Origin of the sequence: Gilliamella sp. B2785 (genome assembly GCF_026537005.1) — a bacterium.
GTDB classification, from domain to species: domain Bacteria; phylum Pseudomonadota; class Gammaproteobacteria; order Enterobacterales; family Orbaceae; genus Gilliamella; species Gilliamella apicola_E.
On record NZ_JAFNNC010000010.1, the window covers coordinates 1 to 57,671 of the forward strand.

49 protein-coding genes, 1 tRNA gene and 1 other RNA gene are annotated in these 57,671 nt (G+C 36.8%); 23 read left to right on the top strand and 28 right to left on the bottom strand.

Annotated elements, in window-relative coordinates; genetic code table 11:
* Nucleotides 1-301 precede the first annotated feature (301 nt).
* The 3 genes from rnr to J3U24_RS10675 are packed head-to-tail and all read left to right on the top strand — an operon-like array spanning nt 302 to nt 4,082.
* Nucleotides 302-2,704: a ribonuclease R gene (gene rnr / locus J3U24_RS10665; protein WP_065733737.1), complete on the top strand. Its 2,403-nt coding sequence runs from the start codon at nt 302-304 to the stop codon at nt 2,702-2,704.
* Complete coding sequence (rlmB, locus tag J3U24_RS10670; RefSeq protein WP_065733738.1) at nt 2,705-3,451, top strand: 23S rRNA (guanosine(2251)-2'-O)-methyltransferase RlmB; 747 nt, start codon at nt 2,705-2,707, stop codon at nt 3,449-3,451.
* Nucleotides 3,452-3,464: 13 nt separating this feature from the next.
* Entirely contained in the window at nt 3,465-4,082 is a 618-nt protein-coding gene (locus J3U24_RS10675; RefSeq protein ID WP_267337719.1) for a hypothetical protein, read from the top strand.
* 327 nt (nt 4,083-4,409) lie between these two features.
* Here the strand turns inward: J3U24_RS10675 and J3U24_RS10680 are convergent, their stop codons facing one another.
* The 14 genes from J3U24_RS10680 to J3U24_RS10745 all read right to left on the bottom strand — a co-directional run bounded on the left by J3U24_RS10680 (nt 4,410) and on the right by J3U24_RS10745 (nt 19,814).
* Nucleotides 4,410-5,870, bottom strand: a complete 1,461-nt coding sequence (locus tag J3U24_RS10680; protein ID WP_065733740.1) for a catalase — start codon at nt 5,868-5,870, stop codon at nt 4,410-4,412.
* Between the two features lie 227 nt (nt 5,871-6,097).
* Nucleotides 6,098-6,637 carry a 5-formyltetrahydrofolate cyclo-ligase gene (locus tag J3U24_RS10685; protein ID WP_220225751.1) on the bottom strand — a complete coding sequence of 180 codons (540 nt, stop codon included), beginning with the start codon at nt 6,635-6,637 and terminating at the stop codon, nt 6,098-6,100.
* A 28-nt stretch (nt 6,638-6,665) separates the two neighbouring features.
* A non-coding RNA gene (ssrS, locus tag J3U24_RS10690) (6S RNA) lies at nt 6,666-6,848 on the bottom strand.
* Between the two features lie 65 nt (nt 6,849-6,913).
* The gene (zapA, locus tag J3U24_RS10695) at nt 6,914-7,198 is read right to left on the bottom strand and encodes a cell division protein ZapA (protein ID WP_065563351.1); all 285 of its coding nucleotides are present in this window, start codon (nt 7,196-7,198) and stop codon (nt 6,914-6,916) included.
* A gap of 7 nt (nt 7,199-7,205) precedes the next feature.
* A complete protein-coding gene (gene dxs / locus J3U24_RS10700; protein WP_370632601.1) occupies nt 7,206-9,068 on the bottom strand; it encodes a 1-deoxy-D-xylulose-5-phosphate synthase in 1,863 nt (620 codons plus the stop codon).
* A gap of 15 nt (nt 9,069-9,083) precedes the next feature.
* Nucleotides 9,084-9,956, bottom strand: a complete 873-nt coding sequence (gene ispA, locus J3U24_RS10705) for a (2E,6E)-farnesyl diphosphate synthase (protein ID WP_416380039.1) — start codon at nt 9,954-9,956, stop codon at nt 9,084-9,086.
* Nucleotides 9,946-10,185, bottom strand: a complete 240-nt coding sequence (gene xseB / locus J3U24_RS10710; protein ID WP_065563353.1) for an exodeoxyribonuclease VII small subunit — start codon at nt 10,183-10,185, stop codon at nt 9,946-9,948. The genes ispA and xseB overlap by 11 nt, the downstream gene beginning before the upstream one ends.
* A gap of 76 nt (nt 10,186-10,261) precedes the next feature.
* Nucleotides 10,262-11,620: a DNA recombination protein RmuC gene (gene rmuC / locus J3U24_RS10715; RefSeq protein ID WP_267337721.1), complete on the bottom strand. Its 1,359-nt coding sequence runs from the start codon at nt 11,618-11,620 to the stop codon at nt 10,262-10,264.
* Between the two features lie 2 nt (nt 11,621-11,622).
* On the bottom strand, nt 11,623-12,597 hold the full coding sequence (gene epmA, locus J3U24_RS10720; RefSeq protein WP_065563355.1) for an elongation factor P--(R)-beta-lysine ligase: 975 nt from the start codon (nt 12,595-12,597) through the stop codon (nt 11,623-11,625).
* A gap of 63 nt (nt 12,598-12,660) precedes the next feature.
* Nucleotides 12,661-15,015 (bottom strand): glucans biosynthesis glucosyltransferase MdoH, encoded by a 2,355-nt coding sequence (mdoH, locus tag J3U24_RS10725; RefSeq protein ID WP_267331040.1) that lies wholly within the window; start codon nt 15,013-15,015, stop codon nt 12,661-12,663.
* A 21-nt stretch (nt 15,016-15,036) separates the two neighbouring features.
* On the bottom strand, nt 15,037-16,596 hold the full coding sequence (locus J3U24_RS10730) for a glucan biosynthesis protein G (RefSeq protein ID WP_065563357.1): 1,560 nt from the start codon (nt 16,594-16,596) through the stop codon (nt 15,037-15,039).
* Between the two features lie 19 nt (nt 16,597-16,615).
* Complete coding sequence (locus J3U24_RS10735; protein WP_220225756.1) at nt 16,616-17,272, bottom strand: hypothetical protein; 657 nt, start codon at nt 17,270-17,272, stop codon at nt 16,616-16,618.
* A 166-nt stretch (nt 17,273-17,438) separates the two neighbouring features.
* On the bottom strand, nt 17,439-17,678 hold the full coding sequence (locus J3U24_RS10740) for a YecH family metal-binding protein (protein WP_065563359.1): 240 nt from the start codon (nt 17,676-17,678) through the stop codon (nt 17,439-17,441).
* Nucleotides 17,679-17,870: 192 nt separating this feature from the next.
* Nucleotides 17,871-19,814 (bottom strand): exoribonuclease II, encoded by a 1,944-nt coding sequence (locus J3U24_RS10745; protein ID WP_267337722.1) that lies wholly within the window; start codon nt 19,812-19,814, stop codon nt 17,871-17,873.
* Nucleotides 19,815-19,937: 123 nt separating this feature from the next.
* On the opposite strand from J3U24_RS10745, the gene J3U24_RS10750 reads away from it, so the two are divergent.
* Nucleotides 19,938-20,675 carry an alpha/beta fold hydrolase gene (locus J3U24_RS10750; protein WP_220225758.1) on the top strand — a complete coding sequence of 246 codons (738 nt, stop codon included), beginning with the start codon at nt 19,938-19,940 and terminating at the stop codon, nt 20,673-20,675.
* On the opposite strand, the gene J3U24_RS10755 is transcribed toward J3U24_RS10750, so the two are convergent.
* On the bottom strand, nt 20,672-21,373 hold the full coding sequence (locus J3U24_RS10755) for an HAD family hydrolase (RefSeq protein ID WP_267337723.1): 702 nt from the start codon (nt 21,371-21,373) through the stop codon (nt 20,672-20,674). The genes J3U24_RS10750 and J3U24_RS10755 overlap by 4 nt on opposite strands.
* A 203-nt stretch (nt 21,374-21,576) precedes the next feature.
* On the opposite strand from J3U24_RS10755, the gene J3U24_RS10760 reads away from it, so the two are divergent.
* On the top strand, nt 21,577-22,464 hold the full coding sequence (locus J3U24_RS10760; protein WP_267337724.1) for a LysR family transcriptional regulator: 888 nt from the start codon (nt 21,577-21,579) through the stop codon (nt 22,462-22,464).
* On the opposite strand, the gene J3U24_RS10765 is transcribed toward J3U24_RS10760, so the two are convergent.
* The 4 genes from J3U24_RS10765 to J3U24_RS10780 are packed head-to-tail and all read right to left on the bottom strand — an operon-like array spanning nt 22,436 to nt 24,224.
* Complete coding sequence (locus tag J3U24_RS10765) at nt 22,436-22,774, bottom strand: type IV pilus modification PilV family protein (RefSeq protein ID WP_267337725.1); 339 nt, start codon at nt 22,772-22,774, stop codon at nt 22,436-22,438. The genes J3U24_RS10760 and J3U24_RS10765 overlap by 29 nt on opposite strands.
* Nucleotides 22,767-23,207, bottom strand: coding sequence for a DUF2509 family protein (locus J3U24_RS10770; RefSeq protein WP_324123774.1), 441 nt, complete (start codon nt 23,205-23,207; stop codon nt 22,767-22,769). The genes J3U24_RS10765 and J3U24_RS10770 overlap by 8 nt, the downstream gene beginning before the upstream one ends.
* Entirely contained in the window at nt 23,191-23,754 is a 564-nt protein-coding gene (locus J3U24_RS10775) for a prepilin peptidase-dependent protein (RefSeq protein WP_267337726.1), read from the bottom strand. Before J3U24_RS10775 ends, J3U24_RS10770 begins: the two co-directional genes overlap by 17 nt.
* A complete protein-coding gene (locus J3U24_RS10780) occupies nt 23,748-24,224 on the bottom strand; it encodes a prepilin-type N-terminal cleavage/methylation domain-containing protein (protein ID WP_267337728.1) in 477 nt (158 codons plus the stop codon). The genes J3U24_RS10775 and J3U24_RS10780 overlap by 7 nt, the downstream gene beginning before the upstream one ends.
* A 218-nt stretch (nt 24,225-24,442) precedes the next feature.
* Between J3U24_RS10780 and dapD the strand changes: the two genes are divergently transcribed.
* The 3 genes from dapD (at nt 24,443) to bglX (ending at nt 28,380) form a co-directional block, all read left to right on the top strand.
* Nucleotides 24,443-25,267 (top strand): 2,3,4,5-tetrahydropyridine-2,6-dicarboxylate N-succinyltransferase, encoded by an 825-nt coding sequence (gene dapD / locus J3U24_RS10785; protein WP_065563367.1) that lies wholly within the window; start codon nt 24,443-24,445, stop codon nt 25,265-25,267.
* 93 nt (nt 25,268-25,360) lie between these two features.
* Complete coding sequence (locus tag J3U24_RS10790; RefSeq protein WP_065563368.1) at nt 25,361-25,852, top strand: YajQ family cyclic di-GMP-binding protein; 492 nt, start codon at nt 25,361-25,363, stop codon at nt 25,850-25,852.
* Between the two features lie 254 nt (nt 25,853-26,106).
* On the top strand, nt 26,107-28,380 hold the full coding sequence (gene bglX / locus J3U24_RS10795; RefSeq protein ID WP_267337729.1) for a beta-glucosidase BglX: 2,274 nt from the start codon (nt 26,107-26,109) through the stop codon (nt 28,378-28,380).
* A 165-nt stretch (nt 28,381-28,545) separates the two neighbouring features.
* On the opposite strand, the gene J3U24_RS10800 is transcribed toward bglX, so the two are convergent.
* Nucleotides 28,546-29,010 carry an NfeD family protein gene (locus J3U24_RS10800; protein ID WP_267337730.1) on the bottom strand — a complete coding sequence of 155 codons (465 nt, stop codon included), beginning with the start codon at nt 29,008-29,010 and terminating at the stop codon, nt 28,546-28,548.
* Nucleotides 29,011-29,083: 73 nt separating this feature from the next.
* The gene (locus J3U24_RS10805; protein WP_065563371.1) at nt 29,084-29,992 is read right to left on the bottom strand and encodes an SPFH domain-containing protein; all 909 of its coding nucleotides are present in this window, start codon (nt 29,990-29,992) and stop codon (nt 29,084-29,086) included.
* 566 nt (nt 29,993-30,558) lie between these two features.
* Here J3U24_RS10805 and J3U24_RS10810 point away from each other — a divergent pair.
* The 11 genes from J3U24_RS10810 (at nt 30,559) to truB (ending at nt 43,667) form a co-directional block, all read left to right on the top strand.
* A complete protein-coding gene (locus tag J3U24_RS10810) occupies nt 30,559-32,121 on the top strand; it encodes an anthranilate synthase component 1 (RefSeq protein WP_267337731.1) in 1,563 nt (520 codons plus the stop codon).
* The gene (gene trpD, locus J3U24_RS10815) at nt 32,121-33,752 is read left to right on the top strand and encodes a bifunctional anthranilate synthase glutamate amidotransferase component TrpG/anthranilate phosphoribosyltransferase TrpD (RefSeq protein WP_065563373.1); all 1,632 of its coding nucleotides are present in this window, start codon (nt 32,121-32,123) and stop codon (nt 33,750-33,752) included. Before J3U24_RS10810 ends, trpD begins: the two co-directional genes overlap by 1 nt.
* A 15-nt stretch (nt 33,753-33,767) precedes the next feature.
* Nucleotides 33,768-35,150 carry a bifunctional indole-3-glycerol-phosphate synthase TrpC/phosphoribosylanthranilate isomerase TrpF gene (trpCF, locus tag J3U24_RS10820; RefSeq protein WP_065563374.1) on the top strand — a complete coding sequence of 461 codons (1,383 nt, stop codon included), beginning with the start codon at nt 33,768-33,770 and terminating at the stop codon, nt 35,148-35,150.
* Nucleotides 35,151-35,173: 23 nt separating this feature from the next.
* Entirely contained in the window at nt 35,174-36,367 is a 1,194-nt protein-coding gene (gene trpB, locus J3U24_RS10825) for a tryptophan synthase subunit beta (protein WP_065563375.1), read from the top strand.
* On the top strand, nt 36,364-37,170 hold the full coding sequence (gene trpA, locus J3U24_RS10830; protein ID WP_267337732.1) for a tryptophan synthase subunit alpha: 807 nt from the start codon (nt 36,364-36,366) through the stop codon (nt 37,168-37,170). Before trpB ends, trpA begins: the two co-directional genes overlap by 4 nt.
* 218 nt (nt 37,171-37,388) lie before the next feature.
* Nucleotides 37,389-37,465 (top strand) — tRNA-Met (locus J3U24_RS10835).
* 185 nt (nt 37,466-37,650) lie between these two features.
* Nucleotides 37,651-38,112 carry a ribosome maturation factor RimP gene (gene rimP, locus J3U24_RS10840; RefSeq protein ID WP_065563377.1) on the top strand — a complete coding sequence of 154 codons (462 nt, stop codon included), beginning with the start codon at nt 37,651-37,653 and terminating at the stop codon, nt 38,110-38,112.
* Between the two features lie 16 nt (nt 38,113-38,128).
* On the top strand, nt 38,129-39,604 hold the full coding sequence (gene nusA, locus J3U24_RS10845) for a transcription termination factor NusA (protein ID WP_065563378.1): 1,476 nt from the start codon (nt 38,129-38,131) through the stop codon (nt 39,602-39,604).
* Between the two features lie 17 nt (nt 39,605-39,621).
* Nucleotides 39,622-42,270 (top strand): translation initiation factor IF-2, encoded by a 2,649-nt coding sequence (gene infB, locus J3U24_RS10850; protein ID WP_065563379.1) that lies wholly within the window; start codon nt 39,622-39,624, stop codon nt 42,268-42,270.
* 64 nt (nt 42,271-42,334) lie between these two features.
* Nucleotides 42,335-42,712: a 30S ribosome-binding factor RbfA gene (rbfA, locus tag J3U24_RS10855; protein WP_065733757.1), complete on the top strand. Its 378-nt coding sequence runs from the start codon at nt 42,335-42,337 to the stop codon at nt 42,710-42,712.
* Between the two features lie 64 nt (nt 42,713-42,776).
* Nucleotides 42,777-43,667: a tRNA pseudouridine(55) synthase TruB gene (truB, locus tag J3U24_RS10860; RefSeq protein WP_267337733.1), complete on the top strand. Its 891-nt coding sequence runs from the start codon at nt 42,777-42,779 to the stop codon at nt 43,665-43,667.
* Between the two features lie 25 nt (nt 43,668-43,692).
* On the opposite strand, the gene J3U24_RS10865 is transcribed toward truB, so the two are convergent.
* Nucleotides 43,693-44,739 (bottom strand): LacI family DNA-binding transcriptional regulator, encoded by a 1,047-nt coding sequence (locus J3U24_RS10865; RefSeq protein ID WP_081299551.1) that lies wholly within the window; start codon nt 44,737-44,739, stop codon nt 43,693-43,695.
* 174 nt (nt 44,740-44,913) lie between these two features.
* On the opposite strand from J3U24_RS10865, the gene J3U24_RS10870 reads away from it, so the two are divergent.
* The 3 genes from J3U24_RS10870 to dnaB are packed head-to-tail and all read left to right on the top strand — an operon-like array spanning nt 44,914 to nt 48,160.
* Nucleotides 44,914-45,921, top strand: coding sequence for an aspartate-semialdehyde dehydrogenase (locus tag J3U24_RS10870; protein WP_267337734.1), 1,008 nt, complete (start codon nt 44,914-44,916; stop codon nt 45,919-45,921).
* A complete protein-coding gene (gene truA / locus J3U24_RS10875; protein ID WP_267337735.1) occupies nt 45,908-46,699 on the top strand; it encodes a tRNA pseudouridine(38-40) synthase TruA in 792 nt (263 codons plus the stop codon). The genes J3U24_RS10870 and truA overlap by 14 nt, the downstream gene beginning before the upstream one ends.
* A gap of 33 nt (nt 46,700-46,732) precedes the next feature.
* Nucleotides 46,733-48,160 (top strand): replicative DNA helicase, encoded by a 1,428-nt coding sequence (gene dnaB, locus J3U24_RS10880; RefSeq protein ID WP_267362479.1) that lies wholly within the window; start codon nt 46,733-46,735, stop codon nt 48,158-48,160.
* Between the two features lie 35 nt (nt 48,161-48,195).
* On the opposite strand, the gene J3U24_RS10885 is transcribed toward dnaB, so the two are convergent.
* From J3U24_RS10885 to J3U24_RS10900, 4 genes are read right to left on the bottom strand one after another with little or no spacing between them, the layout of a single operon-like run.
* Nucleotides 48,196-49,026 carry a metal ABC transporter permease gene (locus J3U24_RS10885; protein ID WP_324123775.1) on the bottom strand — a complete coding sequence of 277 codons (831 nt, stop codon included), beginning with the start codon at nt 49,024-49,026 and terminating at the stop codon, nt 48,196-48,198.
* On the bottom strand, nt 49,023-49,877 hold the full coding sequence (locus J3U24_RS10890) for a metal ABC transporter permease (RefSeq protein WP_220225774.1): 855 nt from the start codon (nt 49,875-49,877) through the stop codon (nt 49,023-49,025). Before J3U24_RS10890 ends, J3U24_RS10885 begins: the two co-directional genes overlap by 4 nt.
* Nucleotides 49,878-50,774: a manganese/iron ABC transporter ATP-binding protein gene (locus tag J3U24_RS10895; RefSeq protein WP_081303320.1), complete on the bottom strand. Its 897-nt coding sequence runs from the start codon at nt 50,772-50,774 to the stop codon at nt 49,878-49,880.
* Entirely contained in the window at nt 50,774-51,694 is a 921-nt protein-coding gene (locus tag J3U24_RS10900; protein ID WP_065563387.1) for a metal ABC transporter substrate-binding protein, read from the bottom strand. Before J3U24_RS10900 ends, J3U24_RS10895 begins: the two co-directional genes overlap by 1 nt.
* Before the next feature lie 330 nt (nt 51,695-52,024).
* On the opposite strand from J3U24_RS10900, the gene J3U24_RS10905 reads away from it, so the two are divergent.
* Entirely contained in the window at nt 52,025-52,945 is a 921-nt protein-coding gene (locus J3U24_RS10905) for an L-lactate dehydrogenase (RefSeq protein WP_220225776.1), read from the top strand.
* A 247-nt stretch (nt 52,946-53,192) separates the two neighbouring features.
* On the opposite strand, the gene J3U24_RS10910 is transcribed toward J3U24_RS10905, so the two are convergent.
* Nucleotides 53,193-54,026, bottom strand: coding sequence for a hypothetical protein (locus tag J3U24_RS10910; RefSeq protein WP_267337736.1), 834 nt, complete (start codon nt 54,024-54,026; stop codon nt 53,193-53,195).
* Between the two features lie 398 nt (nt 54,027-54,424).
* Nucleotides 54,425-56,788 carry a membrane-bound PQQ-dependent dehydrogenase, glucose/quinate/shikimate family gene (locus J3U24_RS10915; RefSeq protein ID WP_267337737.1) on the bottom strand — a complete coding sequence of 788 codons (2,364 nt, stop codon included), beginning with the start codon at nt 56,786-56,788 and terminating at the stop codon, nt 54,425-54,427.
* Nucleotides 56,789-57,671 lie beyond the last annotated feature (883 nt).

The following is a 57,671-nucleotide window of genomic DNA, read 5'->3' on the forward strand; positions in this document are numbered from 1 at the left end:
GTATTAGGTGATTAAAAGTAAGCTGACTCAAGGAGTCAACGTCGTTTAGCCATAAAAAAAGCGATTTTGCGGCTAAGCGACGTTTAAATTACCCGCTTAGGCGGGTTTATTTTTGAGGTGTTTTATCGCAAAAAAAATTGAGGAGCGGGGTTTTTGTAACGATAAAAAGCCGAACAAGCCTCTTTTCATCCCCTAAAACATTAAGTAACCCTTTTTTTAAAGTTCCAAAAAGCAATCTCCATTTTAAGTTATACAACTCTATGTTATCCTTAACGCAACATTCGATCACAGGACGTTCTATATGATAAAAGATCCATTTTATGATCGTGAGGCGAAAAAGTATGAATCGCCGATCGCCAGTCGTGAACTGATTTTGGATTATCTTACCAAAGAAGCAAAACCAGCCAGTTTAGAAAAAATAGCTAAAGCCGTATCAATCAAATCTGACGAGCAAAAAGAGGCTTTACATCGCCGATTGCGAGCGATGGAACGTGATGGTCAGGTGGTTTACACGCGTCGTAAATGTTATGCCTTACCTGAAAAATTCGATATGGTTAAGGGCAGTGTTATTGCACATCGTGATGGTTATGGCTTTTTACGGGTTGAAGGTAAGCCGGAAGACTATTTTTTGTCACACGAGCAGATGAAAAAGGTTTTACAAGGCGATGTTATTTTGGCTCAGCCAATCGGTAGTCAATACCGTGGTAAGACTGAAGCGCGAGTGGTGCGGATTTTAGAGCCGCGTACTAATCTGATTGTTGGTCGTTATTTTATTGAGCAAGGCGTTGGTTTTGTGGTGCCGGATGATAGCCGTTTGAATTTTGATATTTTAATCGCTGGCAAGCCAAATCGAACGGTTAGAATGGGCTCAGTTGTTGTGGTTGAATTGCAGCAAAGACCTGAACGACGCCAAAAAGCGGTCGGTGTGATTAAGGAAGTGCTTGGCGAAATAATGGGCACGAATTTAGCCATCGATATTTCATTACGTAATCATGAGATCCCTTATGAATTTCCAAAAGCGGTTGAAAACGCGGCTAACAAGTTTAGTGAGCAAGTGCCTGAAAGCGCTAAGAAAGGCCGTAAGGATCTACGTGATTTGCCGTTAGTAACCATTGATGGTGAAGATGCACGAGATTTTGATGATGCGGTCTATTGTCAAAAGAATCGTGGTGGTGGTTATCGTTTGTGGGTGGCGATTGCTGATGTGAGCTATTATGTGCGAACCGGTAAGGCGCTTGATAAAGAAGCTTGTTTGCGTGGGACTTCAGTCTATTTTCCGTCGCGCGTGGTTCCGATGTTGCCGGAAGTTTTATCCAATGGCCTTTGTTCGCTCAACCCACAAGTTGATCGCTTGTGTTTAGTGTGCGAAATGACCGTGTCGAATAAAGGGCGTTTGACCGGTTATCAATTTTATGAAGCGGTGATGAATTCACACGCGCGTTTAACTTATACCAAGGTAGCTAAGATTTTGGAAGGTGATAAGGATTTGCGTGAGCATTATCGTGAGTTGGTTCCTCACCTTGAGAATCTTTATGGTCTTTATAAGGTGCTTAATAGTGCTCGAATTGCCCGTGGCGCAATCGGGTTTGAGTCGGAAGAGCCTAAATTTATCTTCAATGCTGATAAACGTATTGAGAGCATTGAGTTAGTTCAGCGAAATGAAGCGCATAAGATCATTGAGGAGTGTATGATTTTGGCCAATGTTGCCGCAGCAAAATTGGTGATTGATGCTGAGATTCCGTCGCTATTTCGTGTGCATGATAAACCGGATGAAGATCGCATAAATAATTTACGCAGTATTTTAAGTGAACTTGGTTTGTCTCTCGGCAAGGGTACCAGTCCAAAAGATATCGCTAAGTTGATGGTTGAGGTTGAAGCAAGACCTGATCATGAGATGTTGCAAACGGTCATTTTGCGCTCAATGAAGCAAGCAATTTACGATCCTGAAAATCGTGGGCACTTTGGGTTAGCACTTGAGGAGTATGCGCACTTTACATCGCCAATTCGTCGTTATCCTGATCTGTTATTGCATCGTGCGATTAAATGGGTTATAGCTGATCAGCAACATAGTAAACAACATGATAAAACCGGCGGGCACCGTTATACGACTAGCGAGATGCTCTATTTTGGTGAACACTGTTCAATGACTGAGCGCCGAGCGGACGAAGCGGTTCGTGATGTCGTTGATTGGTTGAAATGTGATTATATGCAAGATCATGTCGGCGAGGTATTCAATGGCACTATTTCGAGCGTTGTTAATTTCGGTTTTTTTGTGCGATTAGATGATCTATTTATTGATGGTTTAGTGCACGTTTCTTCACTCGAAAATGATTATTATATTTTTGATGCATCACGTAATCGTTTAATTGGTGAAAATACCCGTTTTATTTATCGTTTAGGTGACAAAGTTCAAGTATCAGTCGTTAATGTTAATCCTGACGAGCGTAAAATTGATTTTTCATTGGTTGGCAGTAATAATAAGCCACAACGCCAAGGTAAGACAGCCAAAGATAAGGCGAAGAAAGTCGATAGTGATGCTGAACTGCCAGTTAAGCGCAAAAATAAAAGCCAAGCTAATAGTAAAAAAACGAGTGCAAAGGTTGTCGCAAAGAGTAAAAAACGCAGTAAGCCAAAAACAGCTGCTAAAAAAACGTCTAAATCAGCATCGACCTCAAGCAATCAGAGAAAAAAGAGTAAAAAATAGATGAGTGAAACAGTTTACGGTATCCACGCGATTGAAGCTTTGTTAGCGCGTGCACCAGAAAGAATTATTGAAGTTTTTATCGTTAAAGGCCGAGAAGATAAGCGCCTTAATGCCCTTGTTCGTGAGTTGGAGCAGTTGGGTTTAGCAGTAAAAGTGACCAATAGGCAGTATTTAGATGAAAAAACGAAAAATGGCGTTCATCAAGGTATTTTGGCGATGGTTAAACCAAGCCGTGGTTATCAGGAAAATGATATTCCATTATTAATGGAGCAAAATTCCAATCCAATTATCTTAATTTTAGATGGTGTGACTGATCCACATAATTTAGGCGCTTGTATTCGTACTGCCGATGCCGCTGGTGTGAGCTTTATTGTTGTACCTAAAGATCGTTCTGCACCACTTAATTCAACCGCTCAGAAAGTTGCATGTGGCGCGGCTGAAAGCGTGCCAGTGGTTAGAGTCACCAATTTGGCGCGTACTATGCGTATGTTACAAGATGAATATCAAGTTTGGATAGTGGGTACTGCCGGTGAAGCAACCAGCACACTTTACCAAACAGACTTTTATAAAAATTCAACAGCATTGGCTTTAGTGATGGGGGCAGAAGGTGAGGGGATGCGTCGATTAACCAAAGAGCATTGTGATGAGTTAGTCAGTATACCGATGGCAGGTATTGTTTCTTCGCTTAATGTGTCTGTTGCTACCGGCGTTTGCTTATTTGAGATTGTTAGACAAAAAAATAAATAGTTAGAGATATAGTATGTTAGGATTTTTGAAAAAGCTTTTATCAGGGAATAAAGAAAAAAATGCTCCAGCGCTGTCTGAGCGAGATTTGAATGGTCGTAATCGTGTCGGATATCCGACAATGCAATTATCGCGTGAGATTGATAATTTAGTTAAATTGAAATACCGTCCTCTTAAACGTGTAATTAAGGTGTATAGAGACACGCTGTTTTTTAAATGGGGTCCTGCAGTTATCAATAATACTTTATCAGATGAGCAGTTGGCTAATTTGTCCGGACGGAATGTTCAGATGGTTTATTTATTGCTGTTTCGTGATATGTTAAGACATATTTCAGGTTTAGCTAAATTTAGGCATTTTGCCGAAGATTGGCCGGAACAATTTGCGAATGAGTTATTAGATAATTGCAAAATGCTAGGCGATAGTGATGATGTTGATGTCGCTAAAAAAGAAGCGTTATTTGCTAACACTGAGCTTTATAATGTTGATACTCCCATCGATCCTAAACACCCAGAAAATACGCAAATCCCTGATTGGACAGTACCATTAGCGGAATTAATTATGCTGCCACCGGATATGATTTATAAGTGTCATCGTCCTTTAATGGCTGCAATTGACCGTCGCAAAAAGCGCTAACTTTAACGATTGATTGAGTTGAAGCTGTAATATCGATTCACTCAATCAATCAATTTTGTTAACTTAATTTACTTCCTTCCTTAAATAGCACTATTTATTACCAACAATTTTGCAATTTATCTTTGCAAAAATACCCACAGCAAATTCCTCTCACTGCTTGAATTTTGCATTTATACAATTCAATTCTTTTTGTCATAACTAATCAGCCCGATAAGTTCGACAAAGTCTAACAATTATGTGAGGAGAGATAGTAAAGGTATTAACACTTATTTCTATTAAGATAAAGGTCAATGCCGACACAAGGTGTCGGCACGATTATTTTGCTTTTTAGCTTTTGATTAGATCAACTTCAACACCTAACCCTTTTGCTACACCTGAACCATAATCGGGATGGACTTTATAGAAGTGTTTAAGCTGTCTAATTTGAATATCACGATCGACGTTTTTCATCGAAGTGACAATATTATCAATCAGCAGTTGTTTTTGATCTGGACGCATTAAATTAAATAATGCACGTGGGTGCGAATAGTAATCACCATCAACACGATGATCGTGTTTATCCATTGTGCCGGCAGGGACATGCATCGGTGGCTCAGCATACTGCGGTTGTTGTTTAGGTGCACTATCAACACTATTTGGCTCATAGTTTGGTGCATTATCTGGCGTATAAAAGCGCATAGCTCCGTCACGTTGATAATTGTGTACCGGGCATTTAGGTGCATTGATTGGTAATTGTTGGTAGTTTGTACCGATACGATAACGGTGCGCATCAGCATATGCAAAAATTCGCCCTTGTAACATTTTATCCGGTGATAAACCAATACCAGGTACAATATTACTTGGTTCAAATGCAGATTGTTCTACTTCAGCAAAATAGTTTTCCGGATTACGGTTAAGCTCCATAACACCGACTTCAATAAGCGGAAACTGTTTTTGCGACCAAACTTTAGTGACATCAAACGGGTTTTCTGGATGGTTATTGGCTTGTTCTTCACTCATCACTTGTATATAAAGTCGCCATTTAGGGTAGTTACCTTGTTCAATGGCATTAAAGAGATCTTCTTGCGCTGAATCAGGGTTGCTTCCGTCGAGTTCTGCGGCTTTTTTAGGATGAATATTTTTAATGCCTTGTTCCGTTCTAAAATGCCATTTTACCCAAGTTCGTACATTATCTTTGTTGATTAAACTATAAGTATGGCTACCAAAACCATGCATATGTCGAAATCCGTCTGGAATGCCTCGGTCAGAAAATAGAATTGTTACTTGATGAAGTGATTCTGGCGATAAAGAGAAAAAGTCCCACATCATTTGCGGATCTTTTAAGTTGGTCTTAGGATCGCGTTTTTGGGTGTGGATAAAGTCCGGGAATTTGATTGCATCACGAATAAAAAATACTGGCGTGTTATTACCGACGATATCCCAGTTACCTTGATCTGTGTAAAATTTTACTGAAAATCCACGTGGATCACGTGCCGTGTCAGATGAACCACGTTCACCGCCAACAGTTGAAAATCGAGCAAAAACGGGAGTTTGTTTGCCAACTTCGGCAAAAATACTGGCATAGCTATATTGAGTAATGTCATTGGTGACGGTAAATGTTCCGTGTGCGCCAGAGCCTTTGGCATGGACTCGTCTTTCCGGGATATTTTCACGGTTAAACTGAGCGAGTTTTTCGATTAATTGATAGTCGTCAATCAATACCGGTCCACGAGGGCCAGCAGTGCGAGAGTTTTGATTGTCGGCAATAGGGGCACCATTATTGGTGGTGAGTTCTTTTTTTTCTGACATTGCAATACTCCTTATTAGATTGTAACTTTATAGTTAAAGAGTTGTGATTGATTTTATTGAAAAACTAATTTACTAAGGAATAAGATAAAGACGGTGATGCGTGTAAAAAAAGATATTGCTCGATTTATTATATAACTAAATTGGCTGTTAATTGTAGAAAAACAAATTAATTATTTTTTAATCTAGTAATGAGCGATAGTGAATATAAAAATGGGTCCTTAACCCGATTAAGCATAAATGATTTCCGGTAATTTAACATCCCAATGCTGATTATCAACATGATCAACTTTTTGGCAGGCAAATGCTAGCCCAATTGGATAAATTTGCTGTTGTTGGTAGTTTTCAAGCAAGCGATCATAATAGCCACCGCCCATACCGATACGAAATCCTCGGTCATCAAAAGCCACAAGTGGCGTAAAGATGATATCAAGTTGTTCAATATCTATGATTTTAGTTTTATCGATTACTGGTTCTAAGATACCAAAGCTATTTTTTACTAGTGGTGTATTTGGGGTGTAATTTAAGAAGATTAGTTTATGTTCAGCAACTGGGACAGGTAAATAGACCGATTTATTTTGTTGCCATAGATATTCAATAATCGGTTTAGTGTCGACTTCTCCATCAAATGATAAGAATATTGCAATATGTTGTGCTTGGCTGACGGCAGGATGGTTTTTTATTTGTTGGTAGATTATGGCCTGTGCGCTGTCGCGTTGTGCCTGAGATAATTCACGTCTTTTTTGACGTATAGTTTGCCGAATGTCCATAAGTTTTTATTTGAAAGAGAGAAGGAATAAAGACTCCAAGATGCCGTTAGGGGCGTAACCCTTGAACCCGAGGTTCAAGGTGAATAGCATGTTTTAATTTTTAGGTTTCCTAAGTTAATTAGGCATACACACCAATTAAAAATCACACCATTCTAAATTAAAGATTATCGGCTCAGGGGACTAACCCATATCGCGAACATCTCAGAGATGTTTACTATGATACAAAATTTAGAAAATCATACAATAGTCTTTGTGGTTTATTTACATTTCATCTAACTAATTGTTAGTATTTAATGCGGAATCAAGTAATTGCTGTAGCATTTTTAGTCGATTTGCAAATTCATCGCTTTTTTCTTTTTCTTTCGTTAGTTCGTAAGAGATATTTAATGCAGCAGTCATGATAAGTTGATCGCTTCCAACTTGGGGGGATTTTTCTCGTAAATTTGTTAATCGCGCATCTAAATCTTTAGCTGCATTTGTAAGTGCGTCAACTTCATCGACTGGACAATTAAATTTTAACGTTCGCCCAAAAATCTGAACGGTGACAGCTTGATTTTCCATATTTAACCTATAGTTTGATAAATTTATTAATTTTGTCGATTATATGTTTAGCGTTTAATCCTACTTCATCGCGCATTTCTTGCTGTGAGCCTTGCGGGATAAAAATATCAGGCAATCCGATATTTAAAATATCACATTTTATTTTTTTCGATAACAAAAATTCATTAACAGCGCTTCCTGCTCCACCTTTGATGCTGTTTTCTTCGATGGTGACCAGTATATTATGGCTTTGGCTAATGTGCAAAAGGACTTTTTCATCAAGTGGTTTTACAAAACGCATATCTATCACTGTAGCATTTATTTGTTCGGCTACTTGTAAAACTTCAGGTAATAGTGTGCCAAAATTGAGTAAAGCGATCTCTTCGCCCTGCCGGCAGCATTTTGATTGTCCTAATGGTATTGTTTTTAGTGGCTCTAAATGTGCGCCAGTGCCTTCGCCTCGAGGGTAGCGTACTAATGCTGGTCCATCATGTAAATAGCCTGTGTAGAGCATTTGTCGGCATTCGTTTTCGTCACTTGGGGTCATGATGACTAAGTTTGGAATACAGCGTAAAAAGCTTAGATCGAACGCACCTTGGTGAGTTTCACCATCAGCCCCCACAATGCCTGCTCGGTCTATCGCAAATAAAACCGGTAAGTTTTGGATGGCAATATCATGAATGACTTGATCGTAAGCTCGTTGCAAAAAGGTTGAGTAGATAGCAACCACTGGTTTTAATTCGCTAATAGCAAAGCCGGCAGCTAATGTAACTGCATGTTGTTCAGCAATGGCGACATCAAAGAATTGATCTGGAAATCGTTTAGCAAATTCAGTCATGCCAGAACCTTCGCTCATGGCTGGCGTGATTGCCATTAGGCGTTTGTCTTGCTCTGCTATTTCACATAGCCAGTCACCAAAGATTTTGGAATAAGTTGGGGTAATTTTATTTGTGCTTGGTAATATTCCTTCATTTGGATTAAATTTAGGAACGCCGTGCCATAAGGTTGGGTTTTGCTCGGCTGGAGCATAACCTTTTCCTTTCTGGGTGATAATATGCAGTAATTGTGGGCCTTTTAGTTGTCTGACTTTTTGTAAGGTGGCAACTAATGTTTCAATATCATGTCCATCAACAGGACCAATATAGTTAAAACCTAATTCCTCAAATAAAATAGCCGGAGTGACTAAGCCTTTTAGGTGCTCTTCCGTTTTTTTGAATAGCTCTTTTAATGGTGGAATATTGGAAAGCACTTTTTTGCCACTTTCACGAAGTGAGGTGTAGGCTTTGCTTGATAATATTTGTGCCAAGTGTTGATTAAGTGCACCTGTGTTTTCTGAAATGGACATATCATTGTCATTAACGATAACTAGCATATCTGGTTTTATGTGCCCAGCATGGTTCATCGCTTCAAATGCCATACCAGCGGTTAAGGCCCCATCACCAATAATAGCGGCGACTTTTTTACCTGACTGTTTTTTTTGCTCTGCGATCGCAATACCCAGCGCTGCACTTATTGAGGTTGATGAATGTCCTGTTGTTAATACATCATATTCACTTTCATTTCGGTGAGGAAACGGGTGTAATCCCCCTTTTTGGCGAATAGTTAGCATCTGATCGCGTCGACCCGTTAGAATTTTATGTGGATAAGCTTGATGACCTACGTCCCATATAATTTTGTCAAATGGTGTTTGATAGACGTAATGCAACGCGACTGTTAATTCGACCACACCAAGACCTGAAGCTAAATGACCACTAGATTGGCTGACACTGTCTAATAAAAATTGTCGTAGTTCCTGACTAATTGCTGGCAATTGTGCGAGCGGATATCGCCTAAGATCCGCAGGTGAATTGATTTGCTTTAATAGAGGGTATTTGTCTAAATTCATTTTTATCATCTAGTTATTTAGTTAACTATTTCGATTAATAATAAAACCAGCAAGGTCTTGTAATGGTTGGCTATTATAAGGTATTTGCGTCAGACTATCGATAGCTTGTTGATATAACTTGTGTGTCATTTCGATGGCATTTTGTAAACCCATCAATGCTGGATAAGTGCTTTTTTCCAGCTTAAGATCAGAGCCTTGTGGTTTACCCATCAGCTCTTGTTCACCAATGACGTCTAATATGTCATCTTGTATCTGGAATGCTAGTCCAATTGCTTTAGCATAGTTGTCTAACATTGGGTAATAGGGTTGAGCTACCTCATCGCATGAATAAGCACCGAGTCTTACTGCCGCTTGAATTAAGGCGCCAGTTTTATAGTTATGGATAGTTTGTAAGTGTTCCAACGTGACTGTTTGGTGTTCTGCTTGTAAATCCAGTGATTGACCTAAACACATTCCAGCAAGGCCACTTGCACTTGCTAGTTCAGTAATCATTTTTATTTTGCTTTGGTTGCTGATTTGTTGGTTTTCGGATAATAGGCTGAATGCTAGTGATTGTAGTGCATCACCAGCGAGAATGGCTTGTGCTTGGCCAAATTTTATGTGGCAGGTTGGTTTTCCTCGCCTTAGATTATCATCATCCATTGCGGGTAAGTCATCATGAATTAATGAGTAGGTATGCATCGATTCAATGGCTGCAGCAACTGAATCGAGTTTGGTTAGCGGACAATTAAACATTTGTCCGGTTAAATAGACCAGAATAGGGCGTATTCGCTTGCCACCAGCAAGCAGGCTGTAACTCATCGCTTGTTGCAAATTAGATGGTGCAAACTGCGAAATATATGTTGTTAGATAGTTATCAATACGTTCTTGTAATGGTTTTAGGCTATTCATTATTATCAATGGAAAATTCAGATAATTGTGCATCACTATTTTCAGATAATAAAATTTGGATGCGTTGCTCAGCTTCATTAAGTTGTTTTTGACCAGAACGAGCTAGTTTGATGCCTTTTTCGAATTCATTTAGTGCTTCATCTAATGGTAAATCACCATTTTCAAGTTGAGTGACAATTGCTTCAAGTTGCTTGATGGTTTCTTCGAAACTGACTTCATTATTGTTTGACATATCGTACTCCTTCTTATACCAAATGAGTATACACGTATTTTTTATGATGGTGAATTAAGATGTTTTAGTTAACAATTTAACTAAGCTGTTCTTTTTCATTTTCAAGTTCATCAACTGATAGTTGAGCTATATCCGGATTAATTGGTTTTTTTACTTCAATCCCTAATTCCCTAAATCGTTCTATTTGACCAATCACGTTACCACGTCCTTTCGAGAGTTTGTTCATTGAGTTTTGATAGGTTTGTTGGGCTTTATCCAAACAGTTGCCTAGATTTTCCATATCTTCGATAAATCCACGTACTTTGTCATATAGTTTGCTGGCTCTATCAGCAATAAGCTCGGCATTACGATTTTGGTATTCAAAACGCCATAAATTATGAATAGTTCGCAAGGCAACCAATAGGGTAGTTGGGCTAACAATCATGATGTTACTTTTTAATGCATCATTGATTAATGATGGATCTTGATCGATGGCGGATAAAAATGCCGGTTCGACAGGAATGAACATTAGAATGTAGTCTAATGATTGAATGCCATTTAGTTTATGGTAATCTTTTTGACTAAGTTGTTTTAAGTGATTACGCACAGCAATTAAATGATCAGCAATGGCTCTAGTTTTTGTCTCTTCGTCATCACTATTAAAATAACGTTCATAAGCAACTAAGGTGACTTTGGAATCGATGACTACATCACCGCCTTGGGGTAAGTGAACAATTACATCTGGTTGTAGACGTCGGTTATCTTCATTAGTTAGATTAACTTGAGTGTGATATTCGTAACCTTGACGCAATCCGGAATTATCCAATATTTGACTAAGAATAAATTCACCCCAATTACCTTGGGTTTTGTTATTGCCTTTTAACGCATTGGTTAAATTGGTGGCTTCTTTCGTCATGAGTTCGTTGAGCTGTTGCAAGTTGCGAATTTCGTGAGTTAGGGTATGGCGCTCTTTGGCTTCTTGACCAAAGCTATCTTGAACTTGCTTTTTAAAGCCTTCTAATTGTTGTTTAAGTGGTGAGAGTAAAAACTCTAAGCTTTGTTTATTTTGTTGCTCAATTTTTTTGCCACTGTGCTCAAAAATTCGATTGGCTAAGTTTTCAAATTGCGTGGTTAATCGTTGCTCGCTTTGTTCTAAAACTGTCTGTTTTTCATGTGCGGCATTGATAATTTCTTCTAAGCGCGTTTTTAATTCACTAATTTTGATATTTTGAGCAACATTTTGTTGTTGGTATTGGCTCAACTCTTGTTCTAATTGAGTGATATTTGCCATTAATGACTGATTTTCTTTATTTCTTTGATTAAGTTGTAAATCATATATGGCATGTAGGTTATTCGCTTTAAATTGCGCTTTTAGCATGGCAATTAGTAAGGCGATAATGGCAATAATTACAATAATGACTACTGCCCATTCACTTAAGCCTAAACTTCCTAACATGATTAAGCCCTTTCAAACGTGAATGAAATCACATCATCTAAATTCATAGCATCAAGTGCTAACATAATTAAGCGGTCAAGCCCAACGGCAACACCTGCACAATCGGGTAAACCTGCTTCCATAGCCGCGATTAATTCAATATCGATGTTTTGTGGTGGTAAGTTTTGATTTGCTCGATCAATATTATTTTGCTCAAAACGCATCTTTTGTTCTTGCGGATTGGTGAGTTCTTTAAATCCATTAGCTAGTTCAACCCCTTTGTAATAAAACTCAAAACGGCTTGCTACACGATGATCTTCTGAACTGATCGCTGCTAAAGCTGCCTGTGAGGCAGGGAAGTTATAAACAGCGATAGGTTTTTCTTGTCCAATATGCGGTTCAACGCCAAAACTAAATAAACATTGTAATAAGGTGTCGCGATCATAATCATCAGTATTGAGTTCAATATTTAGTTGTTTGATAGCTTCAACTAAAGTTGCGTGATCAGCTTCTAGTGGGTCAATATTAAGATGACGTTGGAATGCCTTTTGGTAAGAGATTCGTTCCGCAGGTTCACAATCTAGGATGCTTTGCAGTAGATCATCGACTTCGTTGATCATTTGCATCATATCAAATTGAATACGATACCATTCGAGCATTGTAAATTCAGGGTTATGATAACGGCTTACTTCTTCATGATTGCGAAAACATTTACAGATTTGATAAATCGGTCCACTGCCAGCAGCTAATAACCGTTTCATATGATATTCAGGGCTAGTGATTAATGACATTTTTCGCCCTTGTTGTTCATCGTTTTCACCAGGTTTTAAAAATAAGGTATGAAATGAACTAAGATGTACATCGGTTACCGCATATTGACTTAGGGTTGGGGTTTCCACTTCCAAAATACAGCGGTCAGCAAAAAACTGTCTTACTTTAGATACAATTTTAGCGCGCTTAAGTAAATTATTAATAGATGCAGTAGGTTGCCAAGTCATAAAAAATATCCATGCATATTGATTAATTTCTAAAAGAAGAAATAGGGCATTAAGCCCTATTTCTTATTGCTGGCATTCATTTTGCCACAATGTGAACAAATTGTCGTATTTTTCTTGTTGATGCCAGATATGGCGATGAAGTGCAGAAAGAATAATTGGATCTTCTAAGATCGCTAATTGTTGTTCTTTACTAATTTTTTCTAAATCCACTTGTTGATAATGCTCAATAAGTTGTTTTCGTAACTGCTGATTTTTTGAGTTAGGTAAATGACGAGAAGTCGATAATGCACAGGCTAACGCATTATAAATAGGATCGACAAGCGCCATAATAAAGCCATGTTCAATAAAAGCAGCTTCGGTTTGGACTAAATAGTCACCAGTTAGTTTTACTGCTCGCGACGGATGTGTTTCTTCCGGTGTTAAGAATAACCCTGCTTTTTTGGCTTTCATACCAATACTTGATAAGCCAGAAATACGGACAACTAATGGTGAAATGGTTAATGGAATTAATATCGCTATATACCAATAAGTAAATTGAGGATTTAACCAAATAATCACACATAACCAAACTATGCCTAGTAGCGATAATGGCCAACAGAAGTAGAATGATTCCCCCCAAGTTAAGGCATCATCGTTTCTTGCTGGTGATTTCCATTGAATTTTGCTACCCAGCCATGCTTTAACCACAAACTTGCTGTGGAAGATCATGCGGATTGGTGCAAGGATCATCGACCATACCATTTCAATTAAAATCGATAATGATAATTTGAATATTCCACCCACATCTTTTGCACCTGTTCGAGCAATAATAATGCCATAACTAAACAGTTTAGGTGCAAAAAGTAATACCATTGTGGTTGAAAGTAATTGAATAGCTAATTGTTCATCCCATTTTGGCCACGTTGGATAAAATTGGTTAGGTTGGAAGAAGTATTGTGGTTCAGATATATTGAACACTAATAATAAGAGTGTTGAGAAGATCAAGAAGATTAACCACAATAGTGACGAGATGTAAGCCATACCACTGGTTAAAAACATCACACGGTGAGTTAACGTAATTCCACTTTTAAAGATTAATCGCAAATTAATCAAATTACCCATACACCAACGATTATCGCGTTTGAGATCTTCTATCATGTTTCCTGGTAGCTCTTCATAACTACCATTCATATCATACGCAATCCATACGCCATAACCTGCACGACGCATTAACGTCGCTTCAACTAAATCGTGCGATAAGATATGAATAGGGCCTTTACGTTTTTGTAATGGCGATAAAATACAGTGCTCAATAAATGGTTTTAGGCGAATCATAGCATTGTGACCCCAATATTGGGCTTCACTTAATTGCCAGAAGTGAGTACCTGAGCAAAAAATATCACTGTATATTTGATTGGCAAATTGTTGAATACGACCATATAAGGTTGTCATTCTGACCGATTTAGGCGGAGACTGTAAAATACCTGCTTTTGGATTCATTTCCATCATTGCGATCATTTTTAAGATACAATCACCGGTCATAATACTGTCGGCATCAAGAATCATCATGTATTCATATTGGTGCCCCCAACGACGGCAGAAGTCATCGATGTTACCACTTTTACGTTTTACGCGACGCTTACGGTGGCGATAAAAGATATTACAACCATTGTCAGCTTTTTTAGCGTTAAATTCAGCCCATGCTTTTAATTCATTGACATAGAGATCGGGATCATTGGTGTCGCTTAGAATATAAAAATCACAACACTGCGCATGTCCTGTCTCAACTAGCGATTCATAAGTTGCTTCTAGCCCTGCAAATACCCGTGAAACATCTTCATTACAAATTGGCATGACTAATGCAGTACGATGTTTGGCGTCAATGTGGTTAGCAGGATCATTGGGGATGGCAATAGTGTAGCGATCTTTTTTGATCACCGCCAAAATAAGCCCCATGATGCTAGTCCAAAATCCAATTGAAATCCAACAAAATAGGATAGCAAATAAGGCAATGATAAAACCTTGTATGATATAAGGAATGATGCTGTAAATGGCAAGTTCTGGGTTGATATCCCAATTTGCCATAAAATTGATTTGTTGCCAGCTTTGGTAAGGTAATAAGGTTGATAAGTAAGTTGTGCCGTAATAAGTTTGTATGGCAATAAGCACAAACATAATTAAACGACGAATAAGTGCGATGATATTCAGACCAGGTTTGGATTGAGGACTATAACGTTCATTCCAAATTTGTGGTTGAACCGAAACACGCTCAACTTTTGGATAAGTTGGTTGTTGTTTTCTTTCATCATTAAAATGATCAGTTTTGCCAACTTGATTGAGTCGATATTTTAGAAATTCGAGTTTATCGTTTGGCAAGTCTTCCGATTTCTGACGCCAATATTCGGCGTCAGATAGGTTTTCGAAATAATCTTTTTTCATGTTATGTGCTTATTATTAAGATCATTGAGCCGGAAATTGTCCGCTCCAAGTTTCGGACACGATCGTATGTGATTTTTTCGACGATAATTGAAGGCGAATGTCAGTTGGTTTTTTGTTATCTTCAACGTTGAATCGCACTAGCACTCGCCAACCTTTTGTTACAGAGTTGTATTGTGTATCACAGCTAACTATTGAACCATTATTAATACTTGAAATAACGTCAACTGGGTCTTGCTCTGATAAGTTTGGACCAACAAAATCCACAACATAAGCATTAGAACCATCAAGTTTACGTATTAAGTTTGCTTGTTTTATATCACCTAATGATAAGCGCGTACTTTCTGCTCTAGCTTCATTTTTTGGATAACGTTGTTGTTCGTTGAGTGAATAATGTAATCGATATTTAACATCTAACACATCACCAGCTTTATATTGTTTTTCGGGTACCCAGTAGGTAACGATGTTGTCGTTGGTTTCATCTGCGGTAGGGATTTCAACCAATTCAACTCGACCTTTATGCCAATCATTCAATATTTCAACCCATACACTTGGACGAAGTTCGTAATGGTCGTCGAGATCTTGATAGTCATCAAAACCTTTGTCACGTTGAATTAAACCAAATGCTTTAGGGCTTTCTAAACTATATGATGAAAAAGATAAGCGTTTAGGATTATTTAATGGACGCCAAATCCACTCATTTTTGGCCTGAATTGAAAGTCCATTAGAATCGTGCATTGCTGGACGATAGTTTAATAGTGGTGATGGTTGGTTAGGGCCAAATAAGAACATACTAGTCAGTGGTGCCACACCAAGTTTTTTAACTGAATCACGGAAGAATACTTTGGCTTCTACAGTAATAGTAGTATCAACACTTGGGATTAAGGTAATTTTGTAAGCCCCTGTTACACTTTTAGAATCAAGTAGGGCATAAATGACTAAATGTTTTTGATTTGGTTCTGGGCGTTCAATCCAATACTCTTTAAAACGTGGAAACTCTTCGCCAGACATTTCGCCTGTATCAATCGCAAGTCCACGCGCTGAAAGACCATAATGCTGATTTTTACCAACAGCACGGAAATAGCTACCACCTAGTGCGGTAAATATTTCATCGTCGGTTTTTGCTGGGTTATTGATTGGATAGTGCACTTTAAATCCAGCAAAGCCTAGTTTTTTAGTATCTAACTTATCTAAATTAATAGGACTTAAATCGAAGTAATCTGGGCTAAATTTAATTTCATTAACTTGATTGTTTACAATCTCATTAATTTTGACAGGTACATCAAAATACATGCCTTCATGATAAAATTCGAGTTTGAAACGACTTTTGCGATCGCTCCAATATGCTTTATCATGCTTAAAATAAATCTTTTGATAATCGGCAAATTGTAGTGACGATAATTCACTAGGAATATTTTTAGATGGTTGGACGTAAGCTTTTTTTGATAGTTTTTCTGCTTGTGTCACAACATCGTTAAATGTAAAAGCCCATGAAGAAAAACTTAAACAAGATAAAGATGCGATACAAACTATCTTGCAAGTTAATGTTTTACTAAATCGACTAATAGGTAATAAATTGTACATAAAAAGACTCACTTGAGTATTATCTAAAAATATTGTTGTAATTGATAATATTGTCTTTAGGGCTACTTAAGCATTTTTCCATAAAGTCGCTTCTCATCTCTTGAAGAATACTTGGGTTTTCATCAATCAAAAAGTGAGAGTAGTTATCTTTGAGAATTTTAGCTTTTAAAGCGGCCAAATCTTGCACTGACATCTTAAATAAAGTTTGATAACTTTGGATTATATTATTGGTATCATTAGTATAAACTGCTTCAATAAAATCTGCTGACCATTGACAGTAATTTTTAACATTACTATCAGTTGGTGTGATTTTTTTCAACTCAAGATTATGTTCAGCTTGGTTTTCCTCGACGACTCTTTTAAGTTGAATGTCATATTTTAGCTTGTAGAATTCTTTGAGATAAAAATTTAGCACACAGGCAGATTGGTTGCTGTCACCTTTACAGTTTAAAATACCGTGTTTGGTTATATAGCTGTCAAAGTGTTTGTCTCCAACGAGTTGAAGTAATTGTTTTTTTGCGTCCACAACAAACGAATTATTTTGTTCAGATTGTTGCTTTAAAATCGCTAACTGATCAACTTTAGTTTTACCATCGGTTGAAGACGTATTGTTTTTTACACAGCCTGCGGCAAGAATAGAGACAATGGCGCATGTAAGGATATTACTTATTTTCATATATCAAATTCCACGAATATATTCTTGAGTTGTAATTTCAGGATGAGCAACTTACACTTTTTAGTGGAGCCGTAGCGCGAAATTATATACTCTTATTCTTTTAAAAACACTAGATGATTACATTAAATTTATAAAAACGCATTTATTATTCTTTTGTAAGTTTTTATTAATGTCGACATATTTTTCGAACATCGACGGTAAATTGTGAATCATCAATTGAAGCCGGCTTAAATTTTCCTTTTGCTTTTAAAAAGGCAATAAGTTGCTCGGCATTCATATCGGAGTTGGAACAGGTATGAAATTTAGCCTCGGTACCGAATTTTTTGTGTATGGCTTCAAGTAAAGATGATTCAGTATAATCATTCCCATCCATCATTTGTAACACTTCGTGGCCGTGAATTGACATCTTTTTTCCTCTCCATATAGCAGTTTAAACTAGCTTTATTTTTTATTTTTTTGAGCGGTGAAAGATAGCAGATATTATTATTAAAAAAAAGAGGATAAATGTTAAAAATATTATTAATATTTTTTAGCTTAACCCTGATAATTATCAGGGTTATTAATCATAGTTTGTAACTGATTAAATTGACTAGGAAATTTAAGAGTTAGATTCATTGAGTTTTACAATAACCGATAGATTTTCCATTTTAATTTCATGAATTTTAACAGTGATCAAATCAGCAATTTTGTATGCAGTTTCGCCTTTAATTTTAATTAGCCCTTCATCCGGACTAGTTGATATTTCATCGCGCACGGCATGAATCATTGACAGTGGTAAAAATGCTAATGCGCCAATATCATTTAAACGAACTCTTGCACCGCCACGGTTGATATCTAATATTTCCGCTGCGAACTCTTGTCCTATTTTATTAGATAAATATTGACAATAAAGGTTTTCGGCAATATCACGCTCAGCTAAACGTATTTTTTTACGTCTATCAGCCATGCTCTCTAATTGTTCGTTGGATGGAGCTGTTAAGGCTTCTGCTTTAAGCGAGGCTTTAAGTATACGATGGTTTATCATATCACCATATTTTCGAATTGGTGAAGTCCATGTTGCATAAGCATCAAATCCTAAACCAAAGTGAGGTTCTGGTTTTATAGAGAATTCAGCAGGTGTTTGGAACTTTCTTAATCGTGTTGATAAGAAGTCATTATCATCACTTAATCGGCGGAATTTAACATAGCCTTCAAATGAAGTAAGTGATTCTTTATCAAAATCTGTAATGCCATTGTCTGCTAATATTTTTAATATTTGTTCAATGTATTTGGTATCAAAGCCTGAATGAGTGTTAAATACGCCAGTACCTACGTTTTCTTTCAAATACATGGTGAGCGCTAAATTAGCGATAATCATCACTTCTTCAACAATATTATTGCCGATGCCACGTGATTCTTTAATGATTGTTTTTACTTGACGATTATTATCAAGGATAAATCGATAATCATTGTTCACTTTGAAAACTAACGCATTTTGTTGGCGCCAATTTATCCGTGTTTTTGCCAATTCTGATAATAATTTTAGTTGGTTTTTTATTGCCGCGTCATCGATATTTAAATCACCACGATTCTCTAAAAATTCAGACACATTGTGGTAAGAAAGCTTAGCTTTCGATTCAATCCATGCGGGTAAAAAACTGATATCATCATTCGTAAATTCGCCATTTTTATCAATTTTAATTTTACAAACCATAGCTGGACGTTTTTGATTAGCTTTTAATGAACAAAGATCGTCCGCTAACTGTTTTGGTAACATTGGAATATTAAAGTCGGGCAGATAGGTGGTAAAGTTTCGGTTTTTTGCGATATTGTCGATTTCACTATCTTGCTCAATATATGCGGTTGGATCAGCGATGGCGATCATCAGGTTATAATTACCCATATCATCTTGTGAAATGGTAATCGCATCGTCCATATCTTCGGTATTTTCACTGTCAATTGTAAAAAATTGAATATCCGTTAAATCTTGACGATTTTCTTTTTCAGTCTCTGAAATTGTTAAAGATTCAGCTTGTGGAGCTTTGTCTTCTAAATTATAACGAGCTAAAGTTTTAAGCCATAGTTGATAAATTGAATCAGCACTGGCAATAAATTTTGTTATTTCAGCAAGAAAATGATTTTTATTTTTTTCTAATGGATGAGATTGTAAGGTGGCAACAACCCAATCACCTTCTTTTAATTTTTGCTTTACTTCAGGATTAACTTTACAGCGAATGGCAAAATTGACAGGTATATTTTCGGGATAAATGACCATCGCATTATCTAAAAAACCAATTTTGCCAATAAATTTTTGTAAACTACTTTCAATTAATACTTCAGGTTCAAATGATGTTTTATCGTTAATGGTGGAAATAGTGCCAGAAACTTTATCACCATGACAAACCATTTTCATTTTCGAAACAGCAATAAAGTAGTCAGTTTTGTTGTCAACATTTAGAAAGCCAAAACCTTTTTCATGCGCTCGGACGATACCTTCAACACGAGGTTTTTGTTCATATAATTCTTTTTTTAGTTGGGCTAGTAAAGGGTTATTTTGAAACATAGTTTTTAATATTAATTGAAAAATTTGAACTAAATTCTATCATAGTTATGCTTTTGGGGTTATTGAATTGTTTATTAGTGATGACGAAACAGTCTTAATTACAATAAATTGTAGAGTGGCATAATGAAATTAAACTATAAAATACAGGGTGATAATCAACCAATTTTATTGATGCATGGTTTATTTGGAAGCTTAGATAATTTAAATATGTTAGCTAAAGATCTGTCTAGTCATTACCAAACTATTCAGGTTGATTTGCGCAATCATGGTCAATCACCATGGTCAAATGTCATGAATTATGAAGTGATGGCTGAAGATGTTGCTGAGTTATGTCATGATTTGCAGTTACAAAATATTATATTAATCGGCCATTCAATGGGAGGAAAAGTTGCCATGCAATTAAGCCAACTTATTCCTGTTTCTAAAATCTGTGTCATTGATATTGCGCCAGTTAAATATACTCAAACGGCAAACGCACCTGTTCTTAACGCTTTAGAAAAATGTATTAATCAACAATTAACTGATAAAAAGCAGATTATTGAACTTATGCATGATTTAAGTGCCCCGACAATTTCATTTTTACTTAAATCTTTTAAACATCAGCATTGGTTGTTTAATGCTCAAGTCATTATTGATCAATATGACAATATATGCGATTGGCACACAATTTCACCTTGTAACGTACCGACATTATTCATCCGAGGTGGAAATTCAAACTATATTACTGATAAGGATTATCCAGCAATATTTAGCCAATTTCCAAATGCTCAAATTGAAATAGTAGAAGGTGCTGGTCATAATGTTCATGCAGAAAAAACTCAGCAAGTTTTACAACTTTTACATACAAAAAGCTTCATCTAATCGATTGTGGTTGATGCATTGTTTAAAATGAGCTTATGGTCGTCATCCAACACAATAATGCTATCATTTATCACGTTAACTTTTGAAAAGTCTGGGATCGCAGTTTGTGCTCCGTGTTTGATAAGCTCAGCATCGCCTATTCCAACACAATAGGCGCCAGCTTCAACTGCTGAAGTCACGCCACTTATTGAGTCTTCAAATACTAACGTTTCAGCGGGTGGTAGCATAAGGCGTTTAGCGCCAAGAAGATAAGGATCGGGGTAGGGTTTTCCACGAGCCACATCGTTTCGTTCCACTATCACAGAAATACATTCCTGAATATTCAGCATTGCCATTATTCGATCTATTTTTTCGCGCCAACCACTGGTTACAATCCCCACCCTAATTTTGGCTTTCGCTAAGGCATGTATTAATTGTGCAACACCTGGTATTGGATCATAATCAGCAGTATTTTCAGCGTGCATGATATAGTCTTGAACACTTTTTTGCGCTTCAGTTGATAGATGCCCAAACAGTGCTTTAATCGTATGTGGCCCGGGTTGGCCATGAATATGTTTAACAATATCGTCATCCTTGACGGTTATTCCATATAACTTGCCAGCCTCAATCCATGCTTTTTCAATAACGGTATTTGAATCAATTAGAACCCCATCCATATCAAATAAAACCGCAGAAATTTTTTTTATTGCCTTACTCATAAGTTTTTTACCCCGTACGTTAACCTTAGCCGAGAATTTAACTATTTACATTGAATCTTTGGACTTATAGAAGAGCGTCCATTTAACAATAAATATCTTAATTTTATTCATAACTAATTGTACTTATTGAAATTAATATAAATAGTAAAAGTAATTATGTATAATGAAAAAAATGACTGATTTGATAACAATTAGGAATGGATATGGACATTGAAATGAAGTTGCTACGAGCTTTCGTCGCACTTGTAGAGGTAGGGAATTACCGTGTCGCTTCTGAGCAATTATTTATAACACAACCCGCGTTAACTAAACAAATTCAAGCATTTGAACGAGCAATTGATCGAAGACTGTTTATTCGTGGTCGAAATGGCGCAAAATTAACTGAAGTCGGGAAGGCGCTATATCCTGAAGTAAAAAAGCTATTACAACAGAATAAGAAATTTTTACTTTTTGCTAATAATATTAAAAAAAACATGAATGGAGTTCTTTCAATCGGTTTTGGCATATCTTGTTTTCAACATGTTCCTAAATGGATTCGAACTTTTTCTGAAAGAAATCCGCAATGCCATGTTTCAGCAAAACAACTTCCTTCAAACGAGCAAATTACTCTGCTAATGCAGGGGGAATTAGATATTGGTTTTGTCCGTATGCCTGTGCCAGAGTCATTGAGTTCAATTATGTTATTTAAAGAGTATATCGTGCTAGCAGTTCCAAATAATCTAAAAGTCAGTAGGAACAATCTTAAAGATGTACTAGAAACGCATCCCTTATTACATATAAACCCCTGCTTGGCGCCTTGTTTGACCGAGCAAACAAAATTATTACTTGAGGCTATAAACGCTATACCAAAACAGGGTGGGGCGACGAATGATCTTCCCTCTCTTTTGGCTTTAATTGCTGCCAAAAATGGCATTGCTTTTGTGCCTGCTAGTGTTTGTCATTTTTTACCTAAAGGTGTAAAACTTGTTACGCTTGAATTAGCTCAAACAGGATGGGATATTGCGGTTGCATGGAATGAAAAAATTGAAAATAAACAGCGTGATTCATTTTTAGAAATGAACATTAATCACATAACAAACGTTGTTGTTTAATCGTCTTATGATTCGGTGGGGTAATATCAATAAAAACCATTTTACAAGGTGCACTATAAGGTTGGCTGTAAACTTGATATTGCCACTCTTTTGGTATGATTTTATCTACCGTATGAGGGTAACTATCAAGTAAAGCAAACGCCATTTGCTGTGCTTTGAAATGTTGATGAAAATAGTGGTGTTGATGAATAATTGAGGTTAAATAACGAATAAAACCCAGCATGATGATGGCAAACATTAAACATGACAACATAACTTCAATTAAACTAAAGCCAGCTGTTTTTTTATTACTTATATTTTTACTATTCACAATCAATCATCTTCTTTTCAGGGCAATAATCTAACCAATGACCTTTTTCAATAATAAGTTGGTTATCTTCAAAATGCGTTAACATATAAAGGTAATAATCATCATTAGCCTGTCCACGTACTAGGGTGTAGTTATCCACTTTTAATCGCGATTTTTTTATACATGCTTTTAATTGATATTGAGTATCACATAAGCATTGCCACTCTTCAGTTGGCGGTTGCCAAATTTGTTTGGTTGCCCAATTTAAACTGGAACTAGCTTGATTAAACTGACGATAATATTGGGTTTCAATCAAATAGCTCCTTTTTATCGAATCAATGGTAATTTGAAACCCCGTTAGCAAAAGAAGTCCAACAATGGTTAATATGATCACCATCAAAAGCGTGCTAAAGCCATCATATTGAGTTACTGAACGATTAAAAGGGATTTTCATTTTTAATAATGGTTGTTGTTTGATATTTAATTTTTTTGTTTTTCTTCAATTGAGCACTAATATCTATCTCAAAATGATTATTTTGTTTTTTGATTGAAAATTGAGTGATTTTAATGTCGTGAGGATCGAAAATTTTCTCCCAATTGACACCTTCGCAATTGATTGTTCCAACCTTATATTCCAAATTATTATTATAAAGCCGATACGCAAAGATATCTGATTTGGTTGGAATAGTCGTATTATGAACCCAATCATTGCGGATCTCGCTATCGTAACGGAAGATATAGCAATTTTTTGCTAGATTGATTTCAATTGGTTGCTGACTCATCTTTTCTGGTTTATTGGCGATAAACCCAGCACGTTTCAAATCTTTGGAAATACTAACAATACCTTGATGAATATTCCTTTGTAGATGAGTATTAAGATTTTGCTGAAGTATAATCGATTGTAATTTACTATAAAAAGCTGTAATGCCAATGAAGATTAAGCTAGAAAAGGTGATGCTTAACATCATTTCAAATAACGAAAAACCATCTTGCTTTAACATCGCGGCAGCCCTGGTAAATAACTATTTTTCTTACAAAACCGAATCCGCCCTCGATATGAAATAATAATTTGTGTGGTGCCAATGGCATTATGCAATTCGAATGTACCGGTTTGAGCCATATTTTTTCGCCCCCAAAAAGAGATGGTTTTTTTATCGGCTAAATCATTTAATTCAACAGAATTGTTAGGTTTAATAAAATAGCTAGAGCCTTCTTGGCACGTCGCTGGTTTTTCGCCTTTGCTGATGCTTAAGCACCAAGGCGTCAAAAAATAATAGATGTGGACATTTTCGTTAGCGTTATAAGCTTTGGCTTGGACTTCCTCCAAAAAATAGGCTAGCTGTTTTGTGGTAGTAGTAAGTTCGTTACGGAGCTGTAATTCCTTCCAATGTTGCACGCCTATTGAAGCCAAAATAGCACCAATACAGATAACAAATAAAAGTTCTACTAAAGAAAATCCATCGTTTTGCATTATTTTTTGCTACAAGATTTAATGAGGATTCAACTTTATATTCAAAGAAAACAACTGTATTAAATATTGTTCAGATTTTGTGAAAGGTATTCCAAATAATTTATCCTTTTTGAGAAATCTCAATGATACGATAAACCACTTAAAAATAACTGCATATTATATTATACTGTTTGCCCAATTAAATTTGCTAACGGACTTAAAGTTAAAGGAAACGAGAAATGCAACAATTACAAACTATTATTGAGGCAGCATTTGAACGTCGTGCTGAAATTACGCCTTCGAATGTTGATACTGTAACACGTGATGCAATTAATCAATGTATCGCTCTATTAGACAGCGGTAAAATGCGTGTCGCGGAAAAGATTAATGGCGATTGGGTGACTCATCAATGGTTAAAAAAAGCGGTATTGCTCTCTTTCCGTATTAATGAAAATCAACTTATTGATGGTGGCGCAACAAATTATTATGACAAAGTGCCATTAAAATTTGCTGATTATGATGAAGCTCGCTTCCAACAAGAAGGCTTCCGTGTCGTTCCATCAGCAATTGCGCGTAAAGGTGCTTATGTTGCTCGTAATACCGTATTAATGCCATCTTACGTAAATATCGGTGCTTATGTTGATGAAGGCACGATGGTTGATACTTGGGTAACAGTTGGTTCATGTGCACAAATTGGTAAAAATGTTCACTTATCTGGTGGTGTTGGTATTGGTGGTGTGTTAGAACCATTACAAGCAAACCCAACTATTATCGAAGATAACTGTTTCATTGGTGCTCGTAGTGAAATCGTTGAAGGTGTGATTGTTGAAGAAGGCAGTGTGATCTCAATGGGCGTATTTATTGGTCAAAGTACTAAAATTTATGATCGAGCAACTGGTGAAGTTCATTACGGACGTGTTCCAGCTGGTTCGGTTGTGGTATCAGGTAACTTACCAACTAAAGATGGCAAATATAGCCTTTATTGTGCAGTTATTGTGAAAAAAGTCGATGCTAAAACTTTAGGTAAAGTTGGTATCAACGAATTACTTCGTACTATCGATTAATCTTAATAATAATGCCGCCGTAAATATTGTGGCGGCAATTAAAAGAGTTGTTTAAAATAAGTAATATTTATAACGATTAGAAGAGGAAAATTTATGCCTTCTTTTGATATTGTGTCAGAAATTCAAATGCCAGAAGTTAAAAACGGTGTCGACAATGCGACTCGTGAACTGACTACTCGTTGGGACTTCAAAAATGTCGAAGCATCTTTTGAGCTCAATGAAAAAAATGAAACCATCAAAGCAACTAGCCAATCCGATTTCCAAGTTCAACAGCTTTTGGATATTTTACGTGATAAGTTGGCTAAACGTGGTATTGATGGCGGAGCGCTAGAAATTCCGGAAGAGCTGGAACATAGCGGAAAATTTTATAGTATTACGGTCAAACTAAAACAAGGTATCGATAAAGAGTTAGCTAAAAAAATAGTTAAGCTGATTAAAGACAGTAAACTTAAAGTGCAAGCTCAAGTACAAGGTGAGCAGGTTCGCGTTACAGGTAAATCTCGTGATGATTTACAAGCAACCATGGCACTAGTCAAAAATGGTGAATTAGGGCAACCTTTCCAATTTACTAATTTCCGCGATTAATAGATCTTCATTCATGATTATTGCCGACTTGATGATTCCCTTTTAAAGCATTTTTCGGCAATATTTTTTTATCTATTTCCTTAATAAATCTTAAAAAAAGTTGAGGAACGCACTTTTTGAAGCTTAAATTTTTAAGAATAAATGCTTTTATCTTTATTTTTAGGGATGCTATTTCTAAATAACGAGATTTTTTTAGTTAAATACGTTATGCTATCCGCTTGTCTATCCTCTTAAATTTAAAAATACTTATTATTATGAAAAAATTCGTATTATTTCTCGTTTTTTTTATTTTTTCATCTCCTTTATTTGCTCAAAATCCCAATAATGAAGAAAAGAAAGCATTTATTGATGACTTGATGTCAAAGATGACGATTAAAGAGAAAGTAGGGCAACTGCGATTAATCAGTGTGGGTGGCGATCTTACACTAGACAAAGTCCTTGACCAAATTGAAGCGGGTGAAATTGGTGGTATTTTTAATACTGTAGTTGAGCCCGATCTATCACAAATGCAAGAAAGAGCATTAAAATCGCCGAATAAAATCCCTGTTTATTTTGGTTTTGACATTATTCATGGTCATCGTACGGTATTTCCTATTAATTTAGGGATTGCTGCAACTTGGGATCGTGATGCGATAGGTAAAGTTGCTGAAGTATCGTCCGATGAAGCAACTTCTGATGGGCTTAATGTAACTTGGGCGCCAATGGTTGATATTACGCGAGATCCAAGGTGGGGCCGAGTGTCAGAAGGATTTGGTGAAGATCCTTATTTAGCGTCGGAAGCAGGACGTATTTTTGTCGAAAAAATGCAAAAACAGTCTCTTGAGGATAAAAAATCATTAGTGACAACCGTTAAGCATTTTGCGCTATATGGTGCGGTTGAAGCTGGTCGTGAATATAATAGTACGGATATGAGTGAACGAAAAATGTTCCAAGAATATCTTGTACCATATAAAGCGGCTGTAGATGCAGGCAGCCGAGCGGTTATGGTTGCACTTGTTAGTGTAAACGGTATTCCTGCTACCTCTAATCATTGGTTATTAACCGAGGTACTGCGTGATCAATGGCATTTTGATGGTGTAGTGGTTAGTGATCATGGTGCTATTCGTGAATTAATTAATCACGGTGTGGCAAAAGACGCTAAAGATGCAGTTAGAATTGCGATCCTAGCTGGTATTGATATCAGTATGAATGATGAGTATTTTTTACAGTTTATACCAGAACTAGTTAATGAAGGTGCAATCTCTCAAGAGCAGATTAACCAAGCGTGTCGTCATGTATTAGAACTGAAATATGATATGGGATTATTTAAAAACCCTCATCGAAATTTAGATCCTAATTTTGATATTGAAACCATGTTCGCCAACGATCGTTTACATCGTGCAGAAGCAAGGGATGTTGCGCGTCGTAGTATTGTATTGTTAAAAAATGAAAACAATGTTTTACCGTTGAGCAAAAATAAAAAAATTGCGGTGATTGGACCGTTAGCAGATTCAAAACGCGATATTTTGGGTAGTTGGTCTGGTGCTGGACGAGCTAATTTAGCCGTAACCCCTTTGGAAGGGATTAAGAATGCTGTGGTTAATCCAAAATTAGTTAGCTATGCATGGGGTGCCAATATTTCAGATGATCCAAATCTTTATAAATTCTTAAATTTATATGAAGAGATCACTAAATTTGATAAAAGACCTGCTGATAAAATGATTGCCGAAGCGGTTGCTCAAGCTAAAAGATCAGATGCTGTTGTTTTATTTGTTGGCGAAGCCGAAGGGATGGCGCATGAATCATCAAGTCGAACTGACCTCAATTTGCAAGCAAGCCAAAAACGTTTAATTACAGCATTAAAAGCAACAGGTAAACCACTAATTATTGCATTGATGAATGGGCGCCCACTTACCGTGAAAGAAGAATATGAACAAGCCGATGCGATGCTTGAAACTTGGTTTTTAGGTACTGAAGGTGGTAATGCTGTAGCTGATGTTCTCTTTGGTGATTATAACCCATCAGGTAAATTACCGATGTCTTTCCCAGATAATGTTGGTCAAATTCCTGTTTATTATGGTCAATTAAATACTGGTCGACCTCATGGTACGGTCAATATGGGTAAATACACCACTTCTTATTTTGATAGTCCAAACGAACCGTTATTTCCATTTGGTTATGGTTTGAGTTATACCAATTTTACGATTGATTTTTCACTATCAAAAACTGAAATGTCGCCAAATGGTGAAATCGAAGTGATAGCCAATGTAGAAAATACTGGTGATAGAGAGGGGACGCAAGTTGTCCAATTATACTTGCAAGATGTGACTGCTTCAGTTAGCCGTCCTGTCAAAGAGTTAGTTGGATTTGAGAAAATAGCACTTAAACCTCACGAAAAAGGCCAAGTAAAATTTGTTATCAAATATGACATGTTAAAATTCTGGAATGACAAAATGCAATATGTTGCAGAACCAGGTAAATTTAATGTGTTTGTAGGCTCAGATTCGACAACCAAACAAAAGCAAACATTCACTTTACTTGATAAATAAACACAAAAACCGTCGGTTTTAATCGACGGTTTAGTTCTTTTATTCAATCTTTCAATCTTTCAACCTTTAAGACTAATATATAAGATTATTTACTGATATCGTTTACGTTTTTAAGGTAAAAAAATACGAGTCAATGACTCGTATTTAATCCATTTATTATTACAATTATCTATTGAGTGCTTTTACTTTCAGAACTAATGCATCAACAGCAATCACTTCAACAGGTTGTCCAACTTCTAGATCTTGGTTACATTTTGCTGACCATGTGCCATCTTTTATTTTTACCCGACCCGAACCATTAATTATAGCTTCGGTAACGATGGTTTTGATTCCGATTAATTCTTGTTGGGGTTGATTGATTTCACTTTTACCAGATTTATCTTTACCATGTTTTTTTAACCACACCCACCAAAGATAAGCCGATACCAAAGTAAAAATAGCAAATAAAATCCATAGAATCGGCCAAGATAAAGGGACTACCCAAGCTATTAAACCAACAACAATGGCTGCAATCCCACTCCAAAGCCCATATCCGGAAGTTCCCAATAGCTCAAGGATCAGTAAAATACCACCTAAAGCAATAAATACCCAGTGAGGATAATCATAAATAACCGTTAAAAAATCAGTCATTGATTGTTACCTAATTTATTGAAATATAATATCTTCCTAATTAGATTAGGAAGAATTGTTTCACTAAAGCAAATTATTTAGAGTTTTTAATTAATTCTGCAATACCGCCAATGCTACCCATTAAGCTAGAAGCATCTAGTGGCATCATCACTACTTTACTGTTATCTGAAGCACCGATTTGTTGTAAAGCTTCAGTATATTTTTGAGCAACGAAGTAGTTGATCGCATTAATGTTACCAGCAGCAATCGCTTCTGAAACCATTTGTGTAGCTTTTGCTTCGGCTTCGGCAGCACGTTCACGCGCTTCTGCTTGTAAAAATGCAGCTTGTTTTTCACCTTCTGCTTTTAATATTTCTGACTGTTTTTCACCTTCAGAGCGTAAAATAGCCGCTTGGCGGATACCTTCTGCTTCAAGGATCTCAGCACGTTTGTTACGTTCAGCTTTCATTTGCGCGTTCATGGCTGCAATAAGTTCTGCTGGTGGGCGAACGTCACGAATTTCGATACGGGTAATTTTAATTCCCCAAGGGCTAGTTGCATCATCAACAATGCTAAGAAGTTTTGAGTTGATGTGATCACGTTGTGATAACATTTCATCAAGTTCCATACTACCAAGTACGGTACGAATGTTTGTCATCATCAGATTAATAACCGCACGCTCAAGTTGATTAACTTGGTAAGCAGCTCTTGCAGCTTCTTGTACTTGAATAAAGCAAACCGCATCAATTTGTACATTCGCATTATCTTTAGAAATAACTTCTTGAGATGGGATATCAAGAACTTGTTCCATCATATTAATTTTGCGACCCACACCATCCATAAATGGGATAATGATGTTTAAGCCAGGCTCAAGCGTATGAGTGTATTTACCAAAACGCTCGATGGTATATTGGTATCCTTGTGGAACAATGGTAATAGCTTTAAAAACGGTTACGATAGCTAATAAAACTATTATCGCAATAAGAATATAAAATATTGGCATATATCAAAATCTCTAAATTTTATTAATGTATTGATTATTCTAATTGGTATTAGGATATTTGACAAACTATTAGTTTTTAACCATTTGAAATCAAAACAACCTAATAGATCATTTGTTAAATACGGCAACGTAGAAAATTATCTTGAAAAGATCAATCTTGCTCCTCGATTTTAATTTCATCATTAAGTTATTGAGCACTGCTTTATTCGCTGGTCTGAAATCATATAGGTTAAAATCGTTCAATCATCAATGTCATTAATTTAAAAAATGAGTCTAAATAAACCTATTTTTTATAAAGGCTAATTTTATTTATTGAATATAAAATATTCGCTTGACAACACACTAATGAACTAGTTTAATAGTACAACATCTTTTTTAAGCAGATATAATAATGATAAATCATCAAAATCCTATAACTCACTATAAAAAAACTACTGTTTTGAGTTGGTGGCGCATCACTTTCTGCGGGTGATGTGATGATGTCCTTTTTTCGCAAGACCCGCTAAATGCGGGTTTTTTAGTTTAAAAAAAAGATAAAAAATAATTTTATATAAAGAGAGTCAACAATGAATAAGCCTACATTAACACAAATAATCAAAACCATTGGTTATTATCAGGATCCGACTCAGGTATTTTATCAACTTTGTGATAATAAACCGGCAACATTGTTGCTTGAATCTGCCGAAATTGATAATAAACAGGGGATTAAAAGCGTAATGATCGTTGATAGCGCTTTAACTATTTCGGCCCTAAACAACGAAGTGACTTTTCAAGCTTTAACCAGCAACGGGCAAAAATTATTACCTTTGTTAGAGCAAGCATTTCCTGATAACGTCACTAAAACAAAAATAGATGAACATAATCTTAAGTTAGTGTTTCCACCTATTGATGGTTTGCAAGATGAAGATTCTCGCTTGAAGTCATTATCGATTTTTGATGCATTAAGAACATTATTAAATATCGTTAATATTCCCGAAAAAGCGAGTTCAGATGCCGTTTTTGTCGGTGGATTATTTGCGTATGATTTAGTGACAAATTTTGAACATTTACCAATATTACCAACTGAACAACGTTGCCAAGATTTTCGTTTTTATTTAGCTGAAACTTTATTGGAAATTAATCACAAAGATCGCGTTTCATTATTAAAAGCAACGGCCTTTACTTCTTGTCCTGATGAAGTTACACGCTTAAATCAACGATTAGATGAATTGCAAAATAAACTCAATCAACCAATGAGCACAATTAAAAGGCAATCGTTGGCTGAAATGGATGTCGCGTGTAATAAGAGTGATGATGATTTCAATACCATTGTTAAGAAAATGCAAGATGCGATTCAACAAGGTGAAATCTTCCAAGCTGTTCCATCTAGACGTTTTTCATTACCTTGTCCTCAACCATTATCTGCATATCAAGTCTTAAAAAATAATAATCCAAGCCCTTATATGTTTTATATGCAAGACGAGGATTTTGTTTTATTTGGTGCCTCACCTGAAAGTGCACTCAAATATAATAAAGCCAATAATCAAGTTGAAATTTATCCAATTGCTGGTACTCGCCCACGTGGTTTAAACACTAATGGCGAGATTGATTACGATTTGGATAGTCGATTAGAGTTGGAAATGCGCACCGATAAAAAAGAGTTAGCTGAACATTTAATGTTGGTCGATTTAGCACGAAATGATTTAGCTCGAATTTGCCAGCCAGGGACGCGATATACCAAAGAGTTATTAAAAGTTGATCGTTATTCTTACGTTATGCATTTAGTTTCAAGAATTGTTGGTCAACTACGTCAAGATCTTGATGCTCTACATGCTTATCAAGCTACCATGAACATGGGAACATTAACTGGAGCGCCAAAAGTTAGGGCAATGCAGTTAATTGCCGAATCGGAAAAAATAAAACGGGGTAGTTATGGTGGGGCAGTTGGGTATTTTACTGCCAATGGTGATCTTGATACTTGTATCGTTATTCGCAGTGCTTATGTGGAAGATGGTGTTGCAACCGTACAAGCTGGATGTGGCGTGGTTTTAGATTCAGAACCACAAGCAGAATCGGATGAATCACGTAACAAAGCACGTGCTGTTGTTCGCGCGATTATGGCAGCACATAATGTAGAAGGTGTATTCTAATGGCTAATATCTTATTTCTTGATAACGTTGATTCGTTTACTTATAACTTAGTCGATCAGTTACGTCACAATCAACATAACGTGACAATTTATCGCAACACAATTCCAGCTGATGTGATCATCGAAAAATTATCACAAATGCAAAATCCTATCCTAATGTTATCACCAGGACCTGGAGCACCGAGTGAAGCAGGTTCAATGCCTGAATTACTTAAACGTTTAAAAGGTAAATTACCGATCATTGGTATCTGTCTTGGACATCAAGCGATTGTTGAATCTTATGGTGGTATGATTGTCCCTGCGGGCGATATTTTACATGGAAAAGCTTCATTAATTGAACATGATGGGCAAGCGATGTTTAAAGACTTACCCAATCCATTACCGGTTGCGCGCTATCACTCATTAAAAGGTGAAAACATACCGAAAACATTAACCGTCAATGCCATGTGTAATAACATCGTTATGGCAGTACGTAATGACCAAGATCGGGTTTGCGGTTTTCAATTTCATCCTGAATCAATTTTAACGATTCAAGGGGTAAAATTATTAGAACAAACCATTGAATGGGCACTGAATCCACCACAAAAACAGCCAGAAGCAAAACAAGAAGCGATTGTTGATAAGCAAGAATACAATATTCAACCGATTTTAAATAAATTGTACTTAGGGCAAGTATTGTCTCAAGAAGAGAGTAAAATACTGTTTAATTTAATTATTCAAGGTAAAATAGAACCAACGGTACTAGCAACTGCTATCATTAGTATGAAAGTTCGGGGTGAAAAACCTGATGAAATTGCCGGAGCAGCTCAGGCCTTACTTGAAAATGCTGATCCATTTGAAGTGCCTGATTATGATTTTACCGACATCGTTGGGACTGGTGGAGATGGAACTAACAGCATCAATATCTCCACAGCCAGTGCTTTTGTTACTGCGGCATTAGGGTATAAAGTTGCTAAGCATGGTAACCGTGGTGTGTCGAGCAAATCAGGATCATCAGATGTTTTATCCGCTTTAGGTATTAAACTAAACATGTCAGCGGAAGCATCTCGAAAAGCGCTTGATGAATTAGGTGTGTGTTTCTTGTTTGCTCAGCAATATCACTCAGGATTTCGCCATGCTGCACCAGTACGTCAGCAACTTAAAACACGAACGATTTTTAATGTTCTTGGGCCGTTGATTAATCCATCACGACCAAAACGTATTTTACTTGGTGTTTATCATCCTGATTTGATAAAACCGATTGCAGAAACATTAAAAATGTTAAACTATACCCATGCTTATGTGGTACATGGCTCAGGGATGGATGAAGTCGCTATTCATGGCGAAACTCAAGTTGCCGAAGTAAAAAATGGCGAAATTCGCTATTTTACTTTGACACCAGAAGATTTTGGTCTACAGCAATATACTTTGAAAGATATTGAAGGTGGAACACCAGAAATGAATCGTGATTTATTGTTAGCGATTTTACAAGGACATGGTAAACCAGCGCATGAAGCAGCTATTGCTGCAAATGTGGCGATGTTAATTAGCCTATTTGGTGAACCAGACTTAAAACAAAATGCTAAGCGTGCAATAGAATTAATGCGTAGCGGTAAAGCTTATGAGCTATTACAAAAGTTAGCAGCAAGATAATGAGTGGAGAATAAGATGGCAATTGCAGCATTAACTGAAAATGTTGAAATGGCAACGGTTTTAAAAAAGATCATTGAAGATAAACAGCTATGGCTTGCCGAGCAACAAATTAAAAATCCACTGGCTAATTTTAAAAATAAAGTTGTACCTAGTGATCGTGATTTTTACCAAGCGTTAAATCAACCGAAAACGGTATTTATTTTAGAATGTAAAAAAGCATCGCCATCCAAGGGATTAATTCGAGATGATTTTGACCCAGCAAGTATAGCCAAAGTTTACAAAGATTATGCTTCGGCAATCTCAGTTTTAACTGACGAAAAATACTTTCAAGGTCGTTTTGAGTTTTTACCAATAGTACGTAATGAAGTCACCCAACCCGTACTTTGCAAAGACTTTATTATCGATGAATATCAAATTTACTTAGCACGTTATTATCAGGCTGATGCCATCTTGTTAATGTTATCGGTAGTCAATGATGATGAATATCGCCACTTAAGCCAAGTTGCTCACCAACTTAATATGGGGGTACTGACGGAAGCGAGTACCGAACAAGAAGTTGAACGAGCTATCAAACTTGGCGCTAAAGTTATTGGTATTAATAACCGTAATTTACGCGATCTGTCGGTTGATCTCAATCGGGTAAAAACTTTATCAAAAACAATCCCTGATGATCGAATCATTATTAGTGAATCAGGTATTTATACGCACAATCAAGTTAAAGATCTTAGCCATTATGCTAACGGTTTTTTAATTGGTAGTGCACTTATGTCTGAGCCAAACTTAACCTTAGCTATCCGTAAAGTAATGCTAGGTGAAAATAAAGTTTGTGGCTTAACCCAACCACAGGATGCAATAACCGTCTACCAAGCTGGTGCGGTTTATGGTGGATTAATTTTTGTGCCTAAATCACCAAGATATATAACACCGACTAAAGCGCGTAGTGTTATCGCATCGGCACCCTTGAATTGGGTAGGTGTTTTTAAAGATAGTGATATAGATGAAGTATGCGAAATAGCTAAACAACTATCACTTTATGCAGTGCAATTGCATGGTCATGAGGATGATAACTATATCAAAACACTTCGCCAAAAATTACCCTCAACCTGTCAGATCTGGAAAGCGTTAAGTATTAGCGATAATATCCCAAATCATGATAACCCACTAGTATCACGTTACATATTTGATAATGGTGCCGGTGGAACAGGTAAAAGTTTTGATTGGTCACTTTTACGTGACAAAGATTTAAGTAATGTCATTTTGGCTGGTGGTATTAATCCGCAAAATGTGAGTGAGGCGCTCACTACCGATGTTATTGGTGTTGACCTTAATTCGGGCGTTGAAGTTTCACCAGGAATTAAAGATAAACAAAAAATCAAATTAGTATTTGAACAAATTTAACTGATTACATTAAAGGAATGGTTATGTCTAAATTAAATCCTTATTTTGGCAAATTTGGTGGTCAATATGTGCCACAAATATTGATGCCTGTGCTTGAACAACTTGAGGATGCTTTTATATCGGCGATACACGATCCAAGTTTTCAAAAAGAATTTAACGATCTTTTGGTTAACTACGCTGGTCGTCCGACAGCATTAACACTGTGTAAAAATCTTACCGCAGGGACCAAAACAAAACTATATCTAAAACGTGAAGATTTAGTTCACGGTGGTGCGCATAAAACTAATCAAGTATTAGGCCAAGCATTACTCGCTAAAAGAATGGGTAAAACTGAAATTATTGCCGAAACTGGCGCAGGTCAGCATGGCGTTGCTTCAGCATTGGCGTGTGCATTATTGGGTTTAAAATGCCGAATATATATGGGGGCTAAAGATGTTAAACGCCAAGCTCCGAACGTATTTAGAATGCGACTCATGGGGGCAACAGTTATTCCGGTTGAAACCGGCTCTGCAACCTTAAAAGATGCTTGTAATGAAGCATTGCGAGATTGGTCTGGTAGTTACGAAACCGCTCACTATATGTTAGGTACCGCTGCTGGACCGCACCCATTCCCAACCATAGTGCGTGAATTCCAACAAATAATTAGCCGTGAAGCGAAACAACAAATTTTGGAAAAAGAGGGTCGATTACCTGATGCTGTCATCGCTTGTGTTGGTGGCGGTTCAAACGCAATTGGGATGTTTGCTAATTTTATTGATGATAAGTCAGTAAAATTAATTGGGGTTGAACCAGGAGGCCATGGCATCGAAAGTGGCGAACATGGTGCATCACTTAAACATGGTAAACTCGGTATTTACTTCGGTATGAAAGCCCCAATGATGCAAACCGAAGAAGGCCAAATTGAAGAGTCTTATTCGATTTCTGCCGGCCTTGATTTTCCAGCTGTTGGACCGCAACACGCTTATTTAGATAGTATTGGTCGGGCAGATTATGTCTCTATCACTGATGATGAAGCGCTTGAAGCGTTTCAGGCCTTATCACGCAATGAAGGAATTATTCCGGCTTTAGAGTCATCTCATGCCTTAGCCTATGCACTTAAGATGATTAAAGAAAATCCAAACAAAGAGCAACTATTAATTGTCAATTTATCAGGTCGTGGCGATAAAGATATTTTTACGGTTTACGATGTATTAAAAGCAAAAGGAGAAATAGAATGAGCCGTTATCAAAAACTGTTTGACCGCTTAACAGTCGAAAAACGAGGTGCATTTGTTCCTTTTGTTCCAGTTGGTGACCCTAATCCACAGCTTTCCTATCAAATTATTCAAACAATGATTGATGCAGGGGCTGATGCGTTAGAACTAGGCATTCCTTTTTCTGACCCAATGGCAGATGGTCCAACTATACAAAATGCTAATATTCGTGCTTTTAATGGTGGCATAACCGTTGCAAAATGCTTCGAAATCTTAACCAAAATCCGCGAAAACAATCCTGATATTCCAGTTGGATTATTAATCTATGCCAATTTAGTATTTAAAAATGGTATTGATAACTTCTATGCGAAGTGTGCTAAAGCAGGGGTGGATTCAGTATTAATTGCTGATTTACCTGTAGAGTATGCCGAAGAGTTTACGGGTGCTGCTGAAAAACATGGCATCGCACCAATATTTATCTGTCCACCTAATGCGGACGATGAAGTGATTGAAAATATTGCTAAACGAGGCAAAGGTTATACTTACTTAGTATCACGAGCAGGAGTAACCGGTACAGAAAACCGTGCTAATAAACCACTCACACATTTACTTGAAAAACTAACTGAATTTAAAGCACCACCAGCAATTCAAGGTTTTGGTATTTCAGAACCCGCTCAAGTTAGTGAAGCAATTAAATCGGGTGCAGCGGGAGCTATTGCTGGATCGGCAACGGTTAAAATCATTGAAAACAATCTTAATAATCCAGACAAAATGCTGAGTGAATTATCAACTTTTGTTAAAACCATGAAAGCAGCAACGCAAAAGTAACATTAACCAATGATTAATCCGCTGAATATTAGGCGGATTAATTCACTTGAAAAACGAATAATTATACATATATAAAACCCAACTATAGATTAATCATAATTGTTCACCATTTAAAAATCATAGCCCCTTAGTTTCAATAACTTTAGGCTTTTTGTGAATTCTGATATGATTTTGGGTTGCAATTTTTACAAAATACAGTATAATCTTCAGCCATCTATCGCGGGGTGGAGCAGCTTGGTAGCTCGTCGGGCTCATAACCCGAAGGTCGTTGGTTCAAATCCAGCCCCCGCAACCACTTAAATTTTCATTCATATTAATCTATCCTATTTTTATTGTCTGAAAGTTCGAATCAAGTGGCTTCATTATATTATGTTTTATATGTAGCCTCGCTTGTCGGGGTTTTTTTATATGATTTAAACGTTAGTTTAAAAGGAATGTTGGGCTTTATGCCCTTTTTTATTTTCTGCAGTGGAGGTTTGTTTGGCTAATTTAGAACAGCAATTGACCGAAATCATCCAAGAGCCTGTTAATGCACTTGGCTTTGAGCTAGTTGGGGTTGAATACATTCGTGGTCGTTACCCAGTTTTGCGCGTATATATTGATAGTGAAAATGGTATTACCGTTGATGATTGTGCTGATGTTAGTCGACAAATTAGTGCGGTACTTGATGTAGAAGACCCTATTAAAGATGCTTACAATCTCGAGGTATCCTCACCAGGTATGGATCGACCTTTGTTTACGCTTGAACATTACCAACGTTTTATTGGTGAAGAAGTCACAATAAGTTTGCGTATTCCTGTTGCCAATCGCCGCAAGTGGAAAGGAAAGATTAAATCCATTGATAATGAAATGATTACATTAATCGTGGATGAAAATGATGAAGTGTTTGCTTTTAGTAATATACAAAAGGCGAATATTGTACCTAATTTTAACCTTAAATAGAGTACGGGTGTAAAGGATGAATAAAGAAATTTTAGCTGTTGTTGAAGCGGTATCTAATGAAAAGGCACTTACACGTGACAAAATTTTCGAAGCGCTAGAAACCGCGTTAGCAACGGCCACTAAAAAGAAACATACTGTTGATATAGATGTTGTCGTAAAAATTGACCACAAAACGGGTGATTATGATACGTTCCGCCGTTGGTTAGTGGTTAATGAAGTGACTCAACCTACTAAAGAAATCACATTGGAAGCAGCTCAATTTGAAGATCCTAATGTAAAAGTAGGTGACTATGTTGAAGAACAAATTGAATCAGTCGCATTCGACCGCATTACAACACAAACAGCTAAACAAGTCATCGTTCAAAAAGTACGCGAAGCTGAGCGTGCTATGGTTATTGACATGTTTAGAAACCGAATTGGTGATATCGTAACGGGTATTGTTAAAAAGACCAACCGTGATAGTGTTATCCTTGATTTAGGTAATAACGCTGATGCAATGATGTCTCGCCATGATATGTTACCACGTGAAAACTTCAGAATTGGTGACCGTGTTCGAGGTATTTTATATCTTGTAGAACAAGATAATAAACCAGCACAACTCTGTGTTAGTCGTTCAAATCCTGAAATGATGGAAGAACTATTCCGTATAGAAGTACCTGAAATCGGCGAAGAGATGATCGACATCAAAGGTGTTGCTCGTGATCCAGGTTCTCGCGCTAAAATTGCTGTTAGCAGTAATGACCGCCGTATTGACCCTGTTGGTGCATGTGTTGGTATGCGAGGTGCTCGCGTTCAAGCTGTTTCGAATGAATTTGGTGGTGAACGTATTGATATTGTTTTATGGGATGATAACCCAGCTCAATATGTTATTAATGCTATGGCACCAGCCGATGTAGTATCTATCGTAGTTGATGAAGACAAACACACTATGGATGTTGCCGTTAATGCCGATACCTTACCGCAAGCTATCGGCCGTAATGGACAAAATATCCGTTTAGCATCACAACTTACTGGTTGGACGTTAAACGTCATGAGTACTGAAGATCTTCAAGAAAAACACCAAGCAGAATCTTTCGCAGCAATCAATAACCTAATGAAACATTTAGATATTGAAGAAGATCTTGCACAACTTTTAGTTGAAGAAGGATTTACTTCACTTGAAGAGCTTGCTTATGTACCAGTAGATGAGTTACTTGAAATTGAAGAACTTGATGAAGAACTGGTTGATGCATTAAGAAATCGAGCAAAAGATGCCTTAACGACTATCGCACTTGCTCACAGTGGTGATAAACGACCTGCACAAGATCTATTAGATCTACCAGGTATGACACAAGAATTAGCCTATCAATTAGCACAACAAGATATTGTGACTCTAGAAGATTTAGCTGAACAAGGTACAGATGATCTTACAGACATTGAAGGTTTAACAAGCAAACAAGCTGGCGATTTTATTATGGCTGCCCGTAATATTTGTTGGTTTGCAAATGAATAATTGAGGGAAAGTTATACATGACCAAAGTATCAATCGAAACACTGGCTCAAGAAATAAATACACCAGTGCAAACACTTTTGCAACAGTTTGCTGATGCCGGAATGAAAAAGACTGCATCAGATACTGTTACTCAAAAGGAAAAAGAAGCTTTGCTTGCGCATTTAAAACCTCAGCAAGGCCCAACAAAATTAACTTTACAACGTAAAACACATTCAACACTAAATGTGTCAAGCGGTGGTGGCAAAAGTAAAGAAATCAAAGTTGAAGTTCGTAAAAAACGCACTATCGTGAAACAAGATCCTGCTGAATTAGAGAAAGCGCGTCTTGAAGCGGAACAAAAAGCGAAACAAGAAGCTGAATTGAAAGCACGTAAAGAGGCTGAAGAAAAAGCTAAACAAGAGGCTCAAGAGCAGAAGAAACGCGAAGAAGCCGAAGCTAAAAAACGCAATCAAGAAGAAAAAGCGAAAGTTGCTCAAGAACAAGCAGCTGATCCAAAAGTGAAAAAAGCGCAAGAAGAAAAAGCTCGCTTAGAAGCCGAAGCAAACGAAATCAAGCGTAAAGCGGAAGAAGAAAACCGTCGTAAACTTGAAGAAGAAGCCAAACGCATGGCGGAAGAAGCGCGCAAACTTGCTGAACAATATAGCGATAGTGATGAAACAGATAACAGTGATGATGATGACTATCATGTCACTACATCTAAATATGCTCGTGCAGCTGAAGATGATACCGACCGTGAAGTTGAAGGTGGTCGTGGTCGTGGACGCGGTAGCAAACAGACTAAACAGAAAAAATCGAGCAAATTATCAGAAGGTAAAGCAGAACGTGAAGAAGCGCGTGCCGTAACGCGTAGTAGCCACAAGAAGAAAGGCAAAAGTACTTTACAACAAAGCTTTACTAAACCGGTTCAAGCGATTAACCGCGATGTGGTTATTGGTGAAACCATCACTGTTGCCGAACTTGCTAACAAAATGGCAGTAAAAGGTTCAGAAGTGATCAAAACCATGATGAAAATGGGTGCAATGGCAACCATCAATCAGGTTATTGACCAAGAAACCGCTCAACTTGTTGCTGAAGAAATGGGACACAAAGTGGTACTTCGTCGTGAAAACGAACTTGAAGAATCACTAATGAGCGACCGTGATACTGGTGCAGAAAAAGTTTCTCGCGCACCTGTTGTGACTATCATGGGCCATGTTGACCATGGTAAAACATCACTACTTGACTATATTCGTAAAGCAAAAGTTGCTTCAGGCGAAGCTGGTGGTATTACTCAGCACATCGGTGCTTACCATGTTAAAACCTCAAGCGGAGAAATCACATTCTTAGATACTCCAGGCCATGCTGCATTTACATCAATGCGTGCTCGTGGTGCTAAAGCAACCGACATCGTGGTATTAGTTGTTGCCGCTGATGATGGTGTGATGCCACAAACTATTGAGGCGATTCAACATGCGAAAGCGGCAAATGTACCAATTGTTGTTGCAGTAAACAAAATTGATAAGCCAGAAGCCGATCCGGAACGTGTCAAAGGTGAACTTGCTCAATATGGCGTGATGTCAGAAGATTGGGGCGGTGATACTCAGTTCGTTCATGTTTCAGCAAAAGCTGGTACGGGAATTGACCAACTACTTGAAGCGATTTTATTACAAGCAGAAGTACTTGAACTTACTGCTTATGAATCAGGTATGGCTAGCGGTGTCGTTATCGAATCATTCCTTGATAAAGGTCGTGGTTCTGTTGCTACAGTACTTGTTCAATCAGGTACCTTACGTAAAGGTGATATCGTATTATGTGGATTTGAATATGGTCGTATTCGTGCAATGCGCAACGAATTAGGTAAAGAAGTTACCGAAGCGGGCCCATCAATTCCGGTTGAGATTTTAGGTCTTTCAGGTGTACCGTCAGCAGGTGATGAAGCAACAGTTGTACGTGATGAAAAGAAAGCTCGTGAAGTTGCCTTATATCGTCAAGGTAAATTCCGTGATGTTAAACTTGCACGTCAACAAAAAGCGAAACTTGAAAACATGTTTACTAACATGACTGAAGGTGACGTATCTGAACTTAATATCGTCCTTAAAGCTGACGTACAAGGTTCGGTTGAAGCAATTTCTGATTCATTACTTAAACTATCAACAGATGAAGTTAAAGTTAAAATCATTGGTTCAGGCGTAGGTGGTATTACCGAAACTGATGCATCACTTGCAGCAGCATCTAATGCTATTATCCTTGGTTTTAATGTTCGTGCCGATGCTTCAGCGCGTAAAGTTGTTGAAGCTGAAAACTTAGATTTACGTTACTATTCAGTTATTTATGACTTAATTGATGAAGTTAAACAAGCCATGAGCGGTATGCTTGCTCCAGAATACAAGCAAGAGATTATTGGTCTTGCTGAAGTGCGTGATGTATTTAAATCACCTAAATTTGGTGCAATCGCTGGTTGTATGGTAACTGAAGGCGTAGTTAAACGTCATAACCCAATTCGTGTATTACGTGATAACGTGGTTATCTATGAAGGCGAACTTGAATCATTACGACGCTTCAAAGATGACGTTAACGAAGTTCGTAACGGCATGGAGTGTGGTATTGGTGTTCGTAACTACAATGATGTTCGCGTTGGCGATACTATCGAAGTCTTTGAAACTGTCGAAATCCAGCGTACTATTTAGTTAATACGCTAAATAAGCAAGGTTTTTATAAACCTTGCTTATTCACATTTTAAGGAAAATAGATATGGCAAAAGCATTTAATCGATCGTCTCGGGTCGGACACGAATTACAAAAAGAGATTGCGATTATTTTACAGCGTGAAATCAAAGATCCACGTTTAGGCATGGTAACGGTTTCGGGTGTAGATATTTCACGTGATCTCTCTTATGCAAAAGTGTTTGTAACGTTTTTAAACGATGATGATCCACAAGTTATCGAGCAAGGATTGACTGTCTTAAATGATGCTAAAGGGTATATTCGAACACTCATTGGTAAAGCAATGCGTTTACGAATTATTCCTGAAATTAAATTCTTTTATGATGAATCACTTGTTAAAGGTATGCAGATGTCTACTCTAGTATCTGATGTTATTAAACAAGATAACGAACGTCATAAAGATTAATAAAAAAATTGCTCAATATTGTAAAAAATATTGAGGAGTGTGATCCGTTTCAAATAAAATATCGATGATGAATATAAAAAAAACTCGCCGTGATGTTCACGGCGTTTTGTTATTAGACAAACCACAAGGCATGACATCAAATGATGCCTTACAAAAAGTGAAAAGATTATTCAACGCAAAAAAAGCAGGGCATACTGGCGCGCTAGATCCATTAGCCACTGGGATGTTACCTATCTGTTTTGGTGAAGCGACGAAATTTTCACAATACTTATTAGATTCTGACAAACGCTATCGCGTGATCGCCAAATTGGGTGAACGTACCGATACGTCTGATGCGGATGGTCAAATAATTTCTACTAGATCGGTTAATATCACTCAATCACAAATCGACGAAGCATTAACTCATTTTCGCGGTGATATTTTACAAGTTCCAACCATGTTTTCGGCTTTAAAATATCAAGGCAAACCACTTTATGAATATGCTCGCCAAGGTATTGTTATAGAGCGAGAAGCTAGACCCATTACAATTTATGACAACCAGTTTATCCAATACGATTCAACTAAGCACGAATTAACCTTAGAAATCCATTGTTCAAAAGGGACTTATATTCGTACCATTATTGATGATTTAGGTGAATTACTTGGCTGTGGTGCACATGTAATTTATTTAAGACGTCTACAAGTATCAAATTATCCTATCGATAATATGATCACCCTAGATGAATTGCAAAATGAACCAATGCTTATGCCAGTCGATAGCCCACTACAAGATCGCCCTAAAGTGGTATTAAGTGAAAGCCAAGGTAAAGACATTTTATTAGGTAGAACCGTAATTGTTGAAAACAGTGTAAGTGTTGAAACATTAGTCAGAATTTATCAAGGCCAACAATTTATTGGTGCAGGAACTCAAATCTTTAATAAATTGTCACCTAAAAGATTAATTTCAACATCCTAATTAAATCGTTAATCCATTTAAAATATTAGCAATTAGTAAAAAACATTTCGGTATCAATAGTATGGCATTGTGATAATGATGTCATATTATGTTCAAGAAGATCACATAACAATTGTGCTGATTTACATCCCATTTTGTATAAAGGCTTATTGACTCTACTCAATTGATCTAATTCATTATATTGAAGATCATTGGTATGGCTAATATAAGTAATCGCCAGCGGATGTAGTAATTGTGATTGGCTCTTTTTGACTTGGTGTAATGCGCCAAAAAGTGAACGATAATTCGATAAATAATTTTGCGTATGATAACAATCATAACAAGAGAGACTACTCAAATCCTCAAAAATAACGGCTGTCGGCGGCTTATTGCTTTGAAGTAGTGTCTTAATGGCATCTCGCCCATGTTCATACGTAAGGCAACCTTGAATGACGTAATCACTATCGATCGGCATATTGATTCGTTGAAAAGCCTGTTGATAGCCTTGCAAGAAAAATGAGGAGTTAGTATTTTTATCGCTATTAATAAAAATTGCGATCTTATTATGCCCCTGCTCAATTAAATGCTGAGTGGTTTGATATCCAATTGTCAGATGATCGAAATGAACACAGGTAAAATTCTTCTTAAAATGATTAACAAATACAATGGGTGGTAATGAATTTTTATAACTATATAGCTGGGTAAGGTAGGGAGCTTGATTTATAATGATAATGCCAATAAAACAATTTTGCTTAATATATTGAATTAAATAATAGAGATCATTTTTAACCTTATAAGGAAATTGTAAATAAAACAGTTGAAACCCAGCTTCATGTAAAACTTGCTCAATACCAAAATTGATTAAGCTTTTAGAGATAAGCTGATTATCAACAACTAAAATTTTATTGCTTTCATGAACGGGTTGATAATCTTTTAAATTTTTTGATAGATCAACATTTAAAGCCTTCATCGCCTGATAAACCAGAAATTGAGTTTGTGGAGATGTTAGGTTGGGTGTTCTTAATACTCTTGATACAGATGCGATTGAAACCTTTGCCTCTTTCGCTATCATCGATAATGAGATCTTCGCCATAATTATAAATTTAGTTAAATATAAAATTACTTTAACGAGGATTATTAAAATTGTAATCAACAAAAATTCAATTTTTCGAGCAAGATTCCAAAATTTAGAAAATATCTTTTTTCCAAAATCTTTAACAATAAAGTGGTATAATTGCCATTAAATACTTTAATTCGGGTTTATCATATGTCTGCATGGAATATCGCCATTGTTGGTGCGACAGGACAAGTAGGTTCTGCGCTAATTGAGTTATTAAATGACTCAAAAACTATTGAAATTGAAAATCTTTATTTAGTCGGTAGCGATAATAGCGCTGGCGAAGTAGTTCGTTTTGCCGGTAAAAATTTAACCGTCATTGATAGCGAGCAAATGGATTGGAGCCAATGCCATTTTGCCTTTTTTGTTGCAGGTACTAAAACTAGCGAAAAATATGCTCAAGCAGCTGCTCAAGCAGGTTGTATCGTTATTGATGCGAGCGGATTTTTTGCTGATCAAGACCATATTCCATTAATTGTACCTAAAGTAAATAACAGCGTATTAACCGAATATCGCAATGAAAATATCATTGCTGTTGCAAGCCCAACCGTATCTCAATTATTACGTTGCGTTGCATCACTAACCGATATTCAATTACTGACTAATCTCCATTTAACCAGCTTTATTCCTTCATCATTATATGGCAAGCCAGGTGTGGATGAACTGGCAGGACAAAGCGCTAGATTACTCAATGGAATGCCAGTTGATAACGAGCTATTTGACAATCAACTTGCCTTTAACTTATTACCGCTTTCGCATGAGTCTGATCACCAAAGTTTAGGTGAACACACTCAAATTAACCAAATTCGTAAAGTGATAAGTAATTATGATTTACCTATTTCAATTGAATCCGTTATTGTGCCGGTATTTTATGGACTAGCTCAAGCGGTGAATGTTTCCAGTAGCTTACCCATTGAATTAGACATGGCTCGTTTTAGTGAATTTGGCGTTGAAGTAAAAAGTGAAGATTTACCAACCCCAGTAACCGAAGTCAATACCGAAGGTGAAAAGAACTTAACCATTAAACTCGCTAATTTACGACACAGCTATGGAAATTATGAACAAATTCAATTTTGGTCAGTAGCAGATAATATCCGTTACTTAGGTGGACTAATGTTAATCGAGACACTTGAGATCCTGATTAATGACTACCTCTAAAATTGCATTAGGTATCGAATATGATGGTAGTGGCTATTTTGGTTGGCAACGACAACAGCACGTTGACTCTATTCAAGAAAGATTAGAATCGGCTTTGTCTGTCATAGCTAACGAGCCAATAGCCGTATTTTGTGCAGGACGAACCGACGCTGGTGTACATGCCACAGGGCAAGTAATTCATTTTGAAACCAACGCTCAGCGCGGTGAGGCAGCATGGACAATGGGCGTAAACTCTCATCTTCCTGACAATATCGCTGTACGGTGGTCAAAAAGTGTGGATGACAGTTTTCATGCTAGATTTAGCGCAACGGCTCGACGTTACCGATATGTGATTTATAATCATCGTTATCGTCCAGCAATTTTGGCCAAAGGCGTAACGCATTATTATCTGCCATTAAATGAAGAACTGATGCACCAAGCGGGACAATATTTATTAGGTGAAAATGATTTTTCATCATTTAGAGCTGCACAGTGTCAATCGCGAACGCCCTGGCGTAATATTCATCATATTCAAGTTACAAGACAGGGTGAATATGTTATTGTCGATATCAAAGCAAATGCCTTTGTACATCATATGGTACGCAATATTGTCGGAAGTTTGTTAGAGGTTGGTGCAGGTAATCAACCACCACAGTGGATTGATGAGCTATTAAAAGCGAAAGATCGTACTCAAGCTGCAGCAACCGCGAAACCTGAAGGTTTATATTTGGTTCAGGTAGATTATTCATTAGAATATCAAATTCCTGATTGCGCTTTAGGGCCATTATTTATAAAGTAAGCAAATTAGCTATAGATTAAATTAAATAAAAAGATGAATGCAATGAATACTGATGATTCAAATAAAGAACTCAAAAATCAAGACGCAAAAAAATCAAAAGTACAAAATATAAAATTACCACCTCACTCAATTGAGGCAGAACAAGCTGTGCTTGGTAGCCTAATGCTGGATAATCAGCGTTGGGATGTTGTTGCTGAAATGATTACCGACCGTGATTTTTATTCTCGTCATCACCAACTCATATTTTCAGAAATGCATACCTTAGTCAGTCGTGGTACCCCGATTGACTTAATCACTTTGTCTGAAAGCTTAGAAAGTAAAGACTTACTTGTTGATGTGGGTGGGTTTGCTTATTTAGCTGAGTTATCGAAAAACACACCAAGCGCCATTAACGTAGTGGCTTATACCGACATTATTCGCCAGCAAGCGATATTGCGGGAACTGATTAGTGCTTCAAATGAAATTGCTGATAACTGTTACTCAACTGAAGGCCGAGACAGTACCGAAATTTTAGACTTAGCTGAAAGCAAAATCTTCCAAATTGCCGAAAGCCGTACTAAGCAGGGTGAAGGACCGAAAAATATTACCGATGTGCTAGAAGCTACCGTCGCAAAAATTGAAGAGTTATTCCAGCGTCCACATGATGGAGTGACAGGGGTCTCAACCGGCTTCCTTGATTTAGATAAAAAAACCGCAGGATTACAGCGTTCAGACTTAATTATTATTGCCGCTCGTCCATCAATGGGTAAAACCACATTTGCGATGAACCTTTGTGAAAACGCCGCTATGATGCAAGATAAGCCGGTACTAATCTTTAGTTTAGAAATGCCATCAGAACAGATTATGATGCGTATGCTGGCCTCGTTATCACGTGTTGATCAGACTCGTATTCGTACAGGCCAACTACAAGATGATGATTGGGCAAGAATATCGAGCACCATGGGATTACTGCTGGAAAAGAAAAACATCTACATTGATGACTCATCAGGATTAACCCCTATGGAGCTACGCTCACGAGCAAGACGAATTTACCGTGAACATAAAGGATTAAGTATGATCATGGTCGATTACTTACAGCTGATGCGAGTACCAAACATATCAGAAAACCGAACGCTTGAAATCGCCGAGATCTCACGCTCATTAAAAGCATTAGCCAAAGAGTTGCAAATTCCGGTTGTTGCTCTTTCACAGCTAAACCGAAGCTTAGAACAACGCGCCGATAAACGACCAGTTAACTCCGACTTACGTGAATCAGGATCTATCGAACAAGATGCCGATGTAATTATGTTCATCTATCGTGACGAAGTATATAACGAAGCATCAGAACATAAAGGTATTGCAGAAATCATCTTAGGTAAACAGCGAAATGGTCCAATTGGTAAAGTACGCTTAACTTTCCAAGGTCAATTCTCAAGGTTTGATAATTACGCTGATGCGGGTAAATATTTGGATGACGAATAATTGAAGTATCGTAAATGTGAAAAACAATACTTCAATTAACGCCTTATTTTTTTATTAGCGTAGAACCGATAAAACTGGGCAAGAGTAAAAATCACTGCTTGTAAAATCACAATACAAGCACTGGTTGACGCATCTATATGAAAACTGATTAAAGTACCCGTTACTGTCGAAAATACCGATACAATTACTGCAATCACTAACATCTTTTCAAAACGTTTAGTCAATAAAAATGCGGTTATGCCCGGCGCAATTAACATCGCAATCACCAAAATAACACCTGCAGCTTTAAGTGATCCAACAATAGTCAATGCTAAAATACTTAATAAACCGTAATGTAATAATTTAACTGGCAAACCAACTACTCTTGCTTGTACGGGATCAAAACAATACAGCATTAAATCACGGCGTTTAATGATAACTAAAATCGAAACAATGCTTGCAATCGTAATAATTTGGATGAGTTCTTGATAGCTTGTTCCCAACACACTACCAAATAAAATATGATTCAAATGTTGCGACGTTTCCACTTTAGAAAACAGCACTAAACCAAAAGCAAACATTCCCGAAAAAACGATGCCCATTACAGTATCTTCCTTTATTCGACTGTTATCTTTAATGTAACCAGTAGCAACCGAACAAAATAACCCCGACGCAAATGCACCAATTATTAAAGGGATCCCAGCTAAATAAGCAAGTACAATACCGGGTAATACCGCGTGAGAAATAGCATCGCCCATCAACGACCAGCCTTTTAACACTAAAAAGCATGACAGTAGGGCGCAAACAATACCAGTAGCTAGCGCAGCTAGAATGGCACGTTGAACAAAAGGAATTGTAAGAGGATGATAGATAAGTTCCCATATCATACTGAACCTCCTTGTCTTGCTTGGCTGATTCGGCGTGAAATCAACCCTTGTCTTGGTGCAAATAAAAATGCTGCCAAAAAGACTAAAGTTTGTAATGTCACAATCACACCACCTGTTTCACCATTAAGGAAATAACTGATCCAAGCGCCAATTGCACTCGTCAGCGCACCGATGATAACTGAAATAATTAACAACCGTGAAAATCTATCGGTAAGTAAGTAAGCCGTCGCGCCAGGGGTTACTACCATCGCTATGACCAAGATTGCACCGACCGTTTGCAGTGCAGCAACAGTACAGGCACTTAAAATAGTAAAAAAAAGAATCTTTAACTGTAATGGTTTTAAGCCAATTGAACGAGCATGAGTTTCATCAAAAAAGACCACTAACAGATCCTTCCAAAAAAACAGTAGCAAAATCAGTGAAACTAAAATAATAATTTGTACTTGCCACATATCACTATCATCAATTCCCAAAATATTACCAAAAATAATAGTTTGCACATTAACAGAAGTTGGATTTAGTGAAATGATTAAAAGACCAATAGCAAAAAAGGTCGAAAAGATAAAACCAATAATGGCATCTTCTTTTAAACGAGTGAAAGCACGTACAATTGTTATTGATAAAGCTGCTAACAAACCGGTAAAAAAAGCGCCCACTGAATAAGGTAAGCCAAGCGCATAAGCACCTGCCACACCGGGCACTACTGAGTGCGAAAGAGCATCGCCCATTAAAGACCAGCCTTTTAACATCAAAAACGCCGACAAAAATGCGCAAGCTGCACCAACAATACTACTTACCCAAATGGCTTTTAACATAAAGCCATAAGTAAAAGGTTCAAGAAGCAGTTCCATTTAGTGTTGCCCTTTAGTTTCAATAACAGTTGGTTCGACTAGAAAATCTTTGTGAGCAGAGTCATCATTGCCTTCACCATAAAATATAGCTGCCCGCTCATCATCAGTTAAAATAGACATTTTACGAGGATCTTCATCTTGGTGTAATTGCTCACCAGACAAGCTTAAATAACGTAGTGCGCCACCAAATGTCATCATCAAATTTTGTGGGGTAAATGTTGTTTTAGTTTCACCAAAAGCCAACACGGTTTGATTAATCAACACTACCTGATCACAAAACTCTGGCACACTACCTAAATTGTGGGTAGAAACTAAAATCAAATGGCCTTCATCACGAAGATCTTTAAGCAGATCGATAATGGCATTTTCGGTTTTCACATCAACGCCCGTAAATGGCTCGTCTAACAATAACACCTTACCTTGTTGAGCCAAAGCTCTAGCTAAAAAGACACGTTTTTTTTGACCGCCAGAAAGTTGACCAATCTGGCGATGCTTAAAATCTAACATATTGACTCGTTCTAGTGCCAGATCGACTTGTCTTTTATCTTCCTTACTTGGTATTCGTAAAAAAGACATATGACCATAACGCCCCATCATCACCACATCCGATACCAAAACCGGAAAATCCCAATCGACTTCTTCAGTTTGAGGAACATAGGCAATAATATTTTGCTTTAATGCTTGTTTTACCGAAATATCATTAAACGTCACTTGTCCTTTAGTGGGTTTTATCATCCCCATAATGCTTTTAAATAGTGTCGATTTCCCACTACCATTAACGCCGACAAGTGCACAGATAGTGCCACCATTCAAACGAAAACTCGCATCATGAATTGCTGTATGGCCATTATTATAGGTCACGGTAATATCATCAACATTTAAGCAAATTTGAGTCATTATTTTTCGAATCCTTTAGCGATTGTTTCAACCGTCACTTTTAATAAATCGATATAAGTAGGAACAGGGCCATCTTTAGTAGAAAGTGAATCAACATACAACACACCACCATAAGTAGCGCCAGTTTCTTTACTTACCTGCTTAGCAGGTTTATCAGAAATCGTACTCTCACTAAATAAAACAGGTATATTATTAGCACGCACTAAATCAATAAGATGCTTAACTTGTTTAGGTGTACCTTGTTGCTCGGCATTAATCGGCCAGAGATACGCCTCTTTAAGATTATAATCACGTGCTAAATAACTAAAAGCGCCTTCACTGGTCACTAACCAACGCTGTGATTCAGGGATCTTAGCTAAACGCTCACGAAGTGGGGCATCAAGCGCCTTAATTTTTGCCACATATTCTGCGGCATTCTTATTATATATTTCGGCGTTTTTCGGATCATATTTAACCAAAGCCGCACGAATATTTTCAACATAAGTTAAAGCAAGTGTTGGTGACATCCAAGCATGAGGATTTGGATTACCTTTATAGCTACCTTCTTGAATCGGCATTGGCTCAATGCCTTCTGTTACGACAACTGAAGGCACATCTTTAATATCTTCAAAAAAGCGCTCAAACCAAAGTTCTAAGTTTAAACCATTCCACAACACCAAATCGGCAGACAGTGCTTTATTAATATCTTGTGGTGTAGGATCGTATTCATGAATTTCGGCGCCAACTTTAGTGATTGACTCCACAACTGCGGCATCACCAGCCACGTTTTGGGCAATATCTTGTATAACAGTAAATGTGGTAACAACTTTAAATTTTTTCTCATCAGCTGATGATGAATTGGTCAGACCCGTCAAAACCAGTAGCGATGCTAAAATCGCATTTAATAATGTCTTACGGCTTTTAAAAAAATTGAATTTCATTGATTAATCCTTATTGTATACTATCTGTTCGAACTCAATCAAGTACAGAAAATAAGCTGTAGATAAACGATCAGAAATGTACGAAATCCTTTTCTAGATCACTCCCTATTACTTTAAAAATGCAAAAATGATATTTTAAATGTTAATGAGAATTATTATCATTAATAAAATAAAAGTCAAATTTTTTATTACTCAATATTAAACAAAAATACAAAAAAAGCGTAGCCAGCTACATCTATTAGAACGATAGATAATGTAGTGTTAAACTGGAGATGATATCGCACTCCATCAAAAAAGTAGAATGACAACTTATAAATAACGAGGCTAAATATGAAACTACGTAAAGTAATGATTATTGGTGTAGGAAATGTCGGTTCAACCACCGCTTATACATTAGTCAATCGTGGATTTTGTGAAGAGATCGCACTAGTCGACCTTAATAAAGACTTAGCCTACGGTCATGCACAAGATCTACTCGATGCCGCCGCTTATCGCCAAAACATGATAAAAGTCAGTTTACGTGAATCGACGGACTGTGCTGATATCGATATAGCCATTATTACTGTCACCTCAGGGCTGGCACAAAAAAGCAGGGCAGAAGAGCTGTCAGGCACATCTAAAATCATGGCTAATCTTATTCCCAACATGATGAAAAGCGGATTCAAAGGCATATTCCTAATTGCCACAAACCCGTGTGATGCAATTACTTATCAAGTCTGGAAACTATCTGGTTTACCTCGTCATCGCGTCATTGGTACAGGTGTTTGGCTCGATACAGTTCGCCTGAGACGATTACTCGGCGAACAAATGGATATCGGACCACAAAGTATTGATGCTTTTATTGTGGGAGAACATGGTGACTCACAATTTCCGGTATGGTCACACTCTTCAATTTATGGCATAAATCTTAATCAACTTGAAAAAAATAAAATTAATTTTGCGGACATTGGTACTAAAGCTAAAAATAAAGGCTTTGAAATCGTCAAATACAAACACTGCACCGAATACGGCATTGCCAGCACGATAGCTGAAATTTGCCAACACATCTTCACCAACAGCCATCGAGCATTAGCATTAAGTTGTATTTTAGATGGTGAATATGGGTACAAAGATGTCGCTATAGGGGTACCGGCAATTTTAGATCAGCATGGTATTAAAAAAGTGATACAACTTGATTTTAACGATCAGGAAAAACAGCTATTTGATACAAGTATTAATATTGTGAAAGGTTATATTCAACATATTAATTAATCTTATTAAAGTTAAAACTTATGTCATACTTTTATCAGCCAATAGCGATAAGCATTTTATCTGATTCTATTTAAAGCCGATTAATAAATCGGCTTCTTGTACAATTTGATTTTTGATGATTGGGTAAATTAACGTCATAAAAATGGTGTATAGTCATTGTTGCAATTAATATGCAATCTTTTCTTACCACATTGAACACACTCAAAGAGATAACCAGTCAATGCGCCATCTTTGGATAATGACGTTCTTACTCCTCAATAATACGAATTGTTTCATGCAATTTTTTTAATTCAGCAGAACTAAGAAAATAACTTCTAGCATTATTAATATATTCAGCGATTTGTTTATATGTTTGCAAATTATCGGATATAGGATAACAGTCAATATAATCACTAAATGCCACGATATCATCAATATCGGCAAACTCTTGCTCGGTAAGTTTATTCAAATATTGCTGTAAATTTACAGTTTGACAGTCTACAGGAGGTTTTTTTAACCAAAACTGATTGTCACGAAACTGATAAGTTAAATCAATCGTTGTTTTATCTTCGTCATCATAAACAGAGTCTAGTTTAATATGAAATAGCTGATCTTTAATCATGGATGAAAAGTAAAATATGTGATCTTCATGTCTATCTTTTCCTGCTACCATTAATTCATCTAGATATTTTCCATTTTTGTCAAAAGCATTAATTAATTTGTTATCTTCGTTGAAACCTTCGCCTAGACTATCAAAAGCAAAAGTATAATCATAAAGTATAAATTTGATATCACCCATTTCAAAGCGACCAATAGCTTTTAGATTTTTTAGCGTATAATATTTGTCGACTTCAACAATTGGTTCATCATAATAGCTATAATCATTATCATCGAAATGAAAAAATTTGCTATCAACATATATTCCATTGGCGGTACTATTGCTATCAATAGGCATGGATAAAACAGGTAAACTTTGATAGAAGTCATCGAAGGAATCAAAATGCTTTCTATGATTAAATGAGTGATCATCCGCAAACACTACATAAGTGTTAAACAGAGTAAAAAATATCGCTAAACATAAAGTAGAAACTATTTTTTTCATTTTCCTATAAAATCCTTTTTATTACTAAATATTTACAATTTTTGCAGTCAGTATATTTCATGAAATAAGTTTTTCTTTCTGCAATGTTACATCTTCATAACTATTTAATCATGTAGATAAATTATGGCATTACTATTAACCAAAAATCCAGATTTATCTGATTGTTGAGACTAAAGCATTTAGTAATGGGATAATTATTGGAAATTATAGAAATAATGGAAAGTGGTGTTGTGATAGCAGCAATTTCGCCAATAAATTTAGGAAAGGTATCAGGTTTAGTTGAATAGAATAGTTAAATTAAACTGACTAGATTGTATTTTATTTGCCATTATATCGTTAACACTAAACGATATAATGGCATTTCTAGATTAAGCTTATTTTATCTATTTTGCCAAAAACTATTTTTTATCTGGTAATGCATAAGCAATAACATAATCGCCACGCACAGGAGATTGTCTTGCGCCACTAGCGGAAATCACAATATATTGTTTACCTGTTTTTGGTGAGATATAGGTTATTGGAGTACCTTGACTACCCACCGGTAATCTCGCTTTCCAAACTTCTTCGCCTGTAACCGAATCAAAGGCTCTTAGGTAAAAATCTTGCGTAGCAGCAAAGAATAATAAACCTGACTTAGTCGCCATTGGTCCACCAATGGTCGGCATACCGATTGGAGCAGGTAAATGCATAGGTATACCTAAAATACCCGTATCCATAACTGTACCTAAAGGTTTTTGCCAAACCACTTGACGTGATTTAAGATCAATAGCTGTCATTGTGCCATACGGTGGTTTTTGACATGGCACGCCAAGAGGTGAGGTAAATCTTAAACGCATTGCACCAAAAGGTGTTCCTTTTTGTGGAACAATACCCATCTCAATCCCGCTTGAATTTTTCGGAATTTGGTCTTGAGGAATCATCCAATTTTTTAAGCCAATACGCATATCATTAACAAACATCAAATTGTTTTGAGGATCAACTGCCACGCTACCCCAGTTCATACCACCCAACGATCCTGGATATTGTAACGTTTTAGTCATACCCGGCGGAGTGAACAGACCATGATATTCAGAACCAACAAAGTCAATACGACAAAGAAGCTGATCATATGGTGTTGCTCCCCACATATCGAACTCAGTTAAGGTTTCATTACCAATTGAAGGCATCCCCACTGAAAATGGTTGAGTCGGAGAATAATATTCACCCGGAACATTACCTTGCGGAACTGGTTTTTCTTGGACTTCTGCAACAGGTTTACCCGTTACGCGATCAAGCATAAAAATTTGACCGGATTTTGTGGTTTGTACAATGACTTTTGTCACGCCACCATTTTCATTTGGAATATCATAAAGTAATGGTTGGGAAGGTAAATCATAATCCCATAAATCATGATGAGCCGTTCTAAATGTCCAACGAATTTGTCCTGTTTTACGTTCTAAAGCCACAATAGACGAATTAAAATCATCATCATAATGAGTTCGACCACCACCAAAAAAGTCTGGGGTTGCATTACCGGTTGGAGCATAAACAAGATCAAGCTCTGGATCGTAAGCTGTTGTTGCCCAAACGTTAACGGTACCGCGAGTATAGGTTTCATTTGCAGGTGGTACATCGGTAATATTTGGATTACCCGGATCCCACGCCCAAACCAAATTACCTGAATGAACATCAAAAGCTCGAACTACCCCGCCTGGTTCATTGATTGAAAAGTTATCGGCAACCCGTCCACCAACAACAATAACATCTTTGGCTACTAACGGTGCAGCAGTCGGTTCATAATAGCCTGGCGGAATATCACCCATATTTTTCTTAAGATCCACAACGCCTTTATCACCAAAATCTTCACATAATTTACCGGTATTGGCATCGATTGCCATTAAACGGGCATCAATAGTGTTCATAATGATTCTAGCTGAACAAGTCGCATTACTATTGCTAACATTATCTAAACTATCTTCATAATAAGCTAAGCCTCGACAACGCTCCCAGTTTGGGGTTGATGCTTTAGGATCATAGCGCCATTTTTGTTGACCTGAATCTGCATCTAAAGCAATCACAATATTTGTTGGGGTGCAGAGATAAACATTTTGGCCAATTTGTAATGGCGTATTTTGATCTTCCGGACCTGAACCGCTGTTATAAGGCACATAACCGGTACGATAAGTCCATGCGACTTGAAGATCTTTAACATTCTCTTTGTTAATTTGATCCGCTCCGGAAAAACGCGTCCCTTTAGTGGTATTCGCATATTGTTTCCAATCAAGCAGATTGTCTGTAGGTTTCAATTGATTGTTGGCTAAAGGTACTGCATTTTTAATTACATTATGTTCTTGGAACATAAACCCGAGCGAAACACAAAGCGCAACAAAAATAAACATACCGACAGCATACCCACCTTTGCCAGCTTTATTATCGCCTGTTTCATGTCTCTTTAATGTTGGATAAGCAAATGCAATAAGCATTGCAAAACCACCAAATACCATTAAACGAGAAAATAACGGCCAGAACTGCAAACCAACTTCATATAATGCCCAAACAATTGTTAAGGCATAAGCTAAAGCATAAAGCCATGCACCTTTTGTGTTTTGCTTAAATAAAAGAAATGAGGAAACGATTTGCACCAACCCCATTAATAAAAAATACCAACTACCACCAACGGCAACAAGTCGCACACCGTTAATGGTCAAAAACAGCCCGCTGATTAATAAAATTGTGGCAACAAGCCATAAATAAAATTTTTTAGCACCATTTATCTTTATCATGAATAATCCTTATACTTAATATTAATCTTACTATTGATTAAATTTCTCAGTTTAACTTGACGTTGTTTAATGAGTAATGGTAGAAAACGACGGGGGTAAAAGATGAACTCCTTAATTATTTATCATCATCCATCAACAAGGCAAAAACTTGTCTGATAAATATGCAATTAATATGCTCTCAATAATTGAGAAAAACAATAGGGGCATGAAAAATTTTTTTGACTTTTTTGCGACTAAAATTCACGTATTTTAATATCCCAAAATAATAAATTTTATGGTTAAAAATCAAATTATTAGTATAAGTTTAACGCATACTTTATCACATAAAGCATATTAGTCTGATTGAATGTTTCGCCAGTTTAAACAAACTGAAAGGATTTCTTGCGTTTTTTATAACCAAAAAAAGTTGAGGAGCGGGGTTTTTTAATTCCAAAATAAATAGCTTAATAACCCTTTTTTCTATTAAAAAATAAAATCATTAAAAATCATAGGATTGTAAATCTATTAAAAAAAGGGTTTTTAATTTCCAAAATGTCTTTTGCCTTTGTGCAAATAATGTTTATAGTATGCAGTGTTCTAGATTTATGCCGAGTAGGTAGTTTAGAAATGCGGTGCAACTAATGGACTAACTCGACCGTCGATTTATGCCGAGTAGGCAGTTTTCCCCTCCAAAATTTGAGGAACGGTTTTTTTGAAGTCCGAATATTTCGTTCCTTAAATTCACAAAAAACTAATATCAATCGCGTGTTATTTTTTGTAAACGCTTTTCTTTACGATGACTGGTTGTTAAAAAAATATATTGTCCTTAATTTTTTTAGTCACTATACTTTTTACATTGTTTTATTTAGACGACTAAAATTAAATCGATAAATAATATCAATAA

Bases quoted from the DNA above. Each gene is read 5' to 3' on its own strand.
- rnr (WP_065733737.1), top strand. From the start codon at position 302: ATGATAAAAGATCCATTTTATGATCGTGAGGCGAAAAAGTATGAATCG.
- rlmB (WP_065733738.1), top strand. From the start codon at position 2,705: ATGAGTGAAACAGTTTACGGTATCCACGCGATTGAAGCTTTGTTAGCG.
- J3U24_RS10675 (WP_267337719.1), top strand. From the start codon at position 3,465: ATGTTAGGATTTTTGAAAAAGCTTTTATCAGGGAATAAAGAAAAAAAT.
- J3U24_RS10680 (WP_065733740.1), bottom strand. From the start codon at position 5,870: ATGTCAGAAAAAAAAGAACTCACCACCAATAATGGTGCCCCTATTGCC.
- J3U24_RS10685 (WP_220225751.1), bottom strand. From the start codon at position 6,637: ATGGACATTCGGCAAACTATACGTCAAAAAAGACGTGAATTATCTCAG.
- zapA (WP_065563351.1), bottom strand. From the start codon at position 7,198: ATGGAAAATCAAGCTGTCACCGTTCAGATTTTTGGGCGAACGTTAAAA.
- xseB (WP_065563353.1), bottom strand. From the start codon at position 10,185: ATGTCAAACAATAATGAAGTCAGTTTCGAAGAAACCATCAAGCAACTT.
- rmuC (WP_267337721.1), bottom strand. From the start codon at position 11,620: ATGTTAGGAAGTTTAGGCTTAAGTGAATGGGCAGTAGTCATTATTGTA.
- epmA (WP_065563355.1), bottom strand. From the start codon at position 12,597: ATGACTTGGCAACCTACTGCATCTATTAATAATTTACTTAAGCGCGCT.
- mdoH (WP_267331040.1), bottom strand. From the start codon at position 15,015: ATGAAAAAAGATTATTTCGAAAACCTATCTGACGCCGAATATTGGCGT.
- J3U24_RS10730 (WP_065563357.1), bottom strand. From the start codon at position 16,596: ATGTACAATTTATTACCTATTAGTCGATTTAGTAAAACATTAACTTGC.
- J3U24_RS10735 (WP_220225756.1), bottom strand. From the start codon at position 17,272: ATGAAAATAAGTAATATCCTTACATGCGCCATTGTCTCTATTCTTGCC.
- J3U24_RS10740 (WP_065563359.1), bottom strand. From the start codon at position 17,678: ATGTCAATTCACGGCCACGAAGTGTTACAAATGATGGATGGGAATGAT.
- J3U24_RS10745 (WP_267337722.1), bottom strand. From the start codon at position 19,814: ATGTTTCAAAATAACCCTTTACTAGCCCAACTAAAAAAAGAATTATAT.
- J3U24_RS10750 (WP_220225758.1), top strand. From the start codon at position 19,938: ATGAAATTAAACTATAAAATACAGGGTGATAATCAACCAATTTTATTG.
- J3U24_RS10755 (WP_267337723.1), bottom strand. From the start codon at position 21,373: ATGAGTAAGGCAATAAAAAAAATTTCTGCGGTTTTATTTGATATGGAT.
- J3U24_RS10760 (WP_267337724.1), top strand. From the start codon at position 21,577: ATGGACATTGAAATGAAGTTGCTACGAGCTTTCGTCGCACTTGTAGAG.
- J3U24_RS10770 (WP_324123774.1), bottom strand. From the start codon at position 23,207: ATGAAAATCCCTTTTAATCGTTCAGTAACTCAATATGATGGCTTTAGC.
- J3U24_RS10775 (WP_267337726.1), bottom strand. From the start codon at position 23,754: ATGTTAAAGCAAGATGGTTTTTCGTTATTTGAAATGATGTTAAGCATC.
- J3U24_RS10780 (WP_267337728.1), bottom strand. From the start codon at position 24,224: ATGCAAAACGATGGATTTTCTTTAGTAGAACTTTTATTTGTTATCTGT.
- dapD (WP_065563367.1), top strand. From the start codon at position 24,443: ATGCAACAATTACAAACTATTATTGAGGCAGCATTTGAACGTCGTGCT.
- J3U24_RS10790 (WP_065563368.1), top strand. From the start codon at position 25,361: ATGCCTTCTTTTGATATTGTGTCAGAAATTCAAATGCCAGAAGTTAAA.
- bglX (WP_267337729.1), top strand. From the start codon at position 26,107: ATGAAAAAATTCGTATTATTTCTCGTTTTTTTTATTTTTTCATCTCCT.
- J3U24_RS10800 (WP_267337730.1), bottom strand. From the start codon at position 29,010: ATGACTGATTTTTTAACGGTTATTTATGATTATCCTCACTGGGTATTT.
- J3U24_RS10805 (WP_065563371.1), bottom strand. From the start codon at position 29,992: ATGCCAATATTTTATATTCTTATTGCGATAATAGTTTTATTAGCTATC.
- J3U24_RS10810 (WP_267337731.1), top strand. From the start codon at position 30,559: ATGAATAAGCCTACATTAACACAAATAATCAAAACCATTGGTTATTAT.
- trpD (WP_065563373.1), top strand. From the start codon at position 32,121: ATGGCTAATATCTTATTTCTTGATAACGTTGATTCGTTTACTTATAAC.
- trpCF (WP_065563374.1), top strand. From the start codon at position 33,768: ATGGCAATTGCAGCATTAACTGAAAATGTTGAAATGGCAACGGTTTTA.
- trpB (WP_065563375.1), top strand. From the start codon at position 35,174: ATGTCTAAATTAAATCCTTATTTTGGCAAATTTGGTGGTCAATATGTG.
- trpA (WP_267337732.1), top strand. From the start codon at position 36,364: ATGAGCCGTTATCAAAAACTGTTTGACCGCTTAACAGTCGAAAAACGA.
- nusA (WP_065563378.1), top strand. From the start codon at position 38,129: ATGAATAAAGAAATTTTAGCTGTTGTTGAAGCGGTATCTAATGAAAAG.
- infB (WP_065563379.1), top strand. From the start codon at position 39,622: ATGACCAAAGTATCAATCGAAACACTGGCTCAAGAAATAAATACACCA.
- rbfA (WP_065733757.1), top strand. From the start codon at position 42,335: ATGGCAAAAGCATTTAATCGATCGTCTCGGGTCGGACACGAATTACAA.
- truB (WP_267337733.1), top strand. From the start codon at position 42,777: ATGATGAATATAAAAAAAACTCGCCGTGATGTTCACGGCGTTTTGTTA.
- J3U24_RS10865 (WP_081299551.1), bottom strand. From the start codon at position 44,739: ATGGCGAAGATCTCATTATCGATGATAGCGAAAGAGGCAAAGGTTTCA.
- J3U24_RS10870 (WP_267337734.1), top strand. From the start codon at position 44,914: ATGTCTGCATGGAATATCGCCATTGTTGGTGCGACAGGACAAGTAGGT.
- truA (WP_267337735.1), top strand. From the start codon at position 45,908: ATGACTACCTCTAAAATTGCATTAGGTATCGAATATGATGGTAGTGGC.
- dnaB (WP_267362479.1), top strand. From the start codon at position 46,733: ATGAATGCAATGAATACTGATGATTCAAATAAAGAACTCAAAAATCAA.
- J3U24_RS10885 (WP_324123775.1), bottom strand. From the start codon at position 49,026: ATGATATGGGAACTTATCTATCATCCTCTTACAATTCCTTTTGTTCAA.
- J3U24_RS10890 (WP_220225774.1), bottom strand. From the start codon at position 49,877: ATGGAACTGCTTCTTGAACCTTTTACTTATGGCTTTATGTTAAAAGCC.
- J3U24_RS10895 (WP_081303320.1), bottom strand. From the start codon at position 50,774: ATGACTCAAATTTGCTTAAATGTTGATGATATTACCGTGACCTATAAT.
- J3U24_RS10900 (WP_065563387.1), bottom strand. From the start codon at position 51,694: ATGAAATTCAATTTTTTTAAAAGCCGTAAGACATTATTAAATGCGATT.
- J3U24_RS10905 (WP_220225776.1), top strand. From the start codon at position 52,025: ATGAAACTACGTAAAGTAATGATTATTGGTGTAGGAAATGTCGGTTCA.
- J3U24_RS10910 (WP_267337736.1), bottom strand. From the start codon at position 54,026: ATGAAAAAAATAGTTTCTACTTTATGTTTAGCGATATTTTTTACTCTG.
- J3U24_RS10915 (WP_267337737.1), bottom strand. From the start codon at position 56,788: ATGATAAAGATAAATGGTGCTAAAAAATTTTATTTATGGCTTGTTGCC.